Origin of the sequence: Butyricicoccus sp. AF18-9LB, assembly GCF_027684505.1 — a bacterium.
GTDB lineage: Bacteria > Bacillota > Clostridia > Oscillospirales > Butyricicoccaceae > Agathobaculum > Agathobaculum butyriciproducens.
Genome location: NZ_JAQCWA010000001.1, coordinates 288,357 through 346,027, shown reverse-complemented (window position 1 = coordinate 346,027; position 57,671 = coordinate 288,357). Strand labels below are relative to the sequence as shown.

Below are 57,671 nucleotides of genomic sequence, written 5' to 3'. Positions count from 1 at the left end.
GAAATTCGGCCGACACGAGTAAAGAAGGGAGAATGAAAATGAAACGCAAACGGATATGTGCATGGTTTATCACTGTGGCAATGCTGCTGACGATGCTGCCGTCAGCTTTTGCCGTATCATTTGCGGACACCCGCGGACACTGGGCGGAAGACGAGATCAACCGCTGGAGCGACCGCGGTGTCATGCAGAGCCACGACGGCGATTTTGAGCCGAACAGCCCGATAACAAGAGCGGATATGGCGGTCATAATAGACCGCGTGATGGACTACTAGACCAAGGCGGAGAACACTTTCGCTGATCTGGGTACGGCGTACTACACGGACCCGATTCTGCGTGTGGCGCAGGCAGGCGTGATGCAGGGCGACGGCAAAAATGTCCGCCCGAAGGACAAGATCACCCGCGAAGAGGCGGTCAGCATGCTGGCACGCGCGCTGTCGGTAACAGCAGGCGGCAGCTCGACGAATTTTGCGGACAACAGCCGCATTTCCTCGTGGGCGATGGCAAACGTGGCAGCGTTTGCGGAGAACGGCTACATCGCAGGCCGCAGCGGCAACCGCTTTGAGCCGCAGGCGAACATCACCCGCGCAGAAGTAGTCAAGTTGCTCGACAACATGATTTCGGATTATATCACCGAGTCCGGCACGGTAACGCCAAAGGGCACCGGCATTGTCATCGTCAAGGCCTCCGGCGTGACGATGAACAAGGCGAAGCTGAGCGGCACGGTCATTCTCGGCGGCAAGGCCGGCGAAGTCAAGGCGACCGGCTGCGAAATCACCGGCAAGGTGGTCAAGATCCATAACTCTACTCTGACGACCGGCAGCACGGGCGGCTCCTCCGGCGGTTCTTCGGGCGGTGGCTCGTCTGCACCGGCAGCACCGAGCGCGTACCCGCGCCCCAAGGGGCAGGAGACCTCCAAGAGTCTGGGCGTATTCAACTATGACATGACCTATTTTGTCACGCTGACCGCACAGGACGGTGCAGACATTTACTACGAGATCGCGGAAGGCGCGGACAAGGCAGCCGTTCCGACCACGGCAAGCAAAAAGTTTGAAACCTACCAGTATCGTCAGATCGAGATCACCCAGCCGACCGCAAGTGCGGATGGTCCGGTCACCAAGACCTATAACGTCAAGGCGATCGCGGTGCAGAACGGCAGGACCAGCAGTGTTGCAAACTGGAATTATGATGTTACCAGCATTCCGCACCACGAGCTGAAGGTAGGCGCACCCAAGGACTGGAACGGCAACGAGGTTCCGGACGTAACGCTCATTCAGGATTACGACAGCGATAAGATGTATCTGGTGCAGGGCACCGACCGCGCAATGGTTCTGGATGCCGGCTACTTTGACGCAGATGACGCGGCAAACCTGTACGAGACCGCACGAAAGATCGTCGGCGAAGGCAAGCCGATCGACCTGATTATCGGTCACCCGCATCCCGACCACGTGCAGATGACGCACCAGTTCCTGTGCGCAGAAAACAAGGCGCTGGGCGCTAAGGTTTATGTCAATGAGCGTGGTATCGAGGTTCTGCGTGATTATGTCAAGCGGTTCGGCATATCGTCGAAAATGTTTGCGGATGAGGCTGCAGCAAGCGAAGCTTACGACGCACAGCTGGAAACCCTGAAAAACGGTGACGTTTACGACATGGGCGGCACCAAGTTTAACGTGATCGAGCTGCCGGGCCATCAGGTAGCAGGCATCATGCTGTTTGATACCGCGACCGGCAACCTGTTCACGACCGACCAGATCGGCAACAACCGTGCACACATCATGGATTCGTTCTGGATGCAGTTCGCAAACCTGTCTTCGACGTTCTTCGCAGACTCGATGGACGTTTACCTGTCCTCGCTTCAGATCGCACTGGAGCGCGTTGACAGCCTCGGCACGGTAAAGCGCATTCTCACCGGTCATAACGATGTTGTACTGGACGGTACGGCAAGCTATCTGGATATCCTGCAGACGGCTGTACAGAAGGTTGTTGATGAGGGCACAGATGCTATGACGCCTACTCTGCGCACGCTGGACAGCATTAACGGCTACCTCGAGAACACCAAGACCGTGGTCGTCGGCGACCGCCTGAAGGACATCAACTGGGTCGGCATCAATGTCAACCTGCAGAATTACCTGTCCGACGGCTATCGCAACGGCAACGAAGATAAGATTGCAGACCTGTCCAATCTGTCCGTACACAAGCAGGGCGAGAAGGGCAATCTGCTGTGGAACGACCCGAATTTCGGCATCAATGTAAACTGGCAGTACCCGACGGACGGCACCAAGCCGACCTGCAAGACCACGACCAGCTTTGTCGCTGAGGTGGACGAGAATACGACCTCGATCGAGATCGTTCCGACCGCAGCTTCCTCCGGTGCGAAGATTACCGTGAACGGCAATGCAGTAGAGTCCGGCAAGGCTTATCAGGGCACACTCACCGGCGGTACTACGCGCTTCGTTATCAAGGTAACGGCGAAGAACGGTTCGGACAGCAAGACCTATACACTGAACGTCAGCAAGAAGAACAGCAATCAGGTCGCAGCACCGTACACCTACACGGATTATGACAGCTATACCGACCCGTACTATCCGGATACGCCGGGCAACTTTACGGTAACGCAGTATATGGCTTTGTTTTCGGATACCGATGGCGCTGAGATCAAGTACACAGTAGATGGTTCTGACCCCAAGACTTCGGATACGGCGAAGGTTTTTGATCAGACCAAGTTCAAGGCTGATTCTGGTTTCGGCGGTGCAGAAGTGAAAGAACTGATCACCATCGGTGCAGATACGGATAACTGGGACGGTACTGCAAAGCAGACCAAGGTAGAACTGAAAGCCTATGCCTCTAAGGAAGGCATGGAGGATAGCGATGTTGTAACCTTTACCTACACGATCGATCGTATGTCCAAACTGGAGCACAAGAGCCGTCTGATGTACGATATGGACGGCATGAAGGTCTGGAGTGTTATCGATTACGACAGCGATAAGATGTATCTGATCAAGGGCTCCAAGGGCGCACTGCTGATCGACGCAGGCATGGCATCGGCAGGTGCAAATAACCTGTATGAATACTGTAAGCAGCTGGCAGGTACGGATAACATTGATGTTTACATTTCGCATGGTCATCCGGATCATACCACACAACTGGGCGATTTCGTTCAGGCAGGCCGCAAGGTCTACATCAACGAAAAGGATATCCCGATGGCGCTGAAGTATGTGAACGACAAGACCGTAACGGCAGGCGGCTTTACCTGCATCAGCGAAGGCTATCAGTTTGATCTCGGCGGCGTTGTGCTGGATAACTACGACATTCCGGGTCATACGCCGGGCTGCATGATGCTGCTCGACAAGGCACACAACGTTCTTTATTCGTCTGACCAGCTGGGCTGCAATCGTCGCAGCGTTGCAGATTCGCTGACTCTGGTCAACAATGACGTTCGCGTGCTGCTTTCCAGCCTGCGCATCTTCCGCGATAAGGTAACTGCACTGGCGGAAGCGGGCGAGATCGACCTCGACAAACTGGTCGTCTGGAGCGGCCATGATGACTACGAGATTCACGATCTGCTCGGTCATCTGGATACGCTGATCACCGCCGCACAGAACATCGTGGACTACGGTCCGGCAACCGCGATGCGCGTTTCGGTACGCAATACCGGCGGCTCGGACGGCGCTTCTTTCGCGGGCGACCGTTATGCAAACGGCGGCACCGGACACTTCATCTGCATGAACGGCAGCAAGGCGAACGTTCTGGCAGGCGAGGATTACACCGCAGTAGACGAACTGGACAAGAAATACCGTTCGGACTATTCGGGCGGCATGTCCGGTGCAAGCCGCGCGGTGCAGGGCATATGTGTCCGTGCGCTGGCCATGAGCGGCGATACGCTGTTTCGGTTCTTTGATCGGTTTGAACAGTTGGTGTGAGCAATAACAAAAGGCTCCTGTGTCTTATGACACAGGAGCCTTTTGCACCACTGTGGAGGGACACAGCGGCGCTGTCTAACGGCAGCAGCGCACGGGGAGTCGGACGTTATGCGCCGATGCCGAGAGGCGAAAAGATGAGATACATGATCGCAACGACTGCCGCACCGGCAATCGCCCAGACCTTGCCGTTCTTCCACGGGGTCATATCCATGACCTTGGCATCCGGCATCTCCCACGCCAGCTGACGCGGACTTACCTTGATGCAGATTGCATAGATGATACACTCGAGAACGAACAGTGCGAATACAACATACAGATAGTGGAACTGGCTGAAGAACGGGATGACCTTGGTCAGACCGTACAGCACGATGTGGACCGGAATAACGATCTTCGGGGCGATAGCAGGCGCTTTTTTGCTCAGCAGACCGAACAGAACCGCGGTCAGCAGCGGCATGGAGAAGAAGCCCCAGCACTCATTGATGAAGTTCATAATGCCGGTGCCGAAGAACATAACGAACGGTGCAATGGCGATGGAAACCACGCCGACAACCGTACCGAAGATCTGGCCGACCTTAACGACCTTGTTGTTGGAGGCCTGCTTGCCCCAGATGGGCTGCCAAACGTTCAGCGTGAAGATAGTGGATGCGGAGTTCAGCACCGAGTTGAACGAGGACAGGATCGCGCCGAACATAACGGCTGCAAAGAAGCCCATCAGCGGCTTGGGCAGCACTTTCATAACGAGAAGCGGGTACGCCTGGTCAGCCGCCATGCCGACCGAGGTGTCCATCTGGCCGTTTGCAGCCAGCAGCTGGAACGCGATGATGCCCGGCAGAACGATGACAAATACGTCAAGGCACTTGAAGAAGCCGGCCCAGATCGCGCCCTTCTGGCTCTCGGCGAGGTTTTTGCCGCCCAGCGAACGCTGGATGATGGACTGGTTGGTCGCCCAGTAGAACAGGTTGTTGACGAACATACCGGTCAGCAGCAGCGGCCACGGTACCTCCGGCGGAAGTGCGTTCGGCGCGGACCATGCGTTCATCTTTTCCGGCGTTGCGGAGATGAGGTGATCCAGACCAGCCATGAAGCCGCCGCCATCCAGCTTGCCGAGGGCAAGAATGCCGAGGATCGGAATAGCAAAGCCGCCGATGATGAGGCCGACACCGTTGATGGTATCCGAGTAGGCAACGGCTTTCAGGCCGCCGAATACTGCGTAGCACATACCGATGATGCCGGTGCCGATGCAGATGATGGTGATGGCGCTGAAATAGCTGATGCCGAACATACTCTCGAGGTCGAAAATCTTAACCAGTGCGACCGCACCCGAATACAGGATGGTCGGCAGCATAGTAACGACATACGCGATCAGGAACAGCAGCGAGAACAGGCGCATGGTGAAGGTATCGTAGCGCATCTCGAAGAACTCCGGGATGGTTGCGATGCCGCCGCGCAGCAGCTTGGGCAGGAACACGAACGCCAGCACGATCAGCGCGAACGCCGAGGTGGCCTCCCATGCCATCGTACTCATGTTGCCCGCAAACGCCTGTCCGTTCGTGCCGACAAGCTGTTCTGCGGAAAGGTTGGTCATCATCAGAGAACCGGCGATAACGATGCCGGGCAGTCCGCGTCCTGCGAGGAAGTAGCCTTCCTTGGTGGACAGGTCGTCATCGCGTGTTTTCCACCACGAGAGCACCGCGACAAGCACGGTGAACGCGATAAAGGTTGCGACAGTAAATGCCATTTTGTTGTTTTCCCCCTTGTTTTTTTTTACTGTGTGGGCTGATTTTTGGGCGCGGAAAACCGCCTCCCCCTTTTGAAGAGGCGGTTTTCCGCGGTATTTCGTTGGTGCGAGTTTGATTAAGAGGTTCCCAGGCGCTTTTCTACCTCAGCGCGGCGTTCTGCGGCGTTGTCAGCCGTTACAACGGTAGCATCAGTTGCAATGAACTCATCCAGCTTTTTGCCGTTGAGCGCATCGACTGCGGCCTGCACGCCGAGATAACCAACATCGTAGCCGTCAACGGCGACGGTCATGGTCTCCTGACCGGCAAGAATAGCATCAATGCCCGCCAGATTGCCGCCGACGCCGACAAAGATGGTGTTCTTGTACGCCGGAAATGCGGCTGCTGCACGAGCGGCACCGGCTGCCATATCATCGTTGTTCGCTACGATGATGGATACGCCCTCCGGATGTGCCTGAATGATGGCCTCCATGCAGGTAACGGCCTTGTCCGCTACGCTGTCTGCGTACTGCGTTTCCGCAGAGAGATACTCGCCGCCAGCTTCTGCAATGCCCTGCTTAAAGCCTGCAATGCGTGCCTCCGAGGTGGAGTCGCCCTGCACACCCATGATGCCGATGGCGGTAATCTTATCCCAGCCCTTATCCTTTGCTGCCTCAACAGCGGCCTTGCCGCCCATTGCGGCCAGCTCCTCATTGTTGAAGCCGACAAAGCTGAGCACCTTGTCCGAGTCGATGGCGGTATCAATCGCCACGATTGGCAGGTCGGTATTTGCAATTTGTGTTGCAACGGTTTCCGCCTGAAGCGGCGCAACCACCATTGCATCACAGTCATTCGCGCTGAGCGTGGTTTCGATCATGGAAAGCTGCTCGTCATATGCGGTCTCCGAGCTTGCACCCAGAACATCAACAGTTACGCCCAAATCCTTGCCGGCCTGCTTGCAGCCGTTGCCGACATACTGCCAGTACTCGGATGCGAGCGTTTTCAGAATGACCTTGATATGGTAATCCTGCTGTGTGGTCTGGTCGGCCGTGTCACCGCCGTTATTTGTCTTTGCGGTGCTGCCGCCGCAGCCTGCGAGTGCGCTCATCAGCATTGCACTGGACATCAATACAGCAAGTAATCTCTTTTTCATAATCTTTTCCTCCAAAATCAGTTCTTTATCTTTTTTCTTTACTTTTGAGAGAGTTGCCGGAGAGAAGAGAGAGGTGCTGAGAAAACAGCGTTGGTTTTATTCGTAATCGACCCAAGCAGAGCCGTTATTTGCGGATTCTACGCACTTTTCAATCCACTTGATACCCTGTGCGCCGGCCTTGACATCCGGATACCAGAAGTCGCCGTAAGCGCCCTTGTCCGCGTCAGCCATAGCGACTGCGAAACGTGCATACAGGTTGCTCCACGCCTCGAACAGACCCTCGGCATGGCCGCCGCCGATACGATCCTCGACACGCGCCTCGTCGGTCAGGTAGCCTGCGCCGCGCTCGAGCACGCGGGACGGCTCGCCTTCTACCTCGTACAGCATCTGGTTTGGGCGCTCGTCATCCCACTCGAGGGATGCCTTGGAGCCGACCACGCGGATCTTGTGGTAGTGGCGTGCGCCGCTGTTGATCGAGCTTGCCCAGCAGTATACCTGCGCGCCAGCCTGCACATTTTCGCTGCCCTTGAGGTTCATGATAACGAAGGCGTTGTCCTCCAGCTCGCGGCCCTCAACGAAGGAACGCTTGGTGCACATCAGGTTGTCGATTTTCATATCCGGGATCATCGCCTCGATGATGAACAGCGGGTGCGTGCCGACATCACCGAGTGCGAACGACGGACCTGCCTTGGACGGGTCAAAGCGCCACTTTGCGGACGGCACCTTGTCCTCGATCTTGAAGTTGTAGCCGCCGAACGCGAAACTCATATTGATAACGCGGATTTCACCGAGATCGCCGTTTTTGATCATCTGGCGCGCCTGCTGGATCAGCTGATGGCCGGAATAGCCGTAGGTCACGCCGACAACGCGGTGCTTTTCTTCTGCCAGCTTGACCAGCTCGTCTGCCTGTTCAGAGGTGAAGCACAGCGGCTTCTCGCAGACAACGTGCAGACCGGCTTCGAGAGCAGCCTTGCAGACCTCGTAGTGCATGCCGTTCGGCGTTGCGATGGAAACGGCCTGCACGCCGTCCGGGCGTTTGGCCTCCTTGGCGAACATGGTCTTGTAGTCCGGATAGCAGCGGTCCGGGTCAACGTGCAGCTGCTTGCCGAAGTCCTTGCCGCGCTCGGGATCGATGTCGAACGCACCGGCAACCAGTTCAAAGTTGAAGTCGCGCAGTGCAGCCGAGCGATGGATGTAGCCGATCTGGCTGCCGCGGCCGCCGCCGACCATGCCCCAGCGAATGGGATTGTCTACTCGTTTTTCACCGTAATACATAAAGAAATCCTCCTTAAAAACTACATGAATATTAAAATATTGTGTTTGAACTATTGAGAGAGTGGAGCGGGAGCACGGGAGAGAAGAGCCGTGCTCCTCGCTCGGGTGTGATCAGATTTCGTAGCCGACCGACTTCAGATAGTCTACACTGGCCTTGACATCGCGCAGGCTGGTGTCCGAGTTGCGCGGATCGCGCTCCTGCTCAATGGTGATGTAACCGGAATAACCGATATCTGCAAGCGCCTGCTTGATGGCCGGATAGTCGAGCGAACCTGTGCCGATGGGACACATCGCGCCCTTGCCGCAGCCGTCGAAGAAGCGGATGCGCTCATCGAGCACCTGACGGTAAACGGTTTCGTTTACGTCCTTGAAGTGGACGTAATCCAGCTTGTCAGCGTACTTTTTGAGGTACTCCACCGGGTCCATGTGCGAATAGTACAGGTGACCGGTATCCAGACACAGACCGGCAACCTCGTACGGAATATCGCGGACAACCTTTGCAATCTCGTCTGCAAACTCGATGTAGCCGCCTGCATGCGGATGGATAACCGGACGAACGCCCCATTTGTTTGCGCGTTCACATACAGCGCGGACGTTGCCCATGAATTGCGCCCATTCCTCATCCGACAGGCGCGGTGCGGTGTCCGGATGGCCTGCGGCGTAGTCGCGCTCGTCGTGTCCCCAGTCCATAACAGTCATGTACGGCGTGGGGAACTTCTGGCCGTCGTGGGTCTTGAGTACCGGCAGCTTGGGGTCGGTGATCAGGCGGCAGATGTCGTCAACCGCGTGCAGCACGCTCTCCTGATTGTCCGCATCGAGCAGATCGTGGAAAATGGTGCCTGCCACGATGGCAAGACCGTTCTTTTTCAGCTCATTTGCGACCAGCTCAGCATCGATGGGCAGGTAGCCGTAGGGGCCAAGCTCGATGGCGCTGTAACCGGCTTTACCGGCTTCCTCCAGTACGCGCGTCCAGGGCGGTAAATACGGATTCTTGGGGTCGTCCACACCCCAGCAACAGGGTGCGCCACAGATTTGAATGCTCATAATTGAAAACTCCTTTCGCTGTTTCCGTGAAGTTTTTGTTCTTTTTGATGATTTTATTATACTATTCCGGCGGGTATGGTGTTTCTTTCTTCTTGCGTTTTGTTTTGCGGAAAATATTGAAATATTGCACAAAAAGCAGGGGTAGCAATTTGGTTTATACGGATTCTTGCGGTCTGTGCAAAAATACGCTATACTATACCCATATTTACACAGGGGGAAAGAGCATGGCGGAAGAAATACGTTTTGTATCCGGTCAGATGCCGAGTCTGCTGTACGCCACCAAGCAGATCGTAGCGGCATCGGCTATCACGCGCGCCATTCATCGGCACGAGCGGTTCACGGAAATGCTGTATGTTTATCAGGGGGCGGGTCAGTACATCGCAGGCGGCTACAGCTATCCGATCCGCACGGGTGATATCTTACTATATAATCAAGGTGATCTGCATGAGGTCACCTCGTCCCTACAGCACGAGATCGGCACATTCTGCTTTGGCATTTCCGGTCTGCAGCTGCGCGGACTGCCGGAAGGGCATTTCACCAGGGCAGAAAACGGATTCGTGCGTCCGGCGATGGACGAGATCGACCACATGCAAGCACTCAGCGAATTGATTTACGAGCATGCGGAACGGAGAACGTCCTACTCGGATGAAATCGTCTCGCAGCTGCTGCCGGCGCTGGTGTTGCTGTCGGCCAATCTGCCGCCGGATGCGCGCGCCGCCGATCAGCCGCATAATCTGGTGCTGGCGAACCGCATTCGGCAGTACATCGGCACGCATTTTCCCGAGCAGCTGACGCTCGAGGATATTGGAGAGGCGATGTCCATGTCGCCGTATCATCTGGCGCATATATTTAAAGAGATCACCGGTATGTCGCCCATCCATTATATGATACGCTGTCGTGTCGGTGAGGCGCAGAACCTGCTCATTTCGACCGATTACAGCGCAACGCAGATTGCCGCTATTGTCGGATATACCAATGTCAATCACTTCAACGCCATTTTTGCGAAGCTGGTCGGTCTGCCGCCGATTCGGTATCGCAGGAAGTATCTGGAGAATATGCAGGGCAGCAGACTGCAGTAGCGCAGTACCGCAACAACCGACTTTTCGTTGATATATTATCTATATATAACGGAAAGGAGGGAGAATCGTGGCGGGAAAGTGCTTTATTTGCTCCTGCTGCGGAAAAAGCAAACCGAGCATGCAGCGTATCCTTCTCGGCGGGGATGCGCTTTGCTATGCCTGCGTCGAGGAGTACACCACACTCTGCGACCGCTGCGGTGAGCGGGTGTACCGCAGAGATGCTCTACAAGTCAATAGTCGCACAATTTGTCCACAATGCTGTGGACAAATCCTGAAGAAATCTCACTGAGAGCAAATGCTTTCAGTGGGATTTTCACGTTTTGAGGAGGAAATTATGTTTGAAAATCCAAAGTATATCACATGCGGCGTGCAGAGCGAAATACCAGACGCTTTGATGGTTCTCATGCGGCAAATGATTGCTGCTATGCAGACTGCACAAAAAGATTATCTGCAAGTGTTTACATTGATGAAAACGCCGACCGGTCAGCACATCGTCCACGAGCAGGAGCAGCCACCGTACCATTACGAACTCGATGTGCCGTGTGGCGATGCCGTAAACGCGAAGGTGTTCGTCATCGACGATTTAACGCATTCCACTATGCTGCTTGCTGAAGAGTATTAACATTCACCAAATGAAACGGAGGAACAGACAATGAACGAAACAAGGATTTGTGCAAACTGCGGTGAAGAGTACCAGATTGAGGATATGTATCAAGCGGAAGGAGATTGGCTCTGCGAGGACTGTGCGGAGCGTTTGACCGTAATCTGCGACCACTGTGCCGAGCGGGTTTATGAGGAGAATGCCGTCGAAGACGATGCGCACATATTCTGCGACCACTGCTTTGATGAGTATTACGTCCGCTGTGAAGACTGCAACCGCATTATTCACCGCGACCGTGCCTATTGGGATAACGATGACAACGTCTACTGCTCCTCCTGCTGGGACGAGCATAACGACATTATCCATGAATACAACTACACCCCCGATCTCGTGTTTCACGGCAAGGGCCTGCGGCACTTCGGCGTTGAGCTGGAGATTGATAACGGCGGCACGGTAAACAATAACGCTCAAAAGTTGCTCGACATCGCTAACGTTAGCGCCGAAAACCTGTACATCAAGACTGACGGCAGTCTTGATGATGGTATGGAGCTTGTCACACACCCTATGACACTGGAATACCATCTGAACGAAATGCCTTGGGAAGAGGTGCTTTGCAAGGCGCAGAGCATGGGCTATCTGAGCCATGCGGCAGGGACTTGCGGACTGCATGTTCACATCTCTCGCTTGGCATTCGGCTGTACCTATGAACAGCAGGAGGCTGCGATTGCACGCCTGCTGTACTTTGTAGAGAAATTCTGGGCTGAGCTGCTGCGATTCAGCCGCCGTACACAGAGCCAGATGAATCGCTGGGCGGCTCGATATGGTATTCGTCTTACACCGTCCGAGCAGATGAACCATGCGAAGAACTCTTGCGCTGGACGCTACACGGCGGTCAACCTTACCAACTCGGATACCGTGGAAATCCGAATGTTCCGCGGAACACTCAAGCTGAATACCTTGAAAGCCACCTTACAGATGGTCAACCATCTCGTCGAGGTGGCTGTTTCTATGTCTGATTGTCAGGTTCAAGACATGAGCTGGTTTGACTTCCTTGATGAAATCGAAGAACCGGAACTCATCCAATACCTCAAGGAGCGCCGCCTGTATGTAAATGAACCCGTTAACGCCAGCGCAGAGGAGGAGTAATATGTGCAGTTTATTTGGCTTAATTGATTTCAAGGAGTGTCTCAGCACTCATACGAAGAACAAAATTTTGAACACGCTTGCAAGAGAGTGCCAAGTGCGCGGCACGGACGCGACGGGCATCGCCTACAATTTCAACGACCGTCTGCGGATTTACAAGCGTCCGATTCCCGCTCGGAAGATGAAAATCCATATTCCGTACGGTGTAAATATCGTGATGGGGCATACTCGCATGACCACACAGGGCAATGCGCAGTTTAACCAGAACAATCATCCGTTTCTCGGTAAAGTTGACGGAAATTCATTTGCTCTTGCACATAACGGTGTACTCTGGAACGACAAAGAACTTCGTGTAGCGGAAAACCTGCCGCTGACGAGCGTTGAAACGGACAGCTATATTGCCGTTCAGCTTCTCGAGCAGCAGAAAGCCCTCGACTTTGACAGCCTGAAAGCTATGGCTGAAAAGGTCGAGGGTTCATTTGTGTTTACCGTTCTGGATAAGGATAACGCTATCTGGTTCATCGTTGGCGATAACCCGCTTTGCGTTATGTTCTACGATGGTTTTCTGATTTATGCTTCAACGCAGGAAATCCTGTGCAAGGCAATCAAAAAGCTGAAATTAAAAGCGCCCACCGATATTCTCGAACCGAAGGAGGGCGAGATTTTGAGAATCGACCGAGCGGTACAACTCACGACCGGAAGTTTCACACCGCACACGACTTTCGAGCGTTGGTGGCGTAAGTATCCGTACTATCGCAGCGACTACGAGGATACGCCCATAAATTATGACGATCTTTTCAGCGTTGCCAAGGCATTTGGCGTTTCAACTGATGAGATACAGGCTTTGCTCGACTACGGCTGCTCGGAGGAGGAGATTGAGGAAATGCTCTACGATCCGACCCTGCTCCACGAAATGACCGGTGAGCTGCTCTACGCATATTAAGAAAGGTGGTGACCCAATGAAGGTAATCAAGAACACATTGCTGTTCGGCATTAAGGTTGTCGCGGCGGTGGCGGCAGCAATCCATGTGCTGCGCGACAAAGATGTGTCCAAATAACAAATCAGCCTTTTCTGCGCAAAACAGTACAATAAACTGCATAGAAAGGCTGATAAGCATGAATCTGGACCAATATCCCGATGTTTTGACACTGCATGAGTGTCAGCAGATTTTGCAGGTCAGCCGCGGCACCATGCTGCGGCTTCTGCATGAAAACGAAATTCCGGCGTTCCGCGTCGGGAATCGCTGGCGTATTCAGCGCAAAGCAATGCTCGAATTCATCGAGCGTGACGAATACTGAAAACAACCGTAACGAACAGTTCCGTTTGGGTATACCTATACGGAACGCTTGGAAATCGTCCCGTTTAAGTCGGTTTTGGAGTTTTGGAACGTCCCGAAATTTTAACCGACTTAAACGGGAAATTCTTTTTTGACAGGAGAACGTATTATGAAAATTGGTTATGTGCGTGTCAGCACAGAAGAACAAAATACCGCAAGACAGGAAATTATGCTCCGCGAACTCGGTGTCGATGAACTGTTCATCGACAAGGCCAGCGGCAAGAACGCTGACCGTCCCGAACTGCGTCGTATGATGGAATATGTGAGGCGCGGTGATACTGTTATCGTCGAGTCCATCAGCCGCTTTGCCCGCAACACTCGTGATCTGCTCGATCTGGTAGAGCATCTAACCGAAAAGCAGGTAGAGTTTGTCAGCCGCAAAGAAGCGATCGACACTACCACGCCGACCGGCAAGTTTATGCTGACCGTATTCGCAGCAGTCGCGGAGCTGGAACGAGAGTATATCTTACAGCGCCAGCGAGAGGGTATTGCTATCGCTAAAGCGCAAGGTAAGTATCGCGGCAAAGCCGCGAAGGACTATCCCAATTTTGAGTGCGTAGTTGCTCGCTGGCGTAATGGAGAAATCACTGCGGTGCAAGCGATGAAGCAGCTCGGTATGAGCAAAACGCGATTTTATGAAAGAGCAAAGCTATTGAACAAGTAATTGAAAGCCGTATGCTCTCAGCATACGGCTTTTCTTTCATTTTGTATCTTTATGATTCATGGCACTGATAACCGTTTTCAGTATGGATTCCAGATACGGAAGCTGCCCGGGTGTTACACTCTCCACCATCGGAGAAAGTGCTTTGAGCATCCCTAGCTTATCTTTTTTCTCCTGTTTTCCGAACAGAATATAGTCAGTGGATAGACTGAGCGTAGTTGCAATACGGCATAGTGTCGGCACGGACATACCCTTGGTTCCCAGTTCAATATCTGCACAAAACTTGGGGGTAATATCCAGTTTTTCAGCAAATTGCTCGCGTGTCAGTCCTAAATATTCGCGTTGCTTGCGGATACGTCCTCCGATAGCCACCCAGTCCATGCTGTTCCTCCGTTCATTCTTTCTATTTAGTGTACCCCGTACAGTTGTAATGAAAAATGAACTTTTAGGGTGGAAATATATAAACTTATAGCGTATAATGGAAGTAACTCACAGGGGGCACCGCCCCACAGTAAAAGAGACGGAGGAAATTAGTATGATAGGCGCAATTATGATTCTTGCGGTCGTAGCGTATCTGGTTTGGACATTCTGGGGACGCGCTTTCCATGTGATCGGGCAGTATAAAAAAGGCGGCAGTCAGTTCAAATTGTCTGAACCTCTGGATTATGAAGCCATTTATCAGAAGCTAAAGAAGGGACTACAGTATCCGGACAATCGCAATCTGTTTTATGATGAATTTGGACAGCCTTCCATTGCAGGACGATATGGCACGTACACTATCCACATGGAGGACACACTGCTGACCGTGCAGGCAGAGACGAACGGTAAGCTGAACAAAAACATGCGGCAGACCGAGGAGGCAATGTGCTTGGCGGCGTATGTCCGCAAGATTTTCGAGCCTGCGGCACCAGTCAATCCGTATCGGCTGTACAAGCGCATGAGACATGCGCGGCGTAACGGCTTAATAATCAGCGTAGTGCTGATTATCGCTGCAGCGGCATATTCTATGGCTGTGCTGTCTCCGGCACTGGACGATACGGCAAAGGTGCGTGATGCGTATCTGTCGCAGTATAGCACAACGGTTACGGTAGGCGATGCGTTCGATAATTTCTTTGGCTCGCCCAAGTGGAAGGCGTACGAGGAAGGTACGCAGGAGCGAGTCGATTTTCAGGGAAACTGCACGTATTCCGGCGAGCAGGTACAGGTTCGCATTGTGTTTGGCATCTACGGGGATACGTTCCAGGTAGATTCGGTGCAGATCAACGGCAAGGAGGCACCGGCGCTGATTTCGGCAGGTCTGTTCTCTGCGGTTTACGGAGAGACGGATTCGTCCGGAGGAACGGTATCCAGTGCAGAATGAATATAAAGCAGGTGAAACCGTATGTTTTTTAAGAAAAAACAGGAACAATCGGCAGAACCAGCGGTAGTGTCAGCAGAATCGTCTGCTGAGCGAAAACTGCCGCTGATTCTGCGCTGGCCAATCAGTATCATACTTTTGTTCGTCATGCCTCCATTCGGCACGGCTGTGGGCATTGGATTAGCAGTTGCACGGCTGATTTTTAACCACAAATATCCGAAATATAAGCTGAAGCTGTGGACAAAACTTATTATTTCGGCACTCTGCATTGCGTTCGTAATATGGGCTGTTGTCACAGCGCCCGAGAGCAGCACGACCACATCAGCAGAGGCAGTACCAACAGAACAGGGTGAATCGCAGGCCACCGAAACAACATCTGAAGCGACAGAAAACAAAACCGTAGAGCAAGAAACAACTTCTCAGGCGGAACAGCAGGCGGCCTCCGAACAGAAAAAGCAGGAAGAGGCAGTTCAGGCGGCGAAGGCTGAGACAGAGAAACAGCAGAAGGAGGCAGAAAAGCAGCAAAGGCAGGAGGAGAAAGCTGCTAAGAAGCTGGCGCGCCAACAGAAACGCGCCAACAAAAAAATAGAGAAAGCGCTGGGCAAGGATAACATCGAGAAGGCAGCGAAAAAACTCTCCCACGTGAAGGAGAACTGGGTGTACGCCTATTATCAGCAGATGCTACCGGATTTGATCGAACAGGACGATCGCACACAGCTCGACCGTTATCTCACAATCTACAGGCAGACGTTTCCGGAGACAGAGCAGATGAAGGACGTGCTCACGGCGTGGGATCAGATCTGTGACGACCAGAAGAAGATGGACGAACTGGACAAGAAATACCGTTCGGACTATTCGGGCGGTATGTCCGGTGCAAAGAGCGCCGCAGATAAAACCGAAGAGCATGCGTTTTATCTGCAGTACAAGTTGAAAAGTTCTGCCGCAAACAGCAAAAATAGCGTAATCAGTGCTGTGGGAGAGGCAATCGATGCGGCGCAGGAGTCTATGACGGGCACATATGAGTATCTGGCGAATAATGTGACGAACGACTTTATTTCATCGTTGATACAGGGCTACATTGATATGAACACCTATCCGGGCGATGAACAGTATGTTCTGATCACCACCAAACCATTTTCCCAGTCAGGTGCAACAACGGTGTATGCGTATCCGAGCGGAACGCGCACGCTGACGACTTCGGACGGATTTGAGAAAGAGGTCGAGTGCTACCGAGTGATGGACAGTGCTGTGCGGGATGAAATTCTACGGGATTACGAAACGTATTCGGTGGCCGGCATGTCGATCACAGAGGCAAGCCAGCACATGCAGGAATTATTAAACAAGTAAAAGAAAGCAGGGAGAATCATGAAACAAAAAATTTGCGGTTTGCTTGCCATGCTGCTGCTGTTATCCGGCTGCGGCTCAAGCACACCGGCCGACACCTCGCCGATGAGCGAGGACGAGATCACGCAGATGTACAGCGATCCGGATTCGTTCAAGGGCCGCACGCTCGAGCTGTACGGCCGTGTGTTCAACGAGCCAGAGTACGATGACGACGGCGTGTATTTCCAGATGTGGGGAGACCCGGAGAACGGAGAGCGCAACACGATCGTAGCCTGCAAGGACACCTCGCTCAAGCTGCAGGATGATGATTATGTGCATATTTTAGGCAGTGTTTCCGGTAAACACGAGGGCGAAAACGCACTGGGCAGCAAAATCACCGCGCCTGCGATCGTTGCGGATTCGGTAGAGGTGGTAACTTATCAGGAGGCCTGTGCGCCGACGCTGTACACCGCGACGGTGCAGACAGCGGCGCAGACACAGTGCGGCTACACGGTTTCGGTCGACTCGGTGGAGCTGGCGGAAAAGGAAACACGCGTTGCGGTTACGGTGACGAACAACGGTGCAGCGGCGTTCAGTATCTACGATTCCAGCGCAAAAATCGTGCAGAACGGCAAGCAGTTCGAGCGGGAGTATAACTCCTATGCTGATTATCCGGAGCTGCAGTCGGATTTGATGGTCGGCGCGAGCACGACCGGCATCATCACCTTCCCGGCACTGGAAAAGGCGGATTTTGACATCACGCTGACTGGCTCGTCGGATGATTGGGACGAAAGCATTGCGCCGTTTACGTTCCATTGTACGTTCGGTGACGCGGCAGCGCAGACTCAGCAGGAGCTAGCGGCGGAACAGGCGGCGCCGACCTACATGCTGTACGAGGGCACAGCGACCAAGTCTATCGACCTTTCGCTGACCGATACCGTAATTGGCAGCAATAAACTGTGGCCGACGGACACGAAAACCATTACCACGGATGATCTGTCCAAGCTGACGCAAAATGAGGTTGCGGCTGTGCGCAACGAGATTTATGCGCGGCACGGCTATACTTTTACCACGGATGAATGGAAAATTTTCTTTGCCTCGGCGGAGTGGTATCATGCGGACAGTGCGTACTCCAACAATATGCTGAATGCCACGGAAAAAGCGAATGTGGATACCATTCTGAATTACGAAAAGAGTGCAGGCGGACAGCAGGAGAAGATCCGGCCGGAGGATATGGCATCGCAGGCCGCGCTGAATTACTGCCAGACAACCGGCTGGACAAACAGCCGCGTCAATTTTGTGGAAAGCCGTCCGGCGGGCGGATACTATGTCAATGTGATGAAGATAGACGACTCGGATAACAGTTATGAGGAAAATTATGTGGTGACGGTCGAAAACGGAAAGGCAATCGTGACCGGCACCGAGCAGTTAGGCGAATTTACGCCGATCGATTAATTAACAGAATAAATCAAAAAATCAGGACGGAAGGCTCGAGAGACCTTCTGTCCTGATTTTATTAGAGGGGTGTTGGTGATATGGTTTGGTTTGGAAATTTTTTAACTAAGTGAATTGGTAGTTTGTGTGAGATTGGTCAGTCGATGCGCTTTACCAGATCCTCCGGAATCTTGGCAGTGCCCTGACCGTAATACTGGAATACGTCAACCATCTGCTGAATCTGTGCGTCGCTCATCTGCTTGATCTCGCCGTTGACGCAGGCTGCGCGGGCAGCCAGATAGCATTTTGCGGCTTCTTCGAGGTAGACCGCAGCGTACAGCGCCTGATTGAGGTCCTTGCCGACCGTCATAACGCCGTGCTGAGACAGGATAACGGCATGACCGTTGCCGACGTACTTAACCGTATCAATGCCCATATCGATCGAGCCTGCAGCCGAATACGGCGTGATCGGCACATTGCCGCCGGCGGCATTGGCCAGTGCGGTAATGCATACGCGGAACTCGGTCAGGCCCGGAATGAGCGAAACCGCAGTCGCATACGGCTGGTGGGTGTGGATAACGGCGTTGATGTCCGGACGCTCGCGGAAGATATGCAGGATAGCCGGTGTGTCGGACGAAGGCTTGCGGGTGCCTTCGATGACATTGCCGTCGATATCCATGACGATCATATCATCCTCGACCATCTTCTCGTACATCATACCGGACGGCGTAACGAGAATCTCGCCGGTCGGCATGCGCACGCTCAGGTTGCCGCAGGTCAGCGATACCAGCTCATAGCGGTCGAGCAGGATACCGGCTTCGATGATTTCTTTTTTCATTTCCGAAAACATGGTGAATTCCTCCTAAAAAATCGTGAGCAGCTGTTCCGGTCTGCGGACGATGAATTCCGGATGGTAGGGCAGTAGCATTTCGAGCGGCTGATAGCCCCATGCGGCAGCAGCAGCTGCCGTTTGCGTGTTGCGTGCGGTCTGCATGTCCACATCGGTGTCACCGACGTAGAGTATCTGCTCACGCGGTATGCCCAGCTGCTCAAGCACAGGGTCCATCGAGTGCGGATCGGGTTTGGAGATGGTCTCCGGCGTCTGTCCGACGCACAGCTCCATCGCATCACCGAAAAATCGGTCGATGAGCGCACAGGCAACGGCGTTGGGTTTATTCGTCAGAACGGCGTTCTTGATGCCGCGGCGGTTTAGCTCCGCAAGCGTTTCACACACCCCTGCATACGGCTGGGTGAGATAGGTGAAATCGCTGAGGTACGCGGCGCAGTCGTAATCGCGTATCGCGGGCTGAAGTGCGGCAACCCGATCAGGCGGGCAGCCGCCGAGCTTCAGCAGCTTATGGTAAAACTCCGCGATAGAAAGGCGGCACAGGTCACGGCACTCGTCGAGTGTAATGCCGTGAAAGCCGAAATGACGAAGGGACTGGTTACAGTAATGGTGAATTGTCGGCAGGGTATAGAGCAGCGTGCCGTCCAAATCCCAGACGCAGGCGCGAAAGCCCATTTATACCTCCAGGAAGTCTACAAAGCGAACGGCTTCCAGATCGGACTCTGCAACGCCGAGCTTCTTGCCGGTCAGGTCCTCGACAGCGGATACGAGGTGCATGGCATCAATGCCGTACTTCTTCATCAGATACATCTTGGACGCACCGTGCGGATAGCCCGGCAGGCCGATCTTGACCAGACGCTTGCCCAGTCCGTTCTCTGCGATAACATCGGCAACAGCGGAGCCGAGACCGCCGATATCCAGATGGTTTTCGATGGTAACAACGCCGTACTTGCTCTTATTGATGGCCTCAACGATGGTCGGGTCGGTGAACGGCTTGAGGGTGGAAACGTGCATATGCTGTACGGAAACGCCCTTTTCCTTCAGAACTGCGGTAGCGCGCATTGCTTCCTCGGTGCAGATGGAGGAGGACAGCAGAACGATGTCATCGCCTTCACTCAGCACGCGGGCACGGTTGAACTGCATCGGCTCGTTTGCCGGGAACAGGCGCGGAACTTCCTTGCGAAGCATGCGGATGTAAACCGGACCGTTGTAGTTGTATGCCAGATCGAGCACGCCTTCGATTTCGGTTGCATCACCGATGTCGAAGATGGCCATGTTCGGCACCGTGCGCAGTACGCCGATGTCGTTGATGGACTGGTGGGTAACACCGCCCGGCGTGGTAATGCCCGGCACAAAGCCGACGAATACAACCGGTAGATTCGGATAAGCAACACTCATTTCCAGCTGATCGAGGATGCGGCGATACAGGAATACCGCAAAGGTATGCAGGAACGGACGGTAGCCTTCACGGCACATGCCGGCTGCCCAGGAGCACATGTTCTGCTCAGCGATACCCATGGTCAGATAGCGGTCCGGGTAGGTCTGGCGGAACTTTTTTACTTCGCAGGAGGAGCCGAGGTCGGCCGACATAACCAGAACCTCCGGATGCTCGGCTGCGAAGCGAATCATATTTTTTTCGTGTGTATTAACTTCGATCTTCATTTTGAACTCCTTCCTTCTCACATCTCGTCATAGATCTTCTGGAATTCATCACGCTCGTCAGCGCCGATGCGGATAAAATGCATCGAACGCGGCTTTTCGAGCGGCTTAACGCCGGTCCAGCCGTGCGTGCGTGCGATAACAACGAGCGGCTTGCCCTCATGCGGGGTCTCACATGCTTTGCAGAAGTCCTCAATGTCATGGCCGTTTGCCTCAACGCAGACCGCGCCGAACGAGGTGAAGCGGTCGATCAGCGGCTCCTCGGTCATCTGATCCTCAATCCTGCCCTCAACCTGCTGGTCGTTTGCATCGATTACAACGATGAAATTATCCAGCTTGTAGTAACCGGCTGCCTGAATGCACTCCCAGGTCTGACCTTCCTGCAGTTCACCGTCACCGAGCAGAACATAGCACTTGCCGGTGTCGCCGCGGCGCTTGCGGGCATGAGCCGTGCCGCCTGCGATCGAGATGGTCTGGCCGAGCGAGCCTGCGGTATTCTCAAATCCGGGGGAGTGCTCCGCACCGATCATTTCCATGTTCCAACCGTCTACATTGAATTTGTCCATGCAGTCCGGGCTGATGCGGCCGGTCTCTGCCAGTGCGGCGTAGATAACCGAAGCATAGTGGCAGCAGGATACAAAGAAACGGTCCTTATCCGGTGCGGGAGCGCCGTTGTAAGAGGAGCCTCGCTGATAATCCATATTATCCGGCCCCGGAACGCCGGGGAACGGAATCGGCTCCCAGCTGCCGACGGACGGACCGAGGTTCATCACACGGGTGTACAGGGAGGCAATGATTTCTGCCGACGAGCACGCCTGTGCCAGATAGCAGCCGCCGGTTTTCAGTGCAACGCCGAGAATCTGCTTGCGGATTCCGTTAGCGACCGCCTGAATATCGGCGGTGGAATAATTTTTTTCACTCATAAGAGCATGACTCCTTTCTGAATCCAATACCTATACGAACAGTCGGTGCTGTGGGTTGTGGTGTCGATCTCTTAAAAACATTATTTCATATACAAGCACAAATGTCAACGATAGAAAACTTGTCATTTGTGCCAAAAACGAGTTGATGAAATTGGTTAAATAGTGAGAAATGACGATTAAAGCGCGGAAATGGCTTGACGAGACTGTTTATGTTGCCTATAATGAGATAAAAGGAATTTAGAAAACGGTTCACAACAATGAACAAAATTTCAAACATTCCCGCGAGTTCCATGAAAGGAAGATGAATTATGAAAGCTGTTGTGAAAACGGAGACCGGTTTTGATCATATGCAGTATACAGATATTCCGGAACCCCAAGCGACCGGAGATCTGGTAAAGATCAAGATCGCGTACTCCGGTATCTGCGGCACTGATCTTCATGCGTTCAAGGGCACCTACGCGAGCACTAAGCCGCCGGTTGTACTCGGCCATGAGTTCTCCGGTGTAGTCACCGAGATCGGTCCGGACGTAAAGAATGTTAAGGTGGGAGATCGCGTTACCAGCGAGACCACCTTCAAGACCTGCGGCGTATGCCCGATGTGCAAATCCAAGGATTACAATCTGTGCGGCAACCGGCAGGGCATTGGCACCCAGATTAACGGCTCGATGGCTGAGTATCTGGTCAGCAGAGAGGAAAGCGTTCACGTCCTGCCGGATAACGTATCGCTGCTGAGTGCCGCGCTCACTGAACCGCTTGCGTGCGGCGTACATGCTGCTATCGAGAAGGGCAATGTACAGCCTGGCGATATCTGCGTGGTATTCGGTGTTGGCGCAATCGGCCAGATGGTTATGCAGGTGGCAAAGAGTCAGGGCGCGACCGTTATCGTTGCCGGACTGAGCCACGATGCGGAACGCTTTGAGATTGCAAAGAGTGCAGGCGCGGACCGCTGTGTTGATCAGCAGACCGAGAACATCAAGGATATCGTGATGGAGATGACGAACGGTGTCGGCGCGGACAAGTGCTTTGAGTGCTCGGGGGCGGTTCCGGCAGCCAACAAGGCGCTTGAGCTGGTACGCCGCAAGGGCACAGTTGTACAGATGGGCGTGTTCCCGCAATCGCATGAGAGTATCTGGACCGACCTGATCCTGCATCACGAGATCAACTATGTTGGCTCCCGCAGCCAGAAGCCGTCCTCATGGGTCAAGGCTCTGGAGCTTTTGGCGGCAGGCACAGTCGTACCGGAAAAGATCGTCACCTCGATCGATCCGCTGGAGAAATGGCGCGACGGCTTTGACAAGATGATTCGCGGCGAAGGCGCCAAGGGTGTTATCGTGCTGGATGACAGTCTGCAATAAGCAATCCCACGACGGATAAAGAATGAACTGATTATGATAAAGAAATGAGAGAAAAGAAAAAACCAATACCGCTGTTGCGGTATTGGTTGATTCTAAAAAGGGGTGCTTATTCGGGAACGGCAACGCCTTCCATTTCCAGCATGCGGCGGGCGAGTGCCTCGTCCGCGACCAGTACGTTGATGTACTTTCCGCGCACGGCGGCAAGCGTGCACTCTGCCTTTTCGGCGCTGGCGTTGATGCCGATCGACCACGCCGGAGTGCGCATTGCCTCCAACGGAGCGGAGATGACGTAGCGGCTGTCCAGCTGAACCTCGTTGCCGTTGATGTCAAACATGCGGCCGAGCAGACTGGAAACCGCACCGCGGCGCATCAGCTCCTTGCGTTCCTCAGCGTTGTAGCAGCCGGATTTATAAAGTGAGCCGTTGGCGTCATTCAGCGAACCGATGCCGGTGAGGATGATATCTACCGAACCTGCCTTCTTGAGTGTTGCTTCAATCTGCGGCTCGGCGGTGAGATAGGAGTAAACCAACTCGCTGTCCACATAGACCGGTGCATAGATGTTGGAATAGGTGCCGTGCACCTTTTTGGAAAGCCGGAGCGCAAGCTCGAGGCCATCCACACGCGGATTGCCGGTGCCGAGGCAGCCGACCATCTGCACAACAGTTACATTATAGTAGTCGGAATAATCGGTCGGTTCGAGGACATCGCACAGTGCTTCCAGTGCACGTCCCCACGAAATGCCGATAGACATGTTGTTTTCCAGTACGGTCGAAAGAAAATCTACTGCACAGTGTGCACAGCGTGTCAGGGACTGGTCGAATTCATAATCTCCGGCAACGATGACCGCATCGCGTAAACCGAAGGTCGTACGAACAAGGTGCGAAAGCTGCGGATTTTTGTTGATCGGACTATGAACGATGATTTCAACCACACCGGTCTCCTTCGCTTCATCGAGAAGGCGGGAGATGGTGGGACGGGAAATGCCGGTGATTTTGCTGATATCCTGCTGGCTGAGATTCTGCTGATAATAAAGCTCGGAGATTCGTACGAGCAAATCGGTACGGCTGCTCATAATAGGCCTCCTTAAAAATTTGAAAAGTTAGATGAACATTTGTTCACAACACAAAGTATAGCGTTTTTCGTATAGAATGTCAATAAACGTATTGACAAAAAGCGAAAAATCCAATATGATATTGCCCATAGGAATTGCGATAATATTCCATAGGAATAGTAGGAATAGGAGGAACATCCATGTTCACCAGTGAATTTGTTGTAAAAAATCCAACCGGTCTGCACGCACGTCCGGCCAGCCAGCTGGCCAAGCTGTGCAAGGATATTCCGGATGATATTCGTCTGATCTGCGAAAAAGGCACGATTAACCCCAAAAATGTAATTGGAATTTTGACCGCAGGTCTGAAAAAAGGTTCAGCGATCAAGATCGAGGTAGAAGGTGCCAGCGAGCAGGAATCCGGTGCAAAGATTATGGAGTTTCTGGAAGGCTTGACCGACTAAGAACAGCAGCTAAGAGAAAAGGAGAGCAAAGATGGAACAGGCAACCTTTCGCAATCTGATCCTGCGGGATGTGGAAGCGGCAAACGCCGAGGAGGCAATCCGCAAGGTCGGTCAGCGTTTTTACGATGAAGGCTTCGTAAAGGACACCTATATTGATGCAGTTGTTGCGCGTGAGAAGAATTACGCGACCGGTCTGCAGCTGGCGGATATCGCGGTAGCTATGCCGCACACCGATCCGCAGCATGTTAACCGCCCGGGCGTGTGCATCGCACAGCTTAAGCACCCGGTCGAGTTTGAACATATGGGCGATCCGGATACCAAGGTGCAGGCGGAAATGCTGTTCATGATGGCCATCAAGAATCCGGATGAGCAGGTCGAGCTGCTGCAGAAGGTGCTCGGCGTATTCCAGCAGCCGGAGGTCGTTGCTGCATTCCGCGCAGCAAAAAATGAAGACGAGCTGTTCGAGGCGGCTCAGAAGTACATTGGTTGATTACAGGACTGCGGTTCTGTTCAAAACACGGTTAAATCTAATTTATTGGAGGGTCAAATGATGAAAACTTGTAACATTCTGTGTGTATGCGGTTCGGGTACCGTAAGTTCCGCAATGGTAGCAGGCAAGCTCAAAGAGCGCCTGAAGGAAAAGGGTTGGGACGCTGCCATGGTGGAAGCAAGTCCGAACAGCATTTCGACCGAGATCACCGGCAAGAAGTTTGATCTGATTGCATGTGTAAGCCCGGTTTACGAGGACTTCGGCATCCCGAAGGTAAAGGCAGTCGGCATGCTGACCGGTCTGTCCGAGGACAAGGTAGTCGATGACTGCCTGAAGATCCTGGAGGCAAATGCGTAAAGGGTAAGGCGCATTTTCTCATAGTCATCCATAGCAAAGAGTAAAGGCAAAAGGGTAAAAAAGAAAGGTGGTTCCAAGCATGGCAAGTTTCTTTCAAACATTAAGTGATGTGTTCAGTGCATTCGGTGCTGCAGTATTCGTACCGGTTATTCTGTTTATCATCGCAAAGTGCATGGGTGTTACCGGCAAGAAGGCATTTAACACGGCACTGCTGTGTGCAGTCGGCTTGACGGGCTTCAACCTCGTTATCAACAGCTATTCCGCGATTATCGCACCGGTTGTCAACCAGATGGTTACGAACGCAGGCGTAAATCTGCCGACGCTCGATACCGGCTGGCAGTCCACGTCGGTTATCGCGTATTCGACCAAGGTCGGCCTGATCTTCATCGGCGTTGCAATCATTCTGCAGCTTGTGCTGTTCTTCACCAAGTGGACAAACGTATTTATGGCATCCGATCTGTGGAACAACTACTCCTTCATGGTTTGGGGCTCCATGCTGTATGCTCTGACCGACAACATGATGCTCTCCATGGCTCTGATGGTCGTTCAGCTGCTGTACATCCTGTTGTTCTCTGAGGCTTGCGCAAAGCGCTGGTCTACCTATTATGATTACGATAACTGCTGCATGACCGCTCCTCATCATCTGGAGAGCCTGCCGTTTGCGGTATTCATGAACTGGTTCCTCGGCAAGATCGGCTTTGACAAGATCAAGCTGAATGCACAGACCCTGCAGAAGAAGCTCGGCATCCTCGGTGAGCCTATGTTCATCGGCCTGGTTGTCGGCGCTCTGATCGGCATCATCGGCAACTTTAACGCTCTGGTCGGCGAGGGTGCGCTGACGGCCTGGGGTACGGTATCCTCTGCAGCCGTTTCCACCGCAGCGATCATGGCAGTATTCCCGAAGGTAGCCGGTATCTTCGCAAGCGCATTTACCACTCTGACTGATGCGTACAAGTCCAAGGCTGCCAAGTCCGGCGAAGGCCGTGAATGGTATCTCTCTGTTAACGATGCATGCGGTTACGGCGAGCCGAATACACTGGTTACCGGCATCCTGCTGATCCCGATCATGCTGGTTGTAGCATTTGTTCTTCCGGGCAACACCATCCTGCCGATGGCTGACCTGTGCGCTCTGCCGTACATGGTTGAGGTATTTGTTTGCGTATCCAACGGCAATATCGCAAAGAGCGTTGTTTCCGGTGCGATCTGGTTCTCTCTGGGCCTGGTTGTTGCGTCCGTTCTCGCGCCGACCTTTACGCAGGTCGCTGTTGACGCCGGCTTCCAGCTGGCACAGGAAGGCGTATTCATCATCAGCTTCGGTATTATGTGCCACCCGCTGATCGCCGGTCTGTTCTATGCATTCTGGTCTCAGAATCCGATCATCATCGGTGCGGTTGTCATTGCATACTTCGTACTGTACTTCCTGTTCAAGAAGAACAAGGAGCGTTTCGTTGGCTATCTGGAGAACGCTGCTGCTGCTTACTCGGCATACTAAGCGATTGCTTCTAAACTGAAAACAGCCGGCTGCTGCTGCAAACAAATGCAGCGCAGCCGGCTGTTGTTTTATTCCGAAGAGGAGGAAAAGATGAAGGAACTGACACAAAAGCCGCAGAATATCGTACTGGTCGGCGATGCTTTTGTTTCGCCGGACACAATGGAGCAGGCGGTGCAGCAAAGCACACTCTGCTGCGGCAGGATCACTAAGCTGATGTGGGGCGGCTCCGACAAGCAGGAATTCACCTCGCGGCAGCTTAAACTCGAGCGGAACGGTCCGGAAGCCGTACCGTATGCGGACGGTCTGGACGAGGTGATCGGCGAGGCAGAGGTTCTGCTCGTGCATTTCAATCCGGTGCCGCGTGCGCTGATTGAGAAAGCGCCTAACCTCAAGGTCATCCTGACCTGCCGCGGCGGCATGGAGCACATTGACCTTGCAGCTGCAAGTGAGCGCAATATTCCGGTGCTCAACGTTATCCGCAATGCAGAGCCGGTCGCGGACTTTGCCCTCGGCATGATGCTCGATCTGACGCGCGATATCGCGCTATCGCACCGCAAAATGCGCGAAGGTGTATGGATGAAGAGCTTTTACAACTCGGACCATTTGATGACGCTTTCCAGCCATACAGTGGCGCTGGCCGGTATCGGCAACGTCGGCAGCGCGCTGGCGCGCCGTCTGCTGGCACTCGGCGTGCCGGTGATCGCGTATGACGCATACACCAGTCCGGAAAAGCTGGAAAAGGCCGGTCTCGGTGCAATCAAGCTAGTCGATTCACTTGAAACCCTGTTTGAACAGGGCGATATTGTATCGCTGCACCTGCGGCTGACACCGGATACCGAGCATATGATCGGCATGCAGTATTTTTCCCGCATGAAAAAAACGGCGTACTTTATCAACACCGCGCGCGGCGGTCTGGTCGATCAGCCGGCACTGGTCGAGGCGCTGCAGCAGGGCTGCATGGCAGGCGCGGCGCTGGATGTGTACGACAGCGAGCCGCTCGCCGTGGACGATCCGTTGCTGCAGATGGACAACGTGCTGCTCACACCGCACATTGCGGGCACCACGGTAGACGCGATCCCACGGGCGCCGTTTTTGCTTATGCGTGAGGTCGATCGGTTCCTGGCTGACGGAGTGACCGATCGAGTGGTAAATCATGTGTCCATCACACTGGAGTAAGGAGGAAACGCAATGCTTTTGCAGGAAGAAAGAGAGAAAATCGTTGTATACGGACAGGAAATGCTCAAGCGCGGTCTGACCGCAGGCACCTTCGGCAACCTGAGCATTTACAACGAAAAGGAGAACCTGTTTGCCATCAGTCCGAGCGGCATGGACTATTTTAAGACCGACGCAAGCGATGTGGTCGTTATGACGCTCGACGGCGAAAAGGCGGACGGCGACCGCAAGCCATCTTCCGAGGTGGACATGCACCGTATTTTCTACCAGAAGCGCCCGGGCATCAAGTCGGTCGTGCACACGCATCCGCGCTACGCTACTACACTGGCGTGTCTCGGCTGGAGCATTCCGCCGCTGCACTATCTGGTGGCGTATTCGGGCAGAGAGGTGCCGTGCATTCCGTATGTGCCGTTCGGCACTTATGAACTGGCACAGGCGGCGCTGGACGGCATGGGCGATAATTACGCCTGCATTCTCGGAAATCACGGTCTGCTGTGCGTCGGCGGCAATATCAGCTACACGCTGGATGTGTCCGAGCAGATCGAATTCTGCGCACAGCTCTATTATAATTGTAAGGCAGCCGGTCAGGAGCCGAAGCTGTTGAATGACGAGCAGATCAGCTCGGTGCTGGAGGCATTCCAGACCTACCGACAGAAATAAATTTTGCAGGAGGGGACCATTATGGAGGAAAAATGCGTATACTGCGGCGGTGATCTGCCGGAAAAGCCGACTAAGGTAAAGGTGCGCACGCGCTCGTTTGAGGTGTGCTGCGCGGATTGTGCGGCAAAGACCGAACAGTATATCAAGCTGGATAAGCGATTCAAGACCGCGCTGTATCTTCTGGTCTTTCTGGGCGGCATCGGATTTGTTATCAGTGCATTTTTCGGCGGTGACAGTCCGCTGCGCATGATCGGTGCGTATGCCGGTCAGCTTGTTGCGGGACTGGCGTTTATCGCGTTTCCGTATCCGGTCACCTCGTTTGAGAGCTTTCACGCGATGAGCATCCGCGGCGTAACGCGGCTGACGCGCATTATCGGCCTTGTGCTGAGCGTGTCGGCAGTTGTGCTGGTGGTGCTCACGCTGCGGTAAAGACAAGTGCGATCGGTCTGGCGAAAGTCAGGTCTTTCCAAAACCCCAAAGGGCGCTCAAAGGAGCGCCCTTTGGGGTTTTGCAGGATTGTCTGATGTGATGGAAAGCAAAAGGACGGAAGGGTCCAAGTACCTTCCGTCCTTTTGTGGAGAAAATTATATTTGTATTCTGTTTGGAGACTTGAATATAAATAAGAGAGAATAAATTGAATGTGGAATTTGATCTGCGATTCGGGAAAATTAGCCGAGGAACGGACGGGTGGTTTCCGCGCCCATGCGGATCACATCCTCAGCAGGCATTCTCCAGTATTCCGGACGGAACAGCTCAAGGCACGCAGGGCCGTCGTAGCCGACTGCCTGTACCGCATCAGCAACCTCCTGCACCGGAATGGCACCCAGACCGGGCATCAGACGGTGGCAGTGGTCGAGGATGCCGAGCGGCAGGTCCTCGCAGTCGTTGATGTGGAACACGAACAGCTTCTCCTTGGGAATTTTGCGGATGAAATCAACATCCGCGCACTTGTCGTGCAGGTAAACATTGATGCAGTCCACGGTCAGACCAACACTGTCGCGGTTGACGGCGTTTACGATCTCAAGCGCCTGACGAACGCTGTTGACGCACCATTTCTTGTCACCGATCGGCTCGAAGGACAGCTTGACGCCGTACGGTTCAGCAATGTCAGCGAGTTCGTTCAGCACCTTCACCGAGTCGTCGAAGATCTCCTTCTCGTTCTTGGTGCAGATCTCGTTGGTAACAGTCGGCACAACAATAATGTACGGATTGCCGATCTGCTGAGCCACCTTGCAGCCGAAGGTGAACAGCTCTACAAGCTTTTCCCACTCCTCCGGCGTGCAGAAGTTGATGTTTTCAATGGAGTTGAATGCAAACGGCTTGATATGGCTCTTTGCAAAAAACGCCTTGAGATCGTCTGTGGTGTGGGTCTTGAGATACTCCTGCAGCATATCGAGACGCAGCTCGATATAGTCATAGCCGTACTTTTCACACAGCAGCAGGTCGTTTTCAACCGTGGAATTTTCCTTGCAGGTTGCTTCGTTATATCCGAGTTTCAGCATAAGACAGTCTCCTTTACATTTCACCGCGTGCTTCACGCTCGGTGAGTTCCTTCATAATAGTGGGGTAAATCTTATCCAGCTTGTAGAACAGCAGGACGATGATGGCAACGATCCAGACCAGAATCGGACCGAACTTAAAGATAGAGGAAATCATTTGCTGGGCGGAAGTCGGCTGCATAGCACCGCCGGTAACCGAGCTGAGGAAGCCTGCGCCTTCAAGCATGGCAGTCATAACCGCACTGGTGATGCCGGTACCGATCTTAAAGCCGAGCGAGCCGCCGCCGAAGATCAGGCTTTCCTGACGCAGATGGCTCTTCCACTGACCGTACTCTACAACGTCGCCCATCATGCCGAATACCAGAGAGGTCAGCGGAGCCTGACCGAGCGAGCGGATGATGGTCATTACCAGAATCCACCGGAAGCTCATCGGGTTTACCATAATGAGTGCATGGGCGATAACAACTACGATACAGCCGGCGAGCGACAGGTTGCGCTTGTTGAATTTCTGCAGCAGTATTGGACACAGCAGCGCGCCAACGATCAGTGCGACGATCTCGGAGGTGTAAATGACGCTGTAATACCATTCATCGTTGCCGAGAACATATTTGCAGTAATACGGCAGATCGGTGCCGATGATGGTGGTATGTACGCAGGTGACGGTCCACAGAACGAGCGTTGCCCAGAAATACGGGTTGCCCAGCAGGGCTTTCAGCGCACGGGAAGCGGGAACCTTGGGCTGCTCCTGCTGCGCGGCCTCGAAATTGACGGTTTCCTTGCAGCGGACAAAGCAGATGACAAGCAGAACAAGTGCGATGGCGCACCAGATGCTCATGGTCTTGATCCAGGCGGCCTGATCGTTGCCGAACAGCTTGACGACCGGCATGGTGAAGGTTACGGCAATGATCTTGCCAATCGGAGACAGTGCCATACGCACAACGGACAGCAGGTCGCGCTCGTGCGAGGAGCGGGTCATCATGGTGGACAGGGTGCCGTAGGGCACGTTGATTGCGGTGTAGCATACGGTGGTGCACAGGTTATAAGTAACAAAAATGTACCAGAATTGAACGGTCGTGCTGCTGCTGTACGGCACACAGAACATCGCAACCGCGCACAGAACATACGGTACGCTCATCCACAAGATCCACGGACGGGCCTTGCCCCATTTGGATTTGGTCTTGCTTACGATGATGCCCATGATAACGTCGGACGAGCCATCAAAAATACGCGAGATCAGCATGACCAGACCGACGGTAACGACCGGAATACCGCAGTAATCCGTATAGAACAGGGTGAGCAGCGCGGTGATCATACCGAACACAATGTTGCAGGCGGTATCGCCTAAACCATAGGAGATACGGGTTCCCCAGCCAAGGGAGGCAGTGTTGTTCTTTTCACTCATAAGGAGCAACCCCTCTTTCTTTTCTCAAAAAACGGAAGCCGCCGCCGAGTGCGGCGGCTTGCCGAATAACTCTTTTTCTTCTCTTTTCGTGTGATATGCGGGGATAAATTACTCGATTTCGCTCAGCTTGACCGGACGGCCTTCCTTCATGGACAGGTTTGCTGCCATTGCGATCTTGACCGGCTGCAGACCGTCAAAGCCGGTAACCAGCGTGTCGGTGTCGTTCAGAACGGCATCGGTGAACGCCTTTGCCTCTGCGATGAATGCGTTGTTGTAGCGCTCGAGGAAGAACCAGGTCGGCTTTGCAACCTCGACGCCTGCGGCGGAGGAGATCATGGCGGTGTTGTTCAGATCGTTTGCAACCTGCACGCAGCCCTGGTCGCAGTGCACCTCGGTGCGCTGGTCGTAGCCGTAGTGTGCGGCACGGGAGTTGTCGATCACGCCGAGTGCGCCGTTCTCAAACTTCAGCATGACGATTGCGGTATCCACGTCGCCGTACTCCTCGTAGCCGGCGCCGGAGAGCGCTGCACCGTAAGCGGTAACCTCGGTAACCTCGCTGCCTGCCAGATAGCGGACCATGTCGAAATCGTGAATGGTCATGTCCATGAAGATACCGCCGGAAACCTTGATATAGCTCATCGGCTGGTGATCGGGATCACGGGAGGTGACCTTGATGAGATTGGGCTTGCCCAGCTTGCCGGAAGCGACCGTATCGCGGACGGCCTTGTGGTTGTGGTCAAAGCGGCGCACGAAGCCGACCTGCAGCTTAACGCCTGCCTTCTTCACCGCAGCGAGTGCTTCCTCGATCTTTGCCAGCTTGGTGTCGATCGGCTTCTCGCAGAAGATGTGCTTGCCGGTCTGCGCAGCGCGCATGATGAAGTCTGCATGCGTTGCGGTGGAGGAGCAGATGAACACGGCCTCGATGGTCGGATCGCCAAAGATCATCTCGGGATCATCGTAGCACTTCTCGATACCCATGTCCGCTGCCCATGCGCGGGTCGCATCGTTCATGAACGGATCAGCCACTGCGTAGAGGTCTGCGTTCGGCACTGCATGTGCCAGATTTTCGCCGTGCAGCTTGCCGATTCTGCCTGCACCCAGCAGACCGATTCTTACCTTGTTTGCCATTTTTTCTTGCACTCCTTTTTTACTCTGAAACCTGAATTGACGCGTTTGCTCAAAAAGCAGTATGTTAGAAGTTTTTTTCTGTGCTTCTATGATATAATAATTGCGCACAGAGAAAAACAATGTTAAAATATCGAATATAACAACGATATAAACTGCTGTTTTTGAATCATTTGCGCTTTTCTTGTGATTATTATACAAACAAAGTCCGTGAGAGCGTTATCGTGTTCTTGTGGAAAAAACAGCAGGATTTTCCGAGGGGAAGAAAGAAAATCGAGGGAAGGCTTTCGTAATCTTGCGATTCTTGGGAGGGAGCATACATGGGAAACAAGCCTTGTAAACTGAGCGGAACATTCTTCAACTGCATTTCGATCGATCGCAATTACAACAACCAGCAGTCTATACTTCCGCATATGCACGACAACCGTCTGGAGCTGTTCTATGTGTGCAGCGGACAAGGACAGTACATGGTGGATAACCGGTATTATCCGATTGGAGAGGGCGACATTGTTATCTGTAATCAGGGTGTGCTGCACGGCGAGGAACCCGATCAGGTGCGGCAGATCCGGTCGTACAGCGTCGCAATTACCGATGTCAATGTAGAAGGTCTGCCGCCCAACTGTCTGATCGCAGAAGGGGAGTGTCCGGTCGTATCGTGCGGACAGCTTGCCAGGCAGGTAGGCGAGACCATGCACCTGCTGTATCTGCTCAGCGCCGATGCGGGAAACCTGCATGCCGTGTGCTGCAGTCTGGCAGAGGCAATGCTGAATCTGACCGATTCCCTGCTCCGCAGTCGTATCCACCAGCAGGAGCAGCAGCGTGAAATGCCGTCTGTGCTGGCGCACCGCGTGCGGCGCTATCTGGATGCACACCACTGTGAGCCGATCACGCTGCGTATGGTGGCGGAGCGACTGCGCGTGAGCGAGTATTATCTGGCGCATGTGTTTAAGCAGGAGTTCGGCGTGCCGCCTATGCAGTATGTGATGAAGCGCCGGATTGGTGAGGCGCAGGGTTTTCTGATGAATACCGGCATCCCGATCGCCGAGATTGCGGACACACTCGGCTTCAGCAGTATCTGTCACTTCAACACCATGTTTAAGAAGTACACCGGCACGCCGCCCGGTAAGTTCCGGCAGTCGTTCAAGCAGAGCATCACGCACAGCGAAAAAGTAAAAAGTGAAGAAGAGGAATCGTAAAACGGAAAACACCGTGCAGAGCAGTAACGCTTGGCACGGTGTTTTTCTATCTACTTACAAATAGAAGAATGGCGCAGCCGAGAGAGAGCGGCTGCGCCGGTGAAATGGGGATGTGTGTGAAATTAGAGAGTGTGTGTGATGATCGTTTGCCGGAGCATAATTATCTTATTTATACAGCGCGGTCTGCGTAATGACCATGTTTGCAAGGATAACTACTACAGAAAAATGGTGAATAACATATTTATTCCTCCGTTATCCGTTCTTTCGCCGTTTGCGTTCGGCTTTCCTTTGATGATTCTATTGTAGTCCCTTGGACGCGGTTTTTCTTCTAACTTCTTGTATTTCATAGAGTTGAGCAAGAATCTATAATTTGACCGGCACAGACGGTCAGCATACGCGGAAAACGGCAGCAACAACCTATAAAAAGTGGTGAAAATGCAGCCTGTGAGTGAAAAATAAAGGCGGGAGAAAGATTGCGTATTTTTATAAAATATTGAGATATATGCTTTTTTGCTTGTTGTTTAGGACGGAAAATGCGAAATTCTGTAATGACAGTATGCCGCGTTTTCCGCACGATAGCGAGATATTAAAAAAACAGGTGCAAAACGCAGGCCGCAGGCGGGAGCGGCAGACACGGAAAACAATGCGGTAGGGGAGAGAAAAGTTCTGGATTCTATAATAAAATGTGAAAATGTTCGTATGTAACGTAAAAATATAAGAAAAAAGGCGATTTCTCAAGATGTTAGAAGAAAAGCAAACGCTCAAATGCTAAACTTAAATCATCAAAAGAGAACACCGCCGGGAGCGAAAAGAAAGAGCCTCGGCAGGGAAAAAGAGTAAAGCATTTGAGGAGGAAAACACAATGAGCAAAACCAGAATGACAGTCGGTCAGGCAATCGTAAAGTTCCTGAATCAGCAGTACATTGAGATGGACGGCAAAGAGGAACCCTTCGTAGATGGCATGTTCACGATCTTCGGTCACGGTATGGTAGTCGGTCTCGGTCAGGCACTGGAGGAGGATCCGGGCCACCTGAGAGTTTACCAGGGCCGCAACGAGCAGGGCATGGCACACGCCGCCATCAGCTACGCAAAGCAGCACAACCGCCGCAAGATCATCGCGTGCACCTCGTCCATCGGCGTCGGCGCAGCAAACATGGTAACTGCAGCACTGACCGCTACCATCAATAACATCCCGCTGCTGCTGTTCCCGTCCGATTACTTCGCAACCCGTCAGCCGGATCCGGTTCTCCAGCAGCTCGAGGTTCCGAACGACCTGTCCATGTCCGCTTCGGACTGCTTCAAGCCGGTTGCCAAGTACTGGGACCGCATTTCTCGTCCGGAGCAGCTGATGAGCGCGATGGTCAACGCAATGCGCGTCCTGACCGACACCGCAAACTGCGGCACCGCTGTTATCTCGCTCCCGCAGGATGTACAGGGTGAGAGCTTCGACTTCCCGGATTACTTCTTCCAGAAGCGCGTACATCACGTTGCACGCCGCGTAGCGGATGACTACGATATCGAGAAGGCAGTTGAGATGATCAAGGCTTCCAAGAAGCCGATGTTCATTGCAGGCGGCGGCGTTCGTTACTCCGAGGCCGGTCAGACCGCAATGGACTTCTGCAAGGCGTTCAACATTCCGGTTTCTCAGACACAGGCCGGCCACTCCTGCCTGCCGGATTCGTTTGAACTGGCTGTCGGCGGCATCGGCGTAACCGGCGGTCTGGCGGCGAACGCACTGTGCAAGGACTGCGACCTCGTTATCGGTGTCGGCACTCGTTTCAACGACTTCGTAACCGGCTCCAAGTGGGTGCTGTTCCGCAACCCGGATATTAAGGTTCTGGCAATCAACACCTCCGAGTTCCACGCGGAAAAGCTGGACGCAACCCGCTGCATCGGTGACGCAAAGGTAACGCTCGAGGCTATCATGGAAAAACTCAAGGCAGACGGCTATAAGTCCGGCTACACCACCGAAATTCAGGATATCCGCAAGGTTTGGGAAGAGGAGCGTCTGCGTGTTCTGGGCGTTCAGTACAAGGGCGAAGGCTTTGGTGAAGGCAAGTTTGTGCCCTGTGTACCGAGCTGGACCGAGAAGATCATGAACGATTTCGTTTCCCAGATCGGCGGCACCATCACTGAGTCCAACGCGGTCGGCATTCTCCGCGAGGAGGCAGACGACGACGCAATCGTGGTTGCAGCAGCAGGCTCGCTGCCGGCAGACCTCGAGCGTCTGTGGGTCACCGACGCACCGAACTCCTACAATATGGAATACGGCGCTTCCTGCATGGGTTACGAGATCGCAGGTGCATTCGGCGCCAAGCTGGCTGAGCCGGATAAGGAAGTTTATGCACTCGTTGGTGATGGCTCGTTCATGATGCTCAACTCCGAGATCCCGACCGCAATGCAGGAGAACGCGAAGATCACCGTTGTTGTATTCGACAACTGCGCGTTTGGCTGCATCAACAACCTGCAGATGGGCAACGGCGTTGGCTCTCTGGCGACCGAAATGCGTCACCGCAACGAGACCACCGGCAAGCTGGACGGCGATTACTGCTACACCGACTTCGGCAAGATCGGCGAAGGCTTCGGCATGAAGGCATTCTACGCCAAGACCCCGGACGAGTTCCGCAAGGCTGTTCAGGACGCCAAGAAGGAAAGTGTTTCCTGCATCATCGACGCAAAGGTTCTGCCCAAGACCATGGCTGAGGGCTACGAGTCCTGGTGGCACATCGGCGTAGCGTCCACCTCCAAGTCTGACGAGGTAAAGGCTGCACGCAAGCGCATCGACGATCATCTGGCAGAAGCACGCATGTACTAATTTAACGCAGATTCAATATGAGCCGCCCGTTTTCGGACGGGCGGCTTCGCTTATATAATAAGGTATCGAGCAAAGAAAAGAGGAGCAAGAATTATGAAATATACGCACAAGGCCCCCTTCGATAAGGGCTACAACGGCATGGTCTCCGCAGTCGAGAACCCGGGAATGATGGGCATGGAGTTCGGTGTTGTCAAGATGGCAGTGGGCGACGTGATGCACTTCGACTACGCGCAGGAGGTCGTTTACGACCTGATGAGCGGCAGCGTGACCTTCGAGTGGAACGGCAAGTCCGAGACCGTTACCCGCCGTGATGTGTTCCACGAGGGTGCGATCCTGCTGCACGTTCCGCAGAACACCAAGGTGACAATTTCTGCCGAAAGCGATGTGGAAATCGCCGTTTCCCGCACGGAAAACAAGCGTGATTTCGCAGCTCGTCTGCTGCGCCCCGAGGACTGCCTGTGCGCAAATGAGGAGCGCGGCGCCGGTCAGATGAACGAGTGCTCGACCCGTCTGGTACGCACCTTCTTTGACCGCTCCAACTGCCCGGAAACTAACTTTTTCATCGGTGAAGTGGTGCATTTCCCCGGCAAGTGGTCCTCTTATCCGCCGCATCAGCACGTTGAGCCGGAGCTGTACTACTACAAGTTCCTGCCGGAAAACGGCTACGGTCTGGCAGAATATGGCGACGATGCCTTTAAGGTAAAGAACAACGACCTGACCGGCATGCCGGAAAACGTGACCCATTCTCAGGCTGCGGCTCCCGGCTACGCGGAGTATTACCTGTGGTGCATCCGCCTGCAGGACGACAAGAACATCGTGACGACCGTTGTGCCTGAGTATGAGTGGGTAACTAAGGCCGACGCGAAGTATTTTCCGGATATTTAAGGCGGTGAAATAACGTGAAAGCCTTCAAAATCGTACCTTCTATTGCGGAATACGTCGATTTTCGCACGCTGGCGAAGGAATTAAGCCTCGGCGCGAAAGACCTGATTCTGACAAATGAATATATTTACAATCCGACAATCGCGGCGCTGAATCTCGGCTGCCACACCTGTTTTCAGGAAAAGTTCGGCGGCGGTGAGCCGACCGACGTCATGGTTGACGCCATCCTCGACGACCTGCGCGGCAAGGAGTTTGACCGCATTATCGCGGTCGGCGGCGGTACAGTAATCGACATCGCAAAGGTGCTGACCGTTGCCAAGTCCACCGACCATGTGGACGATCTGTACGACCGCATGGCAAACCTCGAGAAGGAGCATGAGCTGATCATCGTGCCGACTACCTGTGGCACCGGCTCTGAGGTTACCAACATTTCCATCATCAACCGTACGACTAAGGGCGTCAAGGTTGGTCTGGTGTCTCCGGCGATGTTTGCGGACGAAGCGGCGCTCGTTCCGGGCATGCTGCTCAGCCTGCCGTATCCGGTTTTTGCAACTTCTTCCATTGACGCCATGGTCCACGCGGTCGAAAGCTACCTTTCTCCGAACGCCTGCGCACTGAGCGAGCTGTTCTCCGAAAAGGCGCTGCACCTGATTCTGTCCTGCTGGAAGGACGCGGTAGCAAGCGGCGGCAAGGATGCGTGGAAGAAGCATGCACTTGAGTTCCTGCGCGCCTCCAACTATGCAGGCATCGCGTTTGGTCACGCGGGCTGTGCGGCTGTTCATGCGATGGCATATCCGCTCGGCGGCGTGCATCACATTCCGCACGGTCAGGCAAATCAGCTGATGTTCGCGGACGTAATGCGCAAGTATCAGGAAAAGAAGCCCATCGGCAAGTTGAATCAGCTGGAAGAACTTCTGAGCGCAGAACTGGATGTTGAACCGGTATTTGCACTCGAAAATCTGTACGAATTGATGGACGAGGTACTGAAAAAGGATCCCCTGCACGAACACGGGGTAACCGCTGATGAACTGCCGGTCTTTGCAAAGAATGTCATCGAAACCCAGCAGCGCCTGCTCGGCAACAACTATGTAGAGCTGTCAGAAGACGATCTGCTCGACATCTACCGCAAGGCATTTTGAGCGCGGGAGGGACGAGAAATGGATTGGAGAGCATACTATAAAGAGCACACGATGACGCCTGAGCAGGCGGTTGGTGTGATCCATGACGGCGACCGCGTTGTGTTCGGTCACGCAGTTGGCGAACCCATTGTATTCCAGCGCACAATGGCGCGAATGGCAGAGCAGTTCCATAACGTGGAAGTTGCACACATGGTATACCTTGGCTCGGGCGAGTATCTGCAGCCGGGCATGGAAAGTCATTTCCGCCACAACGCGTTGTTTGTCGGCGGTCCGGCCCGCAAGCCGATCGCGGAAAACCGTGCAGACTACACCCCGGCGTTTTTCTCGGACGTGCCGCGCATGTTCCGCGACAACACGCTGCCGGTTGATGTTTTTGCGTTTACCTGCTCGCCTCCGGACGAACGCGGCTATGTGTCGCTCGGTCTGTCCTGCGACTACGGCGCACAGGCGGTCAAATCCGCGAAAACGGTCATTGCCGAGGTCAACCCGAACATGCCGCGCACCTATGGCGAGAGCTTCGTTCATGTATCCGAGATTGACGGCTTCCTGTGCTCGTGGGAGCCGCTGCCGGAGTCCGCGCCGCCGAAAATCGGCGAGGAAGACCGTGCAATCGGCAAATATATCGCTGAACTCGTGCGTGATGGTGACTGCCTGCAGCTGGGCATCGGTGCGGTGCCGGATGCGGTCTGCTCGTTCCTCGGCGACAAGCACGACCTTGGTCTGCATACCGAGATGATTTCGGACGGCGTGCTGCCGCTGCTTGAAAATGGAAACATCAACGGCAAGCGCAAGCAGCGCGACGTCGGCAAGGTGAGCGTAACCTTCCTGATGGGCACGCGCAAGCTGTATGATTTTGTGGATAACAACCCAATTATCAACATGCTTCCGGTGGATGTCTGCAACAATCCGGCGGTTATCGCGGAGAACGACAACGTGGTTTCCATTAACTCGTGCGTTGAGGTTGATCTGCAGGGTCAGGTCTGCGCTGAGGCAATCGGTCTGCGCCAGATTTCCGGTATTGGCGGCCAGATGGACTTTGTGCGCGGCGCAAACTTGTCCAAGGGCGGTCGCTCCATCATCGCGCTGCACTCGACCACCAAGGACGAGTCTGCGTCTAAGATTGTTACAACCATCACCACCGGCGGCCCGGTTACCACCAGTCGCTGCGATGTCAATTACATTGTCACCGAGTACGGCGTGGCGCAGCTTCGCGGTCAAACGCTCCGCGAGCGCGCAAAGCGTCTGATTGCCATTGCGCATCCAAAATTCCGAGAAGAACTTGCCGAGGAATTCGAGAAGCGCTTCGGTGAAAAACTCAAGGTGTAACCAATTATAATTCAACATACAGCAGGAGGTCATAACGATGAAAAAGACATTCTCGCGTTTTCAAATCATCTATATTCATGTGATTTTGCTGCTGCTGATCGCGTTCTCCGGCTGCTGTGTTTACCTCACACATCTGCTCATGGGCGTATAAATTCTGTGGATATGCGCCGAGAAACCGAACTTTTCCATTACAAAGACTATTCCCTTCATGTCTCCTCAAATATGTTATCAAAATCGGTGAATCGGCGCTTTTTCCTATTGAAAAGAAAGAAAAAGGACAAGGAAGATGATATCATGATGACAAAAGACCAGTACATCGAATCCCTGCGAAAGCTGCACCTCAATCTGTACAGCTTCGGCAAGAAGGTCGAGAACGTAGTGGACAACCCGATCGTGCGTCCGTCGCTCAACTCGTTTGCAGCAACGTACGAGCTGGCAGAGGACCCGCAGTACGAAGATCTGATGACGGCAACGTCCAATCTGACCGGCAAAAAGGTAAACCGTTTTACCCATCTGCACCAGTCTACGGACGATCTCATTAAGAAGGTAAAGATGCAGCGTCTGCTCGGTCAGAAGACCGCAGCGTGCTTCCAGCGCTGTGTAGGCATGGATGCAGCAAATGCGGTTTATTCGACTACGTTCGAGACCGATGAAGCATGCGGCACCAAGTACCACGAGAATTTTGTCAAGTTCTGGACCGATGTACAGAACAACGACTGGGGCGTTGACGGCGCGATGACCGACGTTAAGGGCGACCGCGGTCTGTCTCCGTCCAAGCAGGCGGATCCCGACCTGTTCCTGCACGTTGTAGAGCGTACGGCAGACGGTGTTTACGTTACCGGCGCGAAGGCACACCAGACCGGCTACCTGAACAGCCATTACGTTCTGGTTATGCCGACCATTTCCATGCGTGAAGGCGACGAGGACTACGCGATTTCCTTCGCCTGCCCGACCGACGCGGAAGGCATTACCTTGATTCTGGGCCGTCAGTCCTGCGACACCCGCAAGACCGAGGAATACAACGACATTGATGTCGGCAACAAGGTTTACGGCGGTCACGAGGTTCTGGTTATTTTCGATCGTGTATTTATCCCGAATGACATGATCTTCCTCAACGGCGAGACCCAGTTCGCCGGCATGATGGTAGAGCGCTTTGCAGGCTATCACCGTCAGTCCTATGGCGGCTGCAAGGTTGGTGTAGGCGATGTGCTCATCGGCGCTACCGCACTGGCAGGTGAGATGGCAGGCTCTGCGAAGGCGTCCCACGTCAAGGACAAGCTGATCGAGATGACCCACCTGAACGAAACCCTGTACTGCTGCGGCATTGCGTGCTCGTCTCAGGGCACCAAGACCAAGAGCGGCAACTACCTCATTGATCTGCTTCTGGCGAACGTCTGCAAGCAGAACGTCACCCGCTTCCCGTATGAGATCGCTCGTCTGGCACAGGATCTGGCCGGCGGCATCATGGTTACTCAGCCGTCCGAGGCAGATTACCGCAACCCGGCAACCCACGATTACATCGAGAAGTACCTCAAGGGTGTGGCTTCTGTCCCGACCGAGGACCGTATGCGTCTGCTGCGCCTGATCGAGAACATGACCATGGGCACCGCTGCTGTCGGCTACCTGCCCGAGTCCATGCACGGCGCAGGCTCGCCGCAGGCACAGCGCATTATGATCGCTCGTCAGTCCAACATGGAAATGAAGAAGGAACTGGCGAAGAAGATCGCGCGCATTGGCTAAAACATAAAGTAAATTCTGTGAGAACTGCTGCATAAGGAAGGTCTGACGGTTCCATGTCAAAATGGAGTATGTCTAACCGGCAGACCGATACGAAAGCGGCAATATCACCGATAAAAACTAACAAGACCCGTCCTTTTTATTGCGGAAGGGCGGGTTTTGTTCTGCAAACCGTAATTTCAAGGAGGAAAGCAATGGATAAGCAAAAACTGCACGAGCTGCGTGTGTTTGCGGCGGAAATCCGTCTGGAAACGCTCAAGGTGATCGCGTCGCGCGGCTTCGGCCATGTGGGCGGCTCGATGTCGATGGCGGATGCTATGGCGGTGCTGTATGGCGAGGTTATGCATATCGACCCGAAGAATCCCCGCTGGGAGGACCGCGACTGGTTCGTTCTGTCCAAGGGACACGGCGGCCCGGTCATGTATGCGACGCTCGGTCTCAAGGGATATTACCCGATGGAGAGCGCGTACACGCTCAACCAGCCGAACACGAATTTCCCGTCGCATACCGACCGCAGCAAGACCATCGGCGTTGACCTGACGACCGGTTCGCTCGGTCAGGGCATGAGCGAAGCCATCGGCGCGGCGCTCGGCAATCGTGCGCAGAATCGTCCGAGCCGTGTTTACGTTGCCGTAGGCGACGGCGAGTGTGACGAGGGCCAGATCTGGGAAGGCGCGCAGTTTGCAGCGCACTACAAGCTGGATAACCTCGTTTGTCTCGTGGACAACAACGGCCGCCAGCTGGACGGCGCGGTTGCCGACGTTATGAGTCACGGCAAGGGTATCGGCGCCAAGTTTGACGCATTCGGCTGGAATGTTATTGACGTAGCCGACGGCAACGATGTTGAGCAGATCTATAACGCGCTCGAGCAGGCGAAGGCGTGCAAGGGCAAGCCGACCTGCCTGATTTTGAACACCGTAAAGGGCAAGGGCGCAACCTTTGCCGAGCCGTCCGGCGCACATTCTTCTCAGCCGACCAAGGAGCAGTGGGATGAAGCGATCGCCGCATCCGAAGCCGCTCTGACTGCAGTGAAAAACGAAAAGTAAGGGAGGGGAACACAATGAGTTTTACTTTGATCGGCAAGCATGAAAAGGACAGCCGCGCCAACCGCGACGGCTATGTAGAAGCCATGCTCGAAATGATGGCGGAAAACCCTAAGCTGATGCACGTTGACTGCGACCTGATGGGCTGCATCAACACCGGAAAGCTGCTGAAGGCGTTCCCGGCCCAGACCTTTAACGCAGGCATCGCGGAGCAGAACGCCATGGGCGTTGCCTCCGGCATGGCCGCCACCGGCCTGACCGTATTCGCGCACTCGTTCGGCTGCTTTGCTGCCCGCCGCATGTTCGATCAGGCATTTCTGGCAGCAGGCTACTCTGAACTGCCGGTGCATGTGATCGGTTCCGACCCGGGTGTCTGCGCAGCGTTCAACGGCGCAACCCACATGCCGTTTGAGGACTGTGCGCTGTACATGAACATCCCGAACGCGGTCGTTATCGACTCGTGCGACTTTGCACAGACCAAGGCACTGACCAGGAAGCTGGCAGCCTGCGGCAGTCCGTCCTACATGCGCCTGATCCGCAAGGGCTTCACCACCGTGTATGCGGACGGCTCTGATTTTGAGATCGGCAAGGGTGTTACGCTGCGCGACGGCAAGGACGTAACCATTATTGCCTCCGGCATTCTGGTAGACGAGGCACTCAAGGCAGAGGAGCAGCTGGCAGCAAAGGGTATTTCCGCTCGCGTGATCGACATGCACACCTGGAAGCCGCTTGACGAGGAGCTGGTGCTCCGTGCGGCTGCAGAGACCGGCTGCATCGTCACAGCGGAGAACCATCAGGTCGGCACCGGTCTCGGCTCTGCCATTACCAACCTGACGAGCACAAAGAATCCGGTTCCGGTGGAGCGCATCGGCATCCAGAACCGCTTCGGTCAGGTAGGCCCGCAGGATTTCCTTATGCAGCAGTATAACCTCACTGCAGAGGATATTGCGGCGGCAGCTCTGCGTGCCATTGCCCGCAAGCAGGGATAATTACAGAAAAGCTCCCGTTGGAACGGTTGATCGGTTCCGGCGGGAGCTTTTCTGCGCGAAGCAGCGGACACGCGTTGAGGAAGAAATGCATAATTTTTGCTTGAAAAGATTGGTGAGAAGTGAGATTGCTTTTCTGACGGAACAGGGATAGAATTATAAGTACAAGTTACGCAAACGTTTGCGAGAAAGAAAACGGAATGCATGACCACACGAATCTGTTGCACGGGGAGGAGGAATGAGATTTCGCTGCAGAATCGAGAAAGAAACAAAATTTTAAGAAAGAGGGTCCGAGATACATGAAAAAACGCATACTCAGTTTGGCACTGTCTGCTGCAATGGCTTTGACGATGCTCCCGACGGGAGCCTTTGCTGCCAGCGACAAGGGAAAGCCGCCGGTATATAATAAGGCAACAGGCTGCTATGAAATCTCTACCCCGGACCAGCTGCTCTATCTGTCCGGCAGCTGGAGGGACGGCGCTCCCCGCGATGGACATTATGTTTTGACTGCCGATATTGATATGACCGGCGTCAAAGGATTTAAGCCGATTGCTTCCAAAAAGGATCAGGGCTTTACCGGCACATTTGACGGTCAGTTCCATGCGATCAAGGGACTGCGCGTAGAATATGAAAAGAAATATGCCGGTCTGTTCGGCTATGTCGGCAATCAGGACGATCAGGCGTATATCAAGGATGTTGCGCTGCTCGACTGCTACGTTACCGGTCAGCAGAACGTCGGCGCGCTGGCAGGCGTCAACTACGGTACGATTACCGGCTGTGTTGTCACCGGTGAGGTTAAGTGCCTGGATCTGTCCAACTCGCACACCGCAGGCGGTATCTGCGGCAAGCTGAAGGAGGGCGAAGGCCCGATCGTCGGTCATGTTGAGGACTGCTACGTCAACGCAGACGTTTCCGCTCCGTATGATGCGGGCGGCGTTGCCGGCATTCAGGACGGCGGCGGCTATCTGGCACGCTGCTTTGCAGCTGGTACGGTCGATACCATCGCAAAGAGCGGCACGGTAGGTCATGCGGGCGGTATTGCAGGCTCGTTCAACGCCGGTGAAACGCTCAAGGACAGCGTTTCTGCACAGACCGTTATCAACGGCGTTGCGGACGTGGATAAGATCGTCGGTCAGCTCGACGACGAGGCAGCTACCAACATCACCGGCAATATTGCATGGGAGGGCACGCTGCTGTCCGGCAACGAGCCGACCGAGCAGCCGATTAAGTGGGAGGATGTTTCCGCCGCAAAAATGCAGGATAAGTCCACCTATGAAGCACTCGGCTGGGATATGAGCAAGGTTTGGGACTGGAGTGCCTCCGGCAAGCAGCCTGTTCTGCGCGGCTATGATGCCTCTATCTTCCCGGCAGTGGATTACACCGTCAGCGGCACGCGCATCATCTCCCGCGCGCTGAACACCGCACCGCATAAAGGCAAGGCCGAGGTCTCTGCCCGCATCGTCACCAGCGACAAGGTACAGAGCGCGACACTGTACTACGGCTATGATTCTTCCAAGGTCGATACCGCTGTTGCCATGAAGGAATCGAATGGCACCTACACCGCTTCTCTGCCGACTGATAAGACCGGCGATATGTTCTACTATATCGAGGTTAAGACCAACAAGGAAACCGTAACCAAGCCGTACACCAAGTCCGAGCCGATCGTGCTGAATATTGATGACGGCAAGGTAAAGGGAGAACCCGATCAGATCACCATTACACCGGATACCAAACAGGGCGGCCTGCGCTTCAGCTGGCTGACTGACCCCGCTGTCACCAAGACCGTTATCCAGTACAAGGTCAAGGGCACTTCCAAGTGGGAGAGCAAGTCCGGCACCTCTTATGTAGAATCCGTAACCGCAGGCTATAAGGAAAAAGCCGCACATCGTGTGGAAATCACCGGTCTGAAACCGTCTGCCGAGTATGTATACCGCGTAGGCGACGGCGGCAGCTTCATGAGCGAGGAAAAGTCGTTCACCGCACCGAAGTCCGCAGAGGATAAGAGCTTTAAGGTGATTTTCTACTCGGACCCGCAGTCGGAATCTGTTGAAAACTACATGAGCTTCAAGGACTCCATCGACCAGGCACTCAAGATCTGTCCGAAACCGGATCTGATGATCTCCGCAGGCGACACCACCCAGAACGGCTATAAGTCCACCGAATGGGAGGCATGCTTTGAAGTTATGGGCGATTACTATGCCAAGTATCCGACCGTTACCGTTGCAGGCAACCACGAGATGAAGGGCGACTGGAATTTCGTATCGTTCGCACAGCGCTTCAATATGTCGGGCGCAAAGACCGGCTATCCGCAGTTTGACCGCACGATGGGCTACTTCGAATATGGCGATGCTATCTTCGTTATCCTGAACGGCGAAGTCACTCCGGCGGATCAGAAGGCAGAGATCATGAAGAAAGAGCTGCAGTGGTGCAAGAGCGTGCTGGATGCTTCCGACAAGAAATGGCGCATCGTTATGACGCACGCAGGCCCGTATACCTCCAACCACGATCCGCTGGATGTACGCGACTATTACATCAACGACAGCGAGTATTCGCTCGACGCCATGGGCGTTGACCTGTTCCTCAACGGCCATGACCATATCTATATCCGTTCTACCGTGAAGAACGACATCAAAGTCAACACCGGCGACGGCACGACCTATCTGACCGGCGGCACGGTCGGCAACAAGTTCTACGAGTACATTCCGGCTCGTTCGGACTACTCCACCGACTTCTACGTCGATGAAGAGGATAAGCAGGTATTCTCTATCATCGAGTTCAGCGAGGATTCCATCAAGGGCACCGCTTACCAGAAGCAGGATGCGGACAACTGGAACAGCTTCAAGGCAGTGGACAGCTACGAGATCCGCAACACCCTGCGCGAAGGCAAATCCGTTACCGATTATACCGACGTTCCGGCGAACGCATGGTACTACAAGGCGGCGGATTACGTCACCAAGAACGGTCTGCTCTCCGGCGATAAGGCGTATACGTTCGGCGCGAGCAAGGCACTGACCCGCGCACAGGTCGCACAGGCACTGTACAATCTGGCAGGCCAGCCCAAGACCAAGCTGACTGACAGCTTCAGCGATGTTCCGGTAACGCATCAGGCTCGCACCGCGATTGCATGGGCAGAAAAGACCGGTATCATGCAGGGTGTCGGCGGCGGCAAATTCTCGCCCGACCGCAGTGTGACCCGTCAGGAGGCGGCAACGCTTCTGACCCGTCAGCGCAAGCTGAGCGGTGAGGATACCGCGGCAGACAGCAGCATCGTCAAGCAGTTTACCGACGGCAGCACGATTGCCGACTGGGCAGCAGCAGGCGTAGCCTACTGTGCAAAGACCGGTCTGGTGCAGGGCAAGCCGGGCAAGGTATTTGCGCCGAAGTCTACCATCACCCGTGCGGAGATGGCGACCATCATGCAGCGCATTGCAGCATGATCCTTTGAAAGATAAACCATAAACGGGGGCGCAGCCGGCGGCTGTCGCTGCCCGGAACAGAAAAAACTCCGCAAGCGTTTTCGCTTGCGGAGTTTGTGTTTTCTGAGGAGCAGCTTACTTGCGGCTGGTGCGGTGTGCAGTGAACAGCTTAGTGGTGCCGGGATCGCAGGACAACTCAAACATAGCGGTGTTCATCAGAAACTTGGAAAAATTCTTACGCATTACAATTACCTCAATTCAGTCTTGTTTTTTTTACTGATGATATTCTACCAGATTACTTTGTGCAAAACAAGCGCAAACGTATACGGAATATACAATGAAATAAAAATACTTTTATGCAGAATGAACAATAGAAAAGGCAAACTGCATGAAACAAGAAGAATAAAAGGTGAAATACAAACGGAAAACGTTTGCGGTGCACCGGGGATAAAGCGTGATGTACGACAAAAAAGCTGCTGTTGCGTTGGGGCAACAGCAGCTTTTACATGGTATCGTTTTGTCTCAATCCTCGGTGCATTCGGGACGGATGATGGTATAGTTGCCCGAACGCAGCAGGTCTGCAAGACCGAAGCTGTCTTCGGGGAGGGTGTCGGACAGAATACCGGTCGTACCCTGATCGCCGGGACGGTGGCAGTCCGAGCCGGCCGTCATGATGAGATGATGCTCCTTGGCATAGGCCAGCGCAAGATCGTTATGGCTGTCATGGCGGGGGTTGAGGTTGAGCACCTCGACGCCGTCCAGATATTCCGCCGGAGCGGGGGTGCATTTTTTGCGGAACGGGTGTGCCTGCACGAGCAGTGCGCCGTCTGCGCGGTATTGCGGGGCAAAGGCCGCCAGACCCTCGCGCATGACGCGATCCGGATCTGCCAACAGGGCATCGTGAAAGCCGTACAGCAGGTAATCGTTGTCCGATTCGTCAAAACGCAGTTCAGCACCCGCATACACGCGGATATTGTATTTTTCGGACACTTTTTTCAGCCGGTGATAGCCCTGCAGGAAGGCCTGCGTTTTACTGCCGGGGGTGGTCAGATCAATTTCGGCATAGTCGAAGCATTCGCGGTTGTAGTGGTCGGTGACGCAGATCGCGTCATAGCCGCAAGCGGTATAATACTTCATAATGGCCTCTGCGCCAAGCCAGCCGCAGCGGGAGATGTAGGTGGTATGCAGATGGGTTTCAATGCGGTACATGAGATCCTCCTTTTGGTGTATGAGAATGCCGCAGAATCCTGCGGCATTCTCAATCAGCAGCGCTGCGGTTGACCTGTTGGTGTATTGTGTGTGATAAAAGGGTTAAGAGAGAAAAGCGGTCGGTGCGCAGTGCTGTGGATTTATTTTTTTGATGCGCGGCATGAGCTGCGCGAAACCAGTGTCGGACGGATCATGCGGTGCGTGAACTCGTCCTGCTCATCCGAATCAATGATGCGCGTGAGCAGATCAACGGTGGCTTCTGCAAGAAGCTGCTTGCGCTGATCGACGGTGGAAAGCTCGATCTTTGGCAGTGCGGAATAAATGATGTTGTCAAAGCCGAGCAGGGAAATATCATCGGGGACAGAGATGCCGTATTCGTCTGCTGCCTGCAATACGCCGAGCGCCATGGAATCGGTCGAGGCGAAGATCGCAGTGGCGGAACAGCCGTTTGCGAACAGCTCCCGGCTGAGTGCACAGCCGATGTCGATCGAGGAGCAACCATGCGGATTGTCGATGACCTGCGGGGTGATACTTGCTTTTTCCAGTGTTTCGGTAAAGCCGCGCAGACGAAGCTGGTGCGTCAGGCTGTTGGGGCGGTTGCCCAGATAGACAATGTCACGGTGGCCGAGTTCCAGCAGATGCTCTGCTGCCAGACGGCCGCCTGCCAGATTATCAATGCAGACCGAGTTGACCTCATCGCCGCTGACGAGTGCCGGCGTTCCGAGCAGAACGGTAGGCAGTCGTGGAGCGAAATTCTGGATCATGGTTCCTGCATCCTGCTGTGAGCTGGCAAGGATGATGCCGTCAACCTGATGACTGATCAGGAAACCGAACAGCTCTTCGGTCACTTTGGGATCATTCTGCCCATTGCACAGGATCATGTTGTAGCCGAGGCTGCGTGCGTGCGTTTCGATGCCGAGAGAGAGTTCGGCATAGAACGGATTGGTCACCTCGGGAACGATCAGGCCGATGACGTTGGTTTTGTTGCAGATCAGACTGCGTGCGAGTGCATTGACACGGTAGCCCTCCTGTCGGCAGATTTCCAGGATCCGCTGGCGGGTTTGCTCGCTCAGTTCAGGCGAATTGCTGAGTGCGCGGGAGACGGTAGAAGTCGAAACACCGGCAATGCGGGCGATATCTTTGATGGTAATGTGCTGTCGCATAGATGCCGCTTCCTTCCCATAGTAGTTTTAATAAGAATATAATACCGTATTTGCCGGGGAAAGACAAGGATAACGGCAGAAGGCGGGAAAAATATCAGATATGTTCCGGGTGCCGAAGCGGTTCCGGATGGACTCAGGCGTAAAATTCCTTGATATAGTCGAGGACAGCCTGTTCGGGACCCTGCAGCGGACCGGGGGTTTCCATTTTGAGCGAAACGGCTGCGGTAGCGAACAGCAGCGCATCCGGGATGGAAACGCCCATCATGCGCTTGGCAAGATAAGCACCGAAGGTGGTATCACCGCGTCCGGTACGGCCGGACAGATTGCGTGCCTTGACCGGGCAGGTATAATAGTCCTTGCCGTCATAGACCAGCATTTCGCTGTTGTGCGAGATCAGGATCTCCTTTGCGCCCCATTCATAAAGCTGCTTGGCAGCAGCGCGGCGGTCGGTCAGACCGGTGAGGATCTCGGCTTCTGCCGCATCGGTTTTGAGAAAGTCAAAATAGGGGAGATAGGTCAGCTTGTCTTTCCAGTCGTGGAAGTTCATCAGGCCGTTTTCGTTGTGCCGGAGAAATCCCTGAATATCTGCGGATACCTTGCCTTTTTTGGAAAGCGCGGGGATCAGCTCGTTGGGGAAATCGCCGTACAGCAGACCGGCCAGATGATACAGGCCGCAGTCCACATCGGGGATCTGATCGGGAGTGATGGCATCCGACTGTGCCAGGCATTCGGCCTTGCGGCGTTCACGGTCGGCGGTGAAGTAGGTGTTCTGCATCAGGGTGGTGCATTGGGCGGGCAGCACGGCGATATGGTCGCTGTCCAGATGAAATGCATCCAGTACATCGGTATCGTCCGGATGGATCTTGACTGAAGCGAAAAGGTTTGCGGAAGCGGCTGCGGCAGCGTATGCACAGAAGAATACAGCGCCGCCGATTTCGCGGACTTCCTGACCGGTATAGTCGATATTGATGTCCCGCGTGGCGGGTCCGATCAGCATAAGATCATATTTCATACGAATCCTTCTTTCTCATTTCTACGGAAACGTTTGCGTTGATTACAGTATACGGGAATGTGGAGAGAAAAGCAACTGTGCATAATTAACGAAAACACCTGGATGTAAATTGTGAATATCATAAAACTTTGATAGGAGAATGTGATTTTTTATTGACATAGCCGGGAGATAGTGGTACGGTTGAATCAGGAAATGAAAACGTTTGCGTAAAACGTGATGCAAATGAAAATGCAGGAGTAAAGAAAAAAGGGAAGAGAGAGGAGTTGTTATGATACAAGCTGTTTTCTTCGATATTGGAGGAACCGTACATACACAGGACGCTACCCCGGAGAGTGACCGCGATTATATCCGCCGACTGTGGTGCTTCCTTCATATGAATCATATTTACACCGCAGAAACGCCGGAGCAGCTTCTGGAGCACATCAATGCAGGCGCCAAAGCATACAAGTCCTATACCGAACAGGAACTGATCGAGCTGCCGCCGGATGTGATCTGGCAGAAGTTCTTCCTGAAGGACTTTGACATTCCGACAGAAAAGCTTGCGGGACTGGGCGAGGAGCTCTGCTACATGTTCGACCGATACCGTAAGCACATCGTCAAACGCGAGGGGCTGAAGGAAACGCTGGAGGCTCTCAGGCAGCGCGGGTATCGGCTGGGTGTAATCTCCAACATTATGAGCACGACCTTCGTACCGCGCATTCTGGAGGAACACGGCATAGCGCAGTATTTTGAAACGATTACGATGAGCAGCGTCTGCGGTATCCGCAAGCCGCGGCCGGAGATTTTCGAGATCGCGCTGAACGAAATGAGAATCGGGAAAGAACAGGCGGCCTACGTCGGAGATACCATCTCCCGCGATGTGCGCGGTGTGCGAAACGCCGGATGGCCGCTGATGATTCAGATCGATAACCCTCGCATTTATCACAAAGACGAAAAGTACCGCGGCATGGGGTATGAGCCGGATGTCAAGATCGGCTCGCTGCCTGAAGTGGTAACCGCGGTGGAACAATACAATCGGAATTTGAAGGAGGGGCAAAACTGAAATGAAACCAAAAGATCAGAACTACTCCAAATCCAGAAGGTTAAAGAACCAGATCAAGGCGGTTGTCACCAACCCATATAACCTGATCGTGCTGATCGCGATCGTGCTGCTGACCTACTTGATCGTTTTTCCTCTGCTGGATATGATTTCGACCTCGTTTACGCTGGCACAGAAGGATGCACGACTGGCGGGCGGCACAGCGGGATCGTTCACACTGTATTACTGGCAGCGCCTGCTCGGCAGCGCACTGACCAAGCAGATGCTGCTCCAGCCGCTGCTCAATTCGCTGCTAATCGGTGTTTGCGTATCGTTCTTCGCCATCCTGATCGGATCGGTTCTTGCATGGCTGATGGTCCGCACGGATCTTCCCTTCAAGCCGTTCTTCTCGCTGGCGGTTATCATTCCTTATATGATCCCGAGCTGGTGTAAATCGCAGGCATGGCTGACCATGTTCAAGACCGAACGCATCGGCGGTTCGCCAGGCTTCCTGATGAGTCTCGGCATCAATGTTCCCGACTGGCTGGCATACGGCCCGGTCGCGATCATCACCGTGCTTTCGCTTCATTATTACGCATATGCGTATCTGCTGGTTTCCGCAGCACTGAACTCCATCAACTCCGAGCTGGAGGAGATGGGCGAGATCCAGGGTGCCGGCAAGGCGACCATTCTCCGCAAGATCACCTTCCCGCTGGTACTGCCGGCTATGCTTTCCGCCGTTATCCTGACCTTCTCCAAGGCGATCGGCACCTTCGGCGTTATCAACTACTTGGGCTCTAAGGTCAATTTCGTGACCCTGTCCAGCCAGCTGTACATGAACAGCAAGTCCCAGAATACCCAGACCGCGTTTGCCATGGCACTCATCATGATCTGCATCGCTTCGATCTCGGTATTCGTCAACCAGAAGCTGATCGGCTCGCGCAAGTCCTACGCCACCATCGGCGGCAAGGGCGGCCGTTCCACCCCGATCCGTCTGGGCAAGCATAAGCTGCTGATCACGGCCGTGCTGTTCCTGTTCTTTGTTTTCGGCATCATTATGCCGATCGCACTGCTGATCCTCGAGTCCTTTATGCTCCGGCAGGGCGACTACTCGCTGTCCAACCTGACGCTGCACTACTGGATCGGCGATCCGATCGCAACGGTAATGGAAGGCCAGCCGGGTATCTTCAAGAATGCTAACTTTATCAATTCGCTGATCAATTCCCTCAAGCTGACGTTTGTAAACGGTGTATTCGGCACCATCTTCGGTCAGATCATCGGTTATATCTGCGCCAAGGGCCGCGGCAAGCTGCACGGCAAGGTCGTAGAGCAGTTGGTATTCATTCCGTATCTGATCCCGTCCATCGCATTCGGCGGTATCTTCCTGTCGATGTTCTCCACTCCGCAGCAGCTGTTCGGCGTAACACTGGTTCCGTCCCTGTACGGCACGTTCGCCCTGCTGACCATCACCTCTGTTGTAAAGCATCTGCCGTTCGCTTCCCGCGCCGGCACCTCCAATATGCTGCAGATCGGCGGCGAGCTGGAGGAAGCAGCCGAGATTGCAGGCGCAGGCTTCTTCAAGCGCTTTATTCGTATTGTATTCCCGCTTTCCAAGGGCGGCTTCATTTCGGGCTTCATGCTGATCTTCGTTTCCATTATGAAGGAACTCGATCTGATCATCCTGCTGATGACCCCGAAAACCTCCACGCTGCCGTATTTGGCATTCCAGTATCAGAACAGTAACTCTCCGCAGGCTTCTGACTGCGTGGCAATCGTCATGTTCTCCATCGTATTCCTGGTATACGCACTGGCGAATATCTTTGGCGACGCAGATCTGGCGAAGAGCATGGGCGGTTGATCCGCATGGTATAACCGGAAAAAAGGAGTTTGGAAAATGAGCAAAATTGAACTGAAGCATATTGATAAATTCTACGGTAAGAACCACATTCTGAAGGATGTAAACCTCACGATTGAAGACGGTGACTTTATGACGCTGCTCGGCCCGTCCGGCTGCGGCAAAACCACCACGCTGCGTGTAGTATCCGGCTTGGAGAAGCCGCAGAACGGCACCATTCACATGGACGGCAAGGAAATCGTCAACGCTGCGGAGGCTCATTTCGCGCCTCCGAGCGAACGTGACCTCAACCTGGTATTCCAGTCCTACGCATTGTGGCCGCATATGACGGTGCGCGAGAACATCGCGTTCGGTCTGAATATCCAGAAGCTGCCCAAGGATGAGGTAGATCGCCGCATCAAGGATGCCCTTGGACGAATGCAGATCGGCCAGTATGTAGACCGTTACCCGTCCGAGCTGTCCGGCGGCCAGCAGCAGCGTGTTGCAATCGCCCGCGCTATCGCTTCCGAGCCGCATCTGCTGCTGATGGATGAGCCGCTGTCCAACCTGGATGCAAAGCTCCGCGTGGATATGCGCAGCGAGCTTAAGCGTCTGCACACCGAAACCGGCACGACGATGATCTACGTTACCCACGATCAGGTCGAGGCGCTGACCATGTCCACCAAGATCGCGATTTTCCGCGAAGGCATCATCATTCAGGTGGCACCTCCGCTGGAGCTGTACAACAACCCCGCAAACCTGTACGTTGCGGACTTCATCGGCAACCCGCGCATCAACTTTGTTGACGGCAAGGCAGAGGTTTCCGCTTCCGGTCTGACAGTAAACAGCGTGCTGGGCCGGATGACATTCCCGACCGATCATCTCAAGGACGAGAATATGCCGCGGGAAGCATCGTTCGATGCAGTGCTCGGCATTCGTCCGGAGCAGGTTACCATCAACACCTCGCGTCAGTCCCCGTCCGACATCGAAGCGCATATCTACACCTCGATGCCTGCTGGCTCCGAGACTCTGGTCACCGTCAAGGTCGGCGGCGTGAGCATGGTCATCAAGGCACTCGGCATTACGCATTACAGCCCGGATCAGGTGGTTTATCTGTCGATCGACACCACCAAGATCAACGTATTTGATAAGAAAACCGAAAACCTCATCAAGTATTCGGTTGAATAAGCACCATACCAGCAATGCACACTTTCACAAGAAACGAAGAGAGGAAACTGAAGGAGGAAAAACAAATGTTACAGCACAAGCGCACTTTAGCAGGTATTCTGGCAGCAACGATGATGTTCTCGCTGACCGCGTGCGGCGGAGGCGGAGCGACGACGGATCCGGACAGCGATGCTGCACAGGATCCGAATGAGGCAGCGGCAGCGGGCACGCTCCAGCTGAGCGAGTGGGAAGAGTCCTCCGGTATCTTCAACACGGATGAGACCGATGAGGAACTGTACGAGAAGGCGAAGGAAGAGGGCAAGGTAACCATCTATTCGATTTCCTCCCGTATCACCAAGGTCGCCAATGCCTTTATGGAGAAGTATCCCGGCGTTGAAGTAGAGCCGTTCGATATTTCCACCAACGAGCTGCTGGAAAAGGTCACCCGTGAGTATGATGCCGGTCAGCACGTTGCCGATGTGGTGCATATCAAGGATCAGGACGGTACGCTGTACAACGAGTATATTCTGCCGCGCAAGTTCTATAACTACAAGCCGGCAGATATCCTGTCGCACATTGATGAAAAGTACACCAAGACGCAGACCCCGATGTATGTCGAGCTGACGCAGCTGTTCTACAACAGTGAAGCTTATCCGGACGGTTCTCCGGTGACGAATATCTGGCAGCTGACCGAGCCGGACTGGAAGGGCCGTGTCATGATGCAGAACCCGCTGGATAATCTGGCATGGGGCTCCTGGATCACCGGTTTCTGCGTAGGCGATGTTCCGGATGAGCTGGCTGCTTCCTACAAGGAGCTGTACGGTAAAGAGCTGACGCTGTCCGACGGCTGCGAGAACGCAGGCTATGAGTTCCTCAAGCGTCTGCATGACAACGAACCCATCTTCACCTCTTCTTCTGACGAGATCGCGGAAGCTGTAGGTACCAAGGGTCAGACCAATCCGCCGATTGGCTTCTGCGCTTCCTCTAAGCTGCGTAAGAACGAGGATAACAACTGGTGCCTCGCTCCGGTAAACCTCGAGCCGACCACTGGTATCCCGCAGATCAACACCCTGTATGTTGTCGGCGAGTGCGAGCATCCGAATGCTGCCAAGCTGCTGGTCCGCTTCATGATGGGCGGCGCAGACGGCGATGTATCCGGCTACAAGTACTTCAATACGCTGGGCGGCTGGCCGGTACGCGATGATATCGAACCGGCTGAGGGTTCCACCCCGTACAGCGATCTGCACGTTTCTGATTTCAACGTTACCGATATCTATGAGAACATCAACCCGGTTCGTGATTTCTGGACGCTGCTTGGCTAAGACGTAATCAAAAGAGAAAACGATACGGACGCGGCAGGCTGAAAAGCCTGCCGCGGATAGTAAAAGCGGAAGGAGCATACAGAATGGCTTTATTCGTAACCAAGGAAGGCAAGCGCAAGAGTCCGATGGCAGTTACCTGCTTTTTCGTGGATCTGCTGTTCTGTCTGGTATTCGGCGGTATGTATGCACTGCTGACCGGCGTACTGCATGACAATCTGCCTCTCGGCGGAGGCATGGCAGAGAACTGGATCCACTGCGGTCTGATCTCTGTGGTGGGTACTGCGGTCTGCTGCATCCTGTTTCTGCTGCCGGATAAGCGGATCGTGCCTTACAGCTTTGCGAGCCTGCCGGTTATCACGATCATGTGCGTGGTCGCAGCGTTCCAGCTGGAGCCTGCTGCCCGGAATATGATGCTGTATGTGACCTTCCTGTATACCTTGATGCCGATCCTTGTCGGCAACGCGGTATCGTGGACGCTATATTTCAAGCTGTACAAAAAACCGATGCCGCGCCGCCTGTAAAGGGGAGCAGTATGGAAAAACTGACAAAAGAGTGCGTGCTGCAATCTGCGGCACGGTTGGAGCAGGAATCGCAGGATGCGGTGATGCAGGATATCCCTCAGTTTTTTGAGGCGGAGATCGTGACCCGGTTTGCGGGTGCGGTGCCGCAGAAGAAAGAACTGAATCCGCTGGTGTTCAACATGGAGCGGGGCATATGTCTTGCCGAAACAGTAGATTTTCTCCGGGAATGCCCGGCGCTGCGGCCGTATGACCTGATCCTGGCCAATGAGCTGGATAGCGGCTGTGCCCGGTCGGGCGAGCGGGATACTGCCGCAGAGATCGCCCGTGCGTTGGGAATGCAGTATGTGTTCGGGCTGGAGTTTGTCGAGCTGAAGGACGCTGCACACGGGTTTCACGGCAATGCAATCTTTTCGCGCTGGCCGATCCTGTGGGCAGAGGTGCTCCGTCTGCCGGAGCAGTATAACTGGTATTATGACCGACAGAAGCGCATCGGCGGCCGCAATGCGGTTTTTGCAAAGCTTGATGTGCAGGGACAGGAGGTCGGCGCGGTATCCATTCATCTGGAAAACCGGACGAGCGGCGCGGGACGCCTGCAGCAGATGAAAGCTGTACTGCAGGAGGTTGAGCGTGTATTTCCGGGGATTCCCGTTGTGCTGGGCGGCGATCTCAATACCAATACCTTTGACGGACGCGATAAGGCGGTGATTCGTCATCTGTGTGACGAGCCGGAGGAATTGGCTGCGGCGATCGAAATGATCGACCTGTATGAACCGCTTCTGCAGGACTGCACCGCAGCAGGCTATGCATGGCGGGCGGCTTCGGGCGGTGCGGACTGCACACGGCGCAAACCGCTGCCGGAGGGCGGCTGCCTGCATATGAAGCTGGATTGGTTGCTGCCGCGCGGCTTTACCGTGCACTGCAGCAGTGTGATTTCTACACTGACGGCAGACTGCGGCTTTGCTGCGCAGGACAGTGCGCTGGCCCGGTATACACAGCCGGAGCTGAGCGATCACAATGTGGTTCGTGCCTCCCTTGCACTGCCGCAGAAGGAGGAGTAAACGTGATTAACACTATATTATTTGATATGGGAGGAACGCTCGAGGATATCTGGTATAATGATCAGACGATTCACTCGGTTACCGGAGAGTTGCGGACGTTCCTCAATGAACATGATCTGGGTACAGGCTGCAATGACATTACCTTCTGGAACAAGTTGAACAGCGGTATCCGTAACTACAAACAATGGAGCGAATCCAACGAACTGGAGAAAAAACCGGAGGAAATCTGGCCGGAGTATTATATGGCGGACTTCAATCTGGACCGTGAAAAACTGCAGGAGGTAGCGGAACGGC

51 protein-coding genes (1 of these 51 only partly in view) are annotated in these 57,671 nt (G+C 54.1%); 35 read left to right on the top strand and 16 right to left on the bottom strand.

The genetic code is table 11. The features are described from left to right. Window positions 1-38 precede the first annotated feature (38 nt). Both PGY33_RS01485 and PGY33_RS01480 read left to right on the top strand, forming a co-directional pair. Entirely contained in the window at window positions 39-272 is a 234-nt protein-coding gene (locus tag PGY33_RS01485; RefSeq protein WP_158575076.1) for an S-layer homology domain-containing protein, read from the top strand. A gap of 27 nt (window positions 273-299) precedes the next feature. Then, a complete protein-coding gene (locus tag PGY33_RS01480) occupies window positions 300-3,917 on the top strand; it encodes an MBL fold metallo-hydrolase (RefSeq protein WP_270477074.1) in 3,618 nt (1,205 codons plus the stop codon). A gap of 106 nt (window positions 3,918-4,023) precedes the next feature. On the opposite strand, the gene PGY33_RS01475 is transcribed toward PGY33_RS01480, so the two are convergent. From PGY33_RS01475 to PGY33_RS01460, 4 genes are all read right to left on the bottom strand, one after another. Beyond that, window positions 4,024-5,655, bottom strand: coding sequence for a solute:sodium symporter family transporter (locus PGY33_RS01475; protein ID WP_270477024.1), 1,632 nt, complete (start codon window positions 5,653-5,655; stop codon window positions 4,024-4,026). Window positions 5,656-5,771: 116 nt separating this feature from the next. Beyond that, window positions 5,772-6,785 (bottom strand): sugar ABC transporter substrate-binding protein, encoded by a 1,014-nt coding sequence (locus tag PGY33_RS01470; protein WP_118564438.1) that lies wholly within the window; start codon window positions 6,783-6,785, stop codon window positions 5,772-5,774. 96 nt (window positions 6,786-6,881) lie between these two features. Further along, window positions 6,882-8,060, bottom strand: a complete 1,179-nt coding sequence (locus tag PGY33_RS01465) for a Gfo/Idh/MocA family protein (protein ID WP_118478980.1) — start codon at window positions 8,058-8,060, stop codon at window positions 6,882-6,884. Between the two features lie 111 nt (window positions 8,061-8,171). Further along, on the bottom strand, window positions 8,172-9,104 hold the full coding sequence (locus tag PGY33_RS01460; RefSeq protein ID WP_118478982.1) for a sugar phosphate isomerase/epimerase family protein: 933 nt from the start codon (window positions 9,102-9,104) through the stop codon (window positions 8,172-8,174). Window positions 9,105-9,328: 224 nt separating this feature from the next. Between PGY33_RS01460 and PGY33_RS01455 the strand changes: the two genes are divergently transcribed. From PGY33_RS01455 to PGY33_RS01430, 6 genes are all read left to right on the top strand, one after another. Further along, the gene (locus PGY33_RS01455; protein ID WP_158575077.1) at window positions 9,329-10,183 is read left to right on the top strand and encodes a helix-turn-helix domain-containing protein; all 855 of its coding nucleotides are present in this window, start codon (window positions 9,329-9,331) and stop codon (window positions 10,181-10,183) included. A 334-nt stretch (window positions 10,184-10,517) separates the two neighbouring features. Next, the gene (locus PGY33_RS01450) at window positions 10,518-10,805 is read left to right on the top strand and encodes a DUF960 family protein (protein WP_270477019.1); all 288 of its coding nucleotides are present in this window, start codon (window positions 10,518-10,520) and stop codon (window positions 10,803-10,805) included. 30 nt (window positions 10,806-10,835) lie between these two features. Next, a complete protein-coding gene (locus PGY33_RS01445; protein WP_270477017.1) occupies window positions 10,836-11,930 on the top strand; it encodes an amidoligase family protein in 1,095 nt (364 codons plus the stop codon). 1 nt (window position 11,931) lies between these two features. Next, on the top strand, window positions 11,932-12,870 hold the full coding sequence (locus PGY33_RS01440) for a class II glutamine amidotransferase (RefSeq protein ID WP_270477015.1): 939 nt from the start codon (window positions 11,932-11,934) through the stop codon (window positions 12,868-12,870). A 173-nt stretch (window positions 12,871-13,043) separates the two neighbouring features. Continuing rightward, the gene (locus tag PGY33_RS01435; protein ID WP_158557267.1) at window positions 13,044-13,226 is read left to right on the top strand and encodes a helix-turn-helix domain-containing protein; all 183 of its coding nucleotides are present in this window, start codon (window positions 13,044-13,046) and stop codon (window positions 13,224-13,226) included. A 147-nt stretch (window positions 13,227-13,373) separates the two neighbouring features. After that, a complete protein-coding gene (locus PGY33_RS01430) occupies window positions 13,374-13,928 on the top strand; it encodes a recombinase family protein (RefSeq protein ID WP_270477013.1) in 555 nt (184 codons plus the stop codon). Between the two features lie 36 nt (window positions 13,929-13,964). Here PGY33_RS01430 and PGY33_RS01425 read toward each other — a convergent pair whose 3' ends face one another. Further along, entirely contained in the window at window positions 13,965-14,306 is a 342-nt protein-coding gene (locus PGY33_RS01425; protein WP_117751228.1) for a helix-turn-helix domain-containing protein, read from the bottom strand. A gap of 154 nt (window positions 14,307-14,460) precedes the next feature. On the opposite strand from PGY33_RS01425, the gene PGY33_RS01420 reads away from it, so the two are divergent. The 3 genes from PGY33_RS01420 to PGY33_RS01410 are packed head-to-tail and all read left to right on the top strand — an operon-like array spanning window position 14,461 to window position 18,060. Then, window positions 14,461-15,285 carry a hypothetical protein gene (locus PGY33_RS01420; RefSeq protein ID WP_270477011.1) on the top strand — a complete coding sequence of 275 codons (825 nt, stop codon included), beginning with the start codon at window positions 14,461-14,463 and terminating at the stop codon, window positions 15,283-15,285. 21 nt (window positions 15,286-15,306) lie between these two features. After that, on the top strand, window positions 15,307-16,629 hold the full coding sequence (locus tag PGY33_RS01415) for a hypothetical protein (protein ID WP_118478998.1): 1,323 nt from the start codon (window positions 15,307-15,309) through the stop codon (window positions 16,627-16,629). A gap of 18 nt (window positions 16,630-16,647) precedes the next feature. Further along, entirely contained in the window at window positions 16,648-18,060 is a 1,413-nt protein-coding gene (locus PGY33_RS01410; RefSeq protein WP_118479000.1) for a YARHG domain-containing protein, read from the top strand. A gap of 136 nt (window positions 18,061-18,196) precedes the next feature. On the opposite strand, the gene PGY33_RS01405 is transcribed toward PGY33_RS01410, so the two are convergent. The 4 genes from PGY33_RS01405 to PGY33_RS01390 are packed head-to-tail and all read right to left on the bottom strand — an operon-like array spanning window position 18,197 to window position 21,468. Then, entirely contained in the window at window positions 18,197-18,889 is a 693-nt protein-coding gene (locus tag PGY33_RS01405; protein ID WP_110436230.1) for a class II aldolase/adducin family protein, read from the bottom strand. A gap of 12 nt (window positions 18,890-18,901) precedes the next feature. Beyond that, entirely contained in the window at window positions 18,902-19,561 is a 660-nt protein-coding gene (locus PGY33_RS01400; RefSeq protein ID WP_117751224.1) for an HAD family hydrolase, read from the bottom strand. After that, on the bottom strand, window positions 19,562-20,548 hold the full coding sequence (locus tag PGY33_RS01395) for a transketolase family protein (protein ID WP_118479004.1): 987 nt from the start codon (window positions 20,546-20,548) through the stop codon (window positions 19,562-19,564). A gap of 17 nt (window positions 20,549-20,565) precedes the next feature. Continuing rightward, window positions 20,566-21,468, bottom strand: coding sequence for a 1-deoxy-D-xylulose-5-phosphate synthase N-terminal domain-containing protein (locus tag PGY33_RS01390; RefSeq protein ID WP_118284910.1), 903 nt, complete (start codon window positions 21,466-21,468; stop codon window positions 20,566-20,568). 308 nt (window positions 21,469-21,776) lie between these two features. Here PGY33_RS01390 and PGY33_RS01385 point away from each other — a divergent pair, with 308 nt between their 5' ends. Beyond that, window positions 21,777-22,823, top strand: coding sequence for a zinc-binding dehydrogenase (locus tag PGY33_RS01385; protein WP_118479008.1), 1,047 nt, complete (start codon window positions 21,777-21,779; stop codon window positions 22,821-22,823). A 106-nt stretch (window positions 22,824-22,929) separates the two neighbouring features. Here the strand turns inward: PGY33_RS01385 and PGY33_RS01380 are convergent, their stop codons facing one another. Further along, complete coding sequence (locus tag PGY33_RS01380) at window positions 22,930-23,895, bottom strand: sugar-binding transcriptional regulator (RefSeq protein WP_118479010.1); 966 nt, start codon at window positions 23,893-23,895, stop codon at window positions 22,930-22,932. A gap of 179 nt (window positions 23,896-24,074) precedes the next feature. On the opposite strand from PGY33_RS01380, the gene PGY33_RS01375 reads away from it, so the two are divergent. The 7 genes from PGY33_RS01375 to PGY33_RS01345 all read left to right on the top strand — a co-directional run bounded on the left by PGY33_RS01375 (window position 24,075) and on the right by PGY33_RS01345 (window position 28,936). Further along, window positions 24,075-24,335: an HPr family phosphocarrier protein gene (locus tag PGY33_RS01375; protein ID WP_118479012.1), complete on the top strand. Its 261-nt coding sequence runs from the start codon at window positions 24,075-24,077 to the stop codon at window positions 24,333-24,335. Window positions 24,336-24,366: 31 nt separating this feature from the next. Beyond that, window positions 24,367-24,825, top strand: coding sequence for a PTS sugar transporter subunit IIA (locus PGY33_RS01370; RefSeq protein ID WP_118479014.1), 459 nt, complete (start codon window positions 24,367-24,369; stop codon window positions 24,823-24,825). 57 nt (window positions 24,826-24,882) lie between these two features. Further along, the gene (locus PGY33_RS01365) at window positions 24,883-25,182 is read left to right on the top strand and encodes a PTS sugar transporter subunit IIB (protein ID WP_199667385.1); all 300 of its coding nucleotides are present in this window, start codon (window positions 24,883-24,885) and stop codon (window positions 25,180-25,182) included. A gap of 79 nt (window positions 25,183-25,261) precedes the next feature. After that, entirely contained in the window at window positions 25,262-26,674 is a 1,413-nt protein-coding gene (locus PGY33_RS01360) for a PTS galactitol transporter subunit IIC (protein ID WP_118729053.1), read from the top strand. Window positions 26,675-26,764: 90 nt separating this feature from the next. Then, window positions 26,765-27,850 (top strand): 2-hydroxyacid dehydrogenase, encoded by a 1,086-nt coding sequence (locus PGY33_RS01355; protein ID WP_270477003.1) that lies wholly within the window; start codon window positions 26,765-26,767, stop codon window positions 27,848-27,850. Between the two features lie 12 nt (window positions 27,851-27,862). Continuing rightward, the gene (locus PGY33_RS01350) at window positions 27,863-28,507 is read left to right on the top strand and encodes an L-fuculose-phosphate aldolase (RefSeq protein ID WP_118479018.1); all 645 of its coding nucleotides are present in this window, start codon (window positions 27,863-27,865) and stop codon (window positions 28,505-28,507) included. A 21-nt stretch (window positions 28,508-28,528) separates the two neighbouring features. Beyond that, window positions 28,529-28,936, top strand: coding sequence for a TRASH domain-containing protein (locus PGY33_RS01345; RefSeq protein WP_118479020.1), 408 nt, complete (start codon window positions 28,529-28,531; stop codon window positions 28,934-28,936). Between the two features lie 239 nt (window positions 28,937-29,175). Here PGY33_RS01345 and PGY33_RS01340 read toward each other — a convergent pair whose 3' ends face one another. The 3 genes from PGY33_RS01340 to iolG form a co-directional block, all read right to left on the bottom strand. Beyond that, window positions 29,176-30,009 (bottom strand): sugar phosphate isomerase/epimerase family protein, encoded by an 834-nt coding sequence (locus PGY33_RS01340; RefSeq protein ID WP_243022881.1) that lies wholly within the window; start codon window positions 30,007-30,009, stop codon window positions 29,176-29,178. Window positions 30,010-30,022: 13 nt separating this feature from the next. Next, window positions 30,023-31,408 carry an MFS transporter gene (locus tag PGY33_RS01335; RefSeq protein ID WP_118479022.1) on the bottom strand — a complete coding sequence of 462 codons (1,386 nt, stop codon included), beginning with the start codon at window positions 31,406-31,408 and terminating at the stop codon, window positions 30,023-30,025. Between the two features lie 108 nt (window positions 31,409-31,516). Further along, entirely contained in the window at window positions 31,517-32,536 is a 1,020-nt protein-coding gene (gene iolG, locus PGY33_RS01330; protein ID WP_118479024.1) for an inositol 2-dehydrogenase, read from the bottom strand. 317 nt (window positions 32,537-32,853) lie between these two features. Here iolG and PGY33_RS01325 point away from each other — a divergent pair, with 317 nt between their 5' ends. From PGY33_RS01325 to PGY33_RS01285, 9 genes are all read left to right on the top strand, one after another. Beyond that, window positions 32,854-33,729: an AraC family transcriptional regulator gene (locus PGY33_RS01325; RefSeq protein ID WP_118479026.1), complete on the top strand. Its 876-nt coding sequence runs from the start codon at window positions 32,854-32,856 to the stop codon at window positions 33,727-33,729. A gap of 862 nt (window positions 33,730-34,591) precedes the next feature. Further along, on the top strand, window positions 34,592-36,544 hold the full coding sequence (iolD, locus tag PGY33_RS01320; protein ID WP_118360746.1) for a 3D-(3,5/4)-trihydroxycyclohexane-1,2-dione acylhydrolase (decyclizing): 1,953 nt from the start codon (window positions 34,592-34,594) through the stop codon (window positions 36,542-36,544). Between the two features lie 93 nt (window positions 36,545-36,637). Continuing rightward, window positions 36,638-37,429: a 5-deoxy-glucuronate isomerase gene (locus tag PGY33_RS01315; protein ID WP_270476998.1), complete on the top strand. Its 792-nt coding sequence runs from the start codon at window positions 36,638-36,640 to the stop codon at window positions 37,427-37,429. 14 nt (window positions 37,430-37,443) lie between these two features. Further along, window positions 37,444-38,565, top strand: coding sequence for a 4-hydroxybutyrate dehydrogenase (locus PGY33_RS01310; RefSeq protein ID WP_270476996.1), 1,122 nt, complete (start codon window positions 37,444-37,446; stop codon window positions 38,563-38,565). 18 nt (window positions 38,566-38,583) lie between these two features. Beyond that, complete coding sequence (locus tag PGY33_RS01305) at window positions 38,584-39,891, top strand: acetyl-CoA hydrolase/transferase family protein (protein WP_118360749.1); 1,308 nt, start codon at window positions 38,584-38,586, stop codon at window positions 39,889-39,891. A 294-nt stretch (window positions 39,892-40,185) separates the two neighbouring features. Then, window positions 40,186-41,631, top strand: coding sequence for a 4-hydroxyphenylacetate 3-hydroxylase family protein (locus tag PGY33_RS01300; RefSeq protein ID WP_118479034.1), 1,446 nt, complete (start codon window positions 40,186-40,188; stop codon window positions 41,629-41,631). A 191-nt stretch (window positions 41,632-41,822) separates the two neighbouring features. Next, on the top strand, window positions 41,823-42,674 hold the full coding sequence (locus PGY33_RS01295) for a transketolase (protein WP_118479036.1): 852 nt from the start codon (window positions 41,823-41,825) through the stop codon (window positions 42,672-42,674). A gap of 14 nt (window positions 42,675-42,688) precedes the next feature. Continuing rightward, window positions 42,689-43,660: a transketolase family protein gene (locus PGY33_RS01290; protein ID WP_118479038.1), complete on the top strand. Its 972-nt coding sequence runs from the start codon at window positions 42,689-42,691 to the stop codon at window positions 43,658-43,660. Between the two features lie 296 nt (window positions 43,661-43,956). Beyond that, window positions 43,957-47,094, top strand: coding sequence for an S-layer homology domain-containing protein (locus PGY33_RS01285; protein WP_118479040.1), 3,138 nt, complete (start codon window positions 43,957-43,959; stop codon window positions 47,092-47,094). A 501-nt stretch (window positions 47,095-47,595) separates the two neighbouring features. Here the strand turns inward: PGY33_RS01285 and PGY33_RS01280 are convergent. The 3 genes from PGY33_RS01280 to PGY33_RS01270 all read right to left on the bottom strand — a co-directional run bounded on the left by PGY33_RS01280 (window position 47,596) and on the right by PGY33_RS01270 (window position 50,457). Further along, window positions 47,596-48,282, bottom strand: coding sequence for a PHP domain-containing protein (locus PGY33_RS01280; RefSeq protein WP_117751218.1), 687 nt, complete (start codon window positions 48,280-48,282; stop codon window positions 47,596-47,598). 140 nt (window positions 48,283-48,422) lie between these two features. Beyond that, window positions 48,423-49,445 carry a LacI family DNA-binding transcriptional regulator gene (locus tag PGY33_RS01275; protein ID WP_270476992.1) on the bottom strand — a complete coding sequence of 341 codons (1,023 nt, stop codon included), beginning with the start codon at window positions 49,443-49,445 and terminating at the stop codon, window positions 48,423-48,425. A 133-nt stretch (window positions 49,446-49,578) separates the two neighbouring features. Continuing rightward, window positions 49,579-50,457 (bottom strand): PfkB family carbohydrate kinase, encoded by an 879-nt coding sequence (locus tag PGY33_RS01270; RefSeq protein ID WP_192924436.1) that lies wholly within the window; start codon window positions 50,455-50,457, stop codon window positions 49,579-49,581. Window positions 50,458-50,725: 268 nt separating this feature from the next. Between PGY33_RS01270 and PGY33_RS01265 the strand changes: the two genes are divergently transcribed. The 7 genes from PGY33_RS01265 to PGY33_RS01235 all read left to right on the top strand — a co-directional run. After that, a complete protein-coding gene (locus PGY33_RS01265; protein WP_118668062.1) occupies window positions 50,726-51,499 on the top strand; it encodes an HAD family hydrolase in 774 nt (257 codons plus the stop codon). Between the two features lies 1 nt (window position 51,500). Next, the gene (locus tag PGY33_RS01260) at window positions 51,501-53,333 is read left to right on the top strand and encodes an ABC transporter permease (protein ID WP_118668063.1); all 1,833 of its coding nucleotides are present in this window, start codon (window positions 51,501-51,503) and stop codon (window positions 53,331-53,333) included. A gap of 36 nt (window positions 53,334-53,369) precedes the next feature. Further along, window positions 53,370-54,497 (top strand): ABC transporter ATP-binding protein, encoded by a 1,128-nt coding sequence (locus tag PGY33_RS01255; RefSeq protein ID WP_117751212.1) that lies wholly within the window; start codon window positions 53,370-53,372, stop codon window positions 54,495-54,497. Between the two features lie 65 nt (window positions 54,498-54,562). Further along, on the top strand, window positions 54,563-55,798 hold the full coding sequence (locus tag PGY33_RS01250) for an ABC transporter substrate-binding protein (RefSeq protein WP_270476989.1): 1,236 nt from the start codon (window positions 54,563-54,565) through the stop codon (window positions 55,796-55,798). A gap of 83 nt (window positions 55,799-55,881) precedes the next feature. After that, window positions 55,882-56,319, top strand: a complete 438-nt coding sequence (locus PGY33_RS01245) for a hypothetical protein (protein WP_118360253.1) — start codon at window positions 55,882-55,884, stop codon at window positions 56,317-56,319. An 11-nt stretch (window positions 56,320-56,330) separates the two neighbouring features. After that, window positions 56,331-57,377, top strand: coding sequence for an endonuclease/exonuclease/phosphatase family protein (locus tag PGY33_RS01240; RefSeq protein ID WP_270476986.1), 1,047 nt, complete (start codon window positions 56,331-56,333; stop codon window positions 57,375-57,377). Between the two features lie 2 nt (window positions 57,378-57,379). Next, window positions 57,380-57,671, top strand: the 5' end (the start) of a protein-coding gene (locus PGY33_RS01235) for an HAD family hydrolase (RefSeq protein WP_158574634.1). The gene runs 479 nt beyond the window's last position; 292 of the gene's 771 nt are visible here — the first part of the coding sequence; its start codon is at window positions 57,380-57,382; the stop codon falls past the right edge of the window.

What these genes read in the sequence shown, in the direction of transcription:
- PGY33_RS01275 (WP_270476992.1), bottom strand. Translation starts at nt 49,445, where the DNA reads ATGCGACAGCACATTACCATCAAAGATATCGCCCGCATTGCCGGTGTT.
- PGY33_RS01435 (WP_158557267.1), top strand. Translation starts at nt 13,044, where the DNA reads ATGAATCTGGACCAATATCCCGATGTTTTGACACTGCATGAGTGTCAG.
- PGY33_RS01375 (WP_118479012.1), top strand. Translation starts at nt 24,075, where the DNA reads ATGTTCACCAGTGAATTTGTTGTAAAAAATCCAACCGGTCTGCACGCA.
- PGY33_RS01385 (WP_118479008.1), top strand. Translation starts at nt 21,777, where the DNA reads ATGAAAGCTGTTGTGAAAACGGAGACCGGTTTTGATCATATGCAGTAT.
- PGY33_RS01380 (WP_118479010.1), bottom strand. Translation starts at nt 23,895, where the DNA reads ATGAGCAGCCGTACCGATTTGCTCGTACGAATCTCCGAGCTTTATTAT.
- PGY33_RS01270 (WP_192924436.1), bottom strand. Translation starts at nt 50,457, where the DNA reads ATGAAATATGATCTTATGCTGATCGGACCCGCCACGCGGGACATCAAT.
- PGY33_RS01460 (WP_118478982.1), bottom strand. Translation starts at nt 9,104, where the DNA reads ATGAGCATTCAAATCTGTGGCGCACCCTGTTGCTGGGGTGTGGACGAC.
- PGY33_RS01295 (WP_118479036.1), top strand. Translation starts at nt 41,823, where the DNA reads ATGGATAAGCAAAAACTGCACGAGCTGCGTGTGTTTGCGGCGGAAATC.
- PGY33_RS01340 (WP_243022881.1), bottom strand. Translation starts at nt 30,009, where the DNA reads ATGCTGAAACTCGGATATAACGAAGCAACCTGCAAGGAAAATTCCACG.
- PGY33_RS01335 (WP_118479022.1), bottom strand. Translation starts at nt 31,408, where the DNA reads ATGAGTGAAAAGAACAACACTGCCTCCCTTGGCTGGGGAACCCGTATC.
- PGY33_RS01430 (WP_270477013.1), top strand. Translation starts at nt 13,374, where the DNA reads ATGAAAATTGGTTATGTGCGTGTCAGCACAGAAGAACAAAATACCGCA.
- PGY33_RS01260 (WP_118668063.1), top strand. Translation starts at nt 51,501, where the DNA reads ATGAAACCAAAAGATCAGAACTACTCCAAATCCAGAAGGTTAAAGAAC.
- PGY33_RS01410 (WP_118479000.1), top strand. Translation starts at nt 16,648, where the DNA reads ATGAAACAAAAAATTTGCGGTTTGCTTGCCATGCTGCTGCTGTTATCC.
- PGY33_RS01475 (WP_270477024.1), bottom strand. Translation starts at nt 5,655, where the DNA reads ATGGCATTTACTGTCGCAACCTTTATCGCGTTCACCGTGCTTGTCGCG.
- PGY33_RS01365 (WP_199667385.1), top strand. Translation starts at nt 24,883, where the DNA reads ATGATGAAAACTTGTAACATTCTGTGTGTATGCGGTTCGGGTACCGTA.
- PGY33_RS01405 (WP_110436230.1), bottom strand. Translation starts at nt 18,889, where the DNA reads ATGTTTTCGGAAATGAAAAAAGAAATCATCGAAGCCGGTATCCTGCTC.
- PGY33_RS01425 (WP_117751228.1), bottom strand. Translation starts at nt 14,306, where the DNA reads ATGGACTGGGTGGCTATCGGAGGACGTATCCGCAAGCAACGCGAATAT.
- PGY33_RS01445 (WP_270477017.1), top strand. Translation starts at nt 10,836, where the DNA reads ATGAACGAAACAAGGATTTGTGCAAACTGCGGTGAAGAGTACCAGATT.
- PGY33_RS01485 (WP_158575076.1), top strand. Translation starts at nt 39, where the DNA reads ATGAAACGCAAACGGATATGTGCATGGTTTATCACTGTGGCAATGCTG.
- PGY33_RS01465 (WP_118478980.1), bottom strand. Translation starts at nt 8,060, where the DNA reads ATGTATTACGGTGAAAAACGAGTAGACAATCCCATTCGCTGGGGCATG.
- PGY33_RS01470 (WP_118564438.1), bottom strand. Translation starts at nt 6,785, where the DNA reads ATGAAAAAGAGATTACTTGCTGTATTGATGTCCAGTGCAATGCTGATG.
- PGY33_RS01265 (WP_118668062.1), top strand. Translation starts at nt 50,726, where the DNA reads ATGATACAAGCTGTTTTCTTCGATATTGGAGGAACCGTACATACACAG.
- PGY33_RS01245 (WP_118360253.1), top strand. Translation starts at nt 55,882, where the DNA reads ATGGCTTTATTCGTAACCAAGGAAGGCAAGCGCAAGAGTCCGATGGCA.
- PGY33_RS01250 (WP_270476989.1), top strand. Translation starts at nt 54,563, where the DNA reads ATGTTACAGCACAAGCGCACTTTAGCAGGTATTCTGGCAGCAACGATG.
- PGY33_RS01360 (WP_118729053.1), top strand. Translation starts at nt 25,262, where the DNA reads ATGGCAAGTTTCTTTCAAACATTAAGTGATGTGTTCAGTGCATTCGGT.
- PGY33_RS01305 (WP_118360749.1), top strand. Translation starts at nt 38,584, where the DNA reads ATGGATTGGAGAGCATACTATAAAGAGCACACGATGACGCCTGAGCAG.
- PGY33_RS01280 (WP_117751218.1), bottom strand. Translation starts at nt 48,282, where the DNA reads ATGTACCGCATTGAAACCCATCTGCATACCACCTACATCTCCCGCTGC.
- PGY33_RS01390 (WP_118284910.1), bottom strand. Translation starts at nt 21,468, where the DNA reads ATGAGTGAAAAAAATTATTCCACCGCCGATATTCAGGCGGTCGCTAAC.
- PGY33_RS01420 (WP_270477011.1), top strand. Translation starts at nt 14,461, where the DNA reads ATGATAGGCGCAATTATGATTCTTGCGGTCGTAGCGTATCTGGTTTGG.
- PGY33_RS01370 (WP_118479014.1), top strand. Translation starts at nt 24,367, where the DNA reads ATGGAACAGGCAACCTTTCGCAATCTGATCCTGCGGGATGTGGAAGCG.
- PGY33_RS01400 (WP_117751224.1), bottom strand. Translation starts at nt 19,561, where the DNA reads ATGGGCTTTCGCGCCTGCGTCTGGGATTTGGACGGCACGCTGCTCTAT.
- PGY33_RS01300 (WP_118479034.1), top strand. Translation starts at nt 40,186, where the DNA reads ATGATGACAAAAGACCAGTACATCGAATCCCTGCGAAAGCTGCACCTC.
- PGY33_RS01240 (WP_270476986.1), top strand. Translation starts at nt 56,331, where the DNA reads ATGGAAAAACTGACAAAAGAGTGCGTGCTGCAATCTGCGGCACGGTTG.
- PGY33_RS01415 (WP_118478998.1), top strand. Translation starts at nt 15,307, where the DNA reads ATGTTTTTTAAGAAAAAACAGGAACAATCGGCAGAACCAGCGGTAGTG.
- PGY33_RS01345 (WP_118479020.1), top strand. Translation starts at nt 28,529, where the DNA reads ATGGAGGAAAAATGCGTATACTGCGGCGGTGATCTGCCGGAAAAGCCG.
- PGY33_RS01395 (WP_118479004.1), bottom strand. Translation starts at nt 20,548, where the DNA reads ATGAAGATCGAAGTTAATACACACGAAAAAAATATGATTCGCTTCGCA.
- PGY33_RS01350 (WP_118479018.1), top strand. Translation starts at nt 27,863, where the DNA reads ATGCTTTTGCAGGAAGAAAGAGAGAAAATCGTTGTATACGGACAGGAA.
- PGY33_RS01285 (WP_118479040.1), top strand. Translation starts at nt 43,957, where the DNA reads ATGAAAAAACGCATACTCAGTTTGGCACTGTCTGCTGCAATGGCTTTG.
- iolD (WP_118360746.1), top strand. Translation starts at nt 34,592, where the DNA reads ATGAGCAAAACCAGAATGACAGTCGGTCAGGCAATCGTAAAGTTCCTG.
- PGY33_RS01255 (WP_117751212.1), top strand. Translation starts at nt 53,370, where the DNA reads ATGAGCAAAATTGAACTGAAGCATATTGATAAATTCTACGGTAAGAAC.
- PGY33_RS01455 (WP_158575077.1), top strand. Translation starts at nt 9,329, where the DNA reads ATGGCGGAAGAAATACGTTTTGTATCCGGTCAGATGCCGAGTCTGCTG.
- iolG (WP_118479024.1), bottom strand. Translation starts at nt 32,536, where the DNA reads ATGGCAAACAAGGTAAGAATCGGTCTGCTGGGTGCAGGCAGAATCGGC.
- PGY33_RS01315 (WP_270476998.1), top strand. Translation starts at nt 36,638, where the DNA reads ATGAAATATACGCACAAGGCCCCCTTCGATAAGGGCTACAACGGCATG.
- PGY33_RS01450 (WP_270477019.1), top strand. Translation starts at nt 10,518, where the DNA reads ATGTTTGAAAATCCAAAGTATATCACATGCGGCGTGCAGAGCGAAATA.
- PGY33_RS01325 (WP_118479026.1), top strand. Translation starts at nt 32,854, where the DNA reads ATGGGAAACAAGCCTTGTAAACTGAGCGGAACATTCTTCAACTGCATT.
- PGY33_RS01440 (WP_270477015.1), top strand. Translation starts at nt 11,932, where the DNA reads ATGTGCAGTTTATTTGGCTTAATTGATTTCAAGGAGTGTCTCAGCACT.
- PGY33_RS01355 (WP_270477003.1), top strand. Translation starts at nt 26,765, where the DNA reads ATGAAGGAACTGACACAAAAGCCGCAGAATATCGTACTGGTCGGCGAT.
- PGY33_RS01290 (WP_118479038.1), top strand. Translation starts at nt 42,689, where the DNA reads ATGAGTTTTACTTTGATCGGCAAGCATGAAAAGGACAGCCGCGCCAAC.